This is a genomic window from Streptomyces sp. GQFP, from assembly GCF_021545335.1.
Lineage (GTDB): Bacteria > Actinomycetota > Actinomycetes > Streptomycetales > Streptomycetaceae > Streptomyces.
The window spans coordinates 7,889,960-7,946,911 of record NZ_CP089312.1 but is presented as its reverse complement, the minus strand read 5'-3'; the positions used below and the strand labels follow the sequence as shown (position 1 = coordinate 7,946,911).

General features: G+C 69.4%; 50 protein-coding genes and 1 tRNA gene (2 of these 51 only partly in view). 24 read left to right on the top strand and 27 right to left on the bottom strand.

The window, feature by feature from the left end; all coding sequences use genetic code 11:
* Positions 1-32, top strand: partial view of a hypothetical protein gene (locus LUX31_RS35865; RefSeq protein WP_235479466.1) — the end only. 322 nt of this gene lie to the left of the window's left edge; 32 of the gene's 354 nt are visible here — the last part of the coding sequence; its start codon lies beyond the left edge, outside the window; it ends in the stop codon at positions 30-32.
* A 21-nt stretch (positions 33-53) separates the two neighbouring features.
* Here the strand turns inward: LUX31_RS35865 and LUX31_RS35860 are convergent, their stop codons facing one another.
* Positions 54-1,604: a serine/threonine-protein kinase gene (locus tag LUX31_RS35860; protein ID WP_235480178.1), complete on the bottom strand. Its 1,551-nt coding sequence runs from the start codon at positions 1,602-1,604 to the stop codon at positions 54-56.
* A gap of 158 nt (positions 1,605-1,762) precedes the next feature.
* Positions 1,763-1,837: transfer RNA gene (locus LUX31_RS35855), tRNA-Val, on the bottom strand.
* Between the two features lie 222 nt (positions 1,838-2,059).
* Here LUX31_RS35855 and LUX31_RS35850 point away from each other — a divergent pair.
* Positions 2,060-2,839, top strand: coding sequence for a DUF4097 family beta strand repeat-containing protein (locus tag LUX31_RS35850; RefSeq protein ID WP_235479465.1), 780 nt, complete (start codon positions 2,060-2,062; stop codon positions 2,837-2,839).
* A gap of 133 nt (positions 2,840-2,972) precedes the next feature.
* Positions 2,973-4,424: a hypothetical protein gene (locus LUX31_RS35845; RefSeq protein ID WP_235479464.1), complete on the top strand. Its 1,452-nt coding sequence runs from the start codon at positions 2,973-2,975 to the stop codon at positions 4,422-4,424.
* 68 nt (positions 4,425-4,492) lie between these two features.
* Here the strand turns inward: LUX31_RS35845 and LUX31_RS35840 are convergent, their stop codons facing one another.
* The 3 genes from LUX31_RS35840 to LUX31_RS35830 all read right to left on the bottom strand — a co-directional run bounded on the left by LUX31_RS35840 (position 4,493) and on the right by LUX31_RS35830 (position 9,203).
* Positions 4,493-5,695 (bottom strand): amidase domain-containing protein, encoded by a 1,203-nt coding sequence (locus LUX31_RS35840; RefSeq protein WP_235479463.1) that lies wholly within the window; start codon positions 5,693-5,695, stop codon positions 4,493-4,495.
* Positions 5,696-5,821: 126 nt separating this feature from the next.
* Entirely contained in the window at positions 5,822-7,123 is a 1,302-nt protein-coding gene (locus tag LUX31_RS35835) for a hypothetical protein (RefSeq protein WP_235479462.1), read from the bottom strand.
* Positions 7,124-7,163: 40 nt separating this feature from the next.
* Positions 7,164-9,203, bottom strand: coding sequence for a transglycosylase domain-containing protein (locus tag LUX31_RS35830; RefSeq protein ID WP_443046032.1), 2,040 nt, complete (start codon positions 9,201-9,203; stop codon positions 7,164-7,166).
* Positions 9,204-9,379: 176 nt separating this feature from the next.
* On the opposite strand from LUX31_RS35830, the gene LUX31_RS35825 reads away from it, so the two are divergent.
* Entirely contained in the window at positions 9,380-9,598 is a 219-nt protein-coding gene (locus LUX31_RS35825) for an FmdB family zinc ribbon protein (RefSeq protein WP_235479460.1), read from the top strand.
* A 271-nt stretch (positions 9,599-9,869) separates the two neighbouring features.
* Here the strand turns inward: LUX31_RS35825 and LUX31_RS35820 are convergent, their stop codons facing one another.
* The 3 genes from LUX31_RS35820 to LUX31_RS35810 are packed head-to-tail and all read right to left on the bottom strand — an operon-like array spanning position 9,870 to position 14,376.
* Entirely contained in the window at positions 9,870-10,676 is an 807-nt protein-coding gene (locus tag LUX31_RS35820) for an HAD family hydrolase (RefSeq protein ID WP_235479459.1), read from the bottom strand.
* Entirely contained in the window at positions 10,673-13,156 is a 2,484-nt protein-coding gene (locus tag LUX31_RS35815) for a phosphoribosyltransferase (protein WP_235479458.1), read from the bottom strand. The genes LUX31_RS35820 and LUX31_RS35815 overlap by 4 nt, the downstream gene beginning before the upstream one ends.
* A gap of 47 nt (positions 13,157-13,203) precedes the next feature.
* The gene (locus LUX31_RS35810; RefSeq protein WP_235479457.1) at positions 13,204-14,376 is read right to left on the bottom strand and encodes an HpcH/HpaI aldolase/citrate lyase family protein; all 1,173 of its coding nucleotides are present in this window, start codon (positions 14,374-14,376) and stop codon (positions 13,204-13,206) included.
* A gap of 229 nt (positions 14,377-14,605) precedes the next feature.
* Here LUX31_RS35810 and LUX31_RS35805 point away from each other — a divergent pair, with 229 nt between their 5' ends.
* Positions 14,606-15,382 (top strand): TerD family protein, encoded by a 777-nt coding sequence (locus LUX31_RS35805; RefSeq protein ID WP_235479456.1) that lies wholly within the window; start codon positions 14,606-14,608, stop codon positions 15,380-15,382.
* 64 nt (positions 15,383-15,446) lie between these two features.
* Here the strand turns inward: LUX31_RS35805 and LUX31_RS35800 are convergent, their stop codons facing one another.
* The 6 genes from LUX31_RS35800 to LUX31_RS35775 form a co-directional block, all read right to left on the bottom strand.
* On the bottom strand, positions 15,447-16,184 hold the full coding sequence (locus LUX31_RS35800; protein WP_235479455.1) for a TerD family protein: 738 nt from the start codon (positions 16,182-16,184) through the stop codon (positions 15,447-15,449).
* Between the two features lie 134 nt (positions 16,185-16,318).
* Positions 16,319-17,467, bottom strand: coding sequence for a DUF475 domain-containing protein (locus LUX31_RS35795; protein ID WP_235479454.1), 1,149 nt, complete (start codon positions 17,465-17,467; stop codon positions 16,319-16,321).
* A gap of 50 nt (positions 17,468-17,517) precedes the next feature.
* Positions 17,518-18,093 carry a TerD family protein gene (locus LUX31_RS35790; RefSeq protein WP_235479453.1) on the bottom strand — a complete coding sequence of 192 codons (576 nt, stop codon included), beginning with the start codon at positions 18,091-18,093 and terminating at the stop codon, positions 17,518-17,520.
* Positions 18,094-18,209: 116 nt separating this feature from the next.
* Positions 18,210-18,785, bottom strand: a complete 576-nt coding sequence (locus LUX31_RS35785; protein WP_235479452.1) for a TerD family protein — start codon at positions 18,783-18,785, stop codon at positions 18,210-18,212.
* A gap of 123 nt (positions 18,786-18,908) precedes the next feature.
* Positions 18,909-19,367 (bottom strand): peroxiredoxin, encoded by a 459-nt coding sequence (locus LUX31_RS35780; protein WP_055524621.1) that lies wholly within the window; start codon positions 19,365-19,367, stop codon positions 18,909-18,911.
* Positions 19,368-19,473: 106 nt separating this feature from the next.
* On the bottom strand, positions 19,474-19,911 hold the full coding sequence (locus tag LUX31_RS35775) for a DUF3052 domain-containing protein (RefSeq protein WP_235479451.1): 438 nt from the start codon (positions 19,909-19,911) through the stop codon (positions 19,474-19,476).
* Positions 19,912-20,390: 479 nt separating this feature from the next.
* On the opposite strand from LUX31_RS35775, the gene aceE reads away from it, so the two are divergent.
* On the top strand, positions 20,391-23,123 hold the full coding sequence (gene aceE, locus LUX31_RS35770; protein ID WP_235479450.1) for a pyruvate dehydrogenase (acetyl-transferring), homodimeric type: 2,733 nt from the start codon (positions 20,391-20,393) through the stop codon (positions 23,121-23,123).
* A gap of 125 nt (positions 23,124-23,248) precedes the next feature.
* Positions 23,249-24,067: a potassium channel family protein gene (locus LUX31_RS35765; RefSeq protein ID WP_235479449.1), complete on the top strand. Its 819-nt coding sequence runs from the start codon at positions 23,249-23,251 to the stop codon at positions 24,065-24,067.
* Between the two features lie 120 nt (positions 24,068-24,187).
* On the opposite strand, the gene LUX31_RS35760 is transcribed toward LUX31_RS35765, so the two are convergent.
* A complete protein-coding gene (locus LUX31_RS35760; RefSeq protein WP_235479448.1) occupies positions 24,188-25,834 on the bottom strand; it encodes an MFS transporter in 1,647 nt (548 codons plus the stop codon).
* Positions 25,835-25,934: 100 nt separating this feature from the next.
* On the opposite strand from LUX31_RS35760, the gene LUX31_RS35755 reads away from it, so the two are divergent.
* The 3 genes from LUX31_RS35755 to LUX31_RS35745 all read left to right on the top strand — a co-directional run bounded on the left by LUX31_RS35755 (position 25,935) and on the right by LUX31_RS35745 (position 28,855).
* On the top strand, positions 25,935-26,567 hold the full coding sequence (locus LUX31_RS35755; RefSeq protein WP_235479447.1) for a TetR family transcriptional regulator: 633 nt from the start codon (positions 25,935-25,937) through the stop codon (positions 26,565-26,567).
* Between the two features lie 112 nt (positions 26,568-26,679).
* The gene (locus LUX31_RS35750) at positions 26,680-27,924 is read left to right on the top strand and encodes an alpha/beta hydrolase (protein WP_235479446.1); all 1,245 of its coding nucleotides are present in this window, start codon (positions 26,680-26,682) and stop codon (positions 27,922-27,924) included.
* A 58-nt stretch (positions 27,925-27,982) separates the two neighbouring features.
* Entirely contained in the window at positions 27,983-28,855 is an 873-nt protein-coding gene (locus LUX31_RS35745) for a DUF4429 domain-containing protein (protein ID WP_235480177.1), read from the top strand.
* A gap of 125 nt (positions 28,856-28,980) precedes the next feature.
* On the opposite strand, the gene LUX31_RS35740 is transcribed toward LUX31_RS35745, so the two are convergent.
* Positions 28,981-30,006 (bottom strand): aldo/keto reductase, encoded by a 1,026-nt coding sequence (locus tag LUX31_RS35740; RefSeq protein ID WP_235479445.1) that lies wholly within the window; start codon positions 30,004-30,006, stop codon positions 28,981-28,983.
* A complete protein-coding gene (locus LUX31_RS35735) occupies positions 30,003-30,491 on the bottom strand; it encodes a MerR family transcriptional regulator (RefSeq protein WP_235479444.1) in 489 nt (162 codons plus the stop codon). The genes LUX31_RS35740 and LUX31_RS35735 overlap by 4 nt, the downstream gene beginning before the upstream one ends.
* 95 nt (positions 30,492-30,586) lie before the next feature.
* Here LUX31_RS35735 and LUX31_RS35730 point away from each other — a divergent pair, with 95 nt between their 5' ends.
* Positions 30,587-31,057 (top strand): GNAT family N-acetyltransferase, encoded by a 471-nt coding sequence (locus LUX31_RS35730; RefSeq protein WP_235479443.1) that lies wholly within the window; start codon positions 30,587-30,589, stop codon positions 31,055-31,057.
* 19 nt (positions 31,058-31,076) lie between these two features.
* Positions 31,077-31,919, top strand: coding sequence for a serine hydrolase domain-containing protein (locus tag LUX31_RS35725; protein WP_235479442.1), 843 nt, complete (start codon positions 31,077-31,079; stop codon positions 31,917-31,919).
* Positions 31,920-32,146: 227 nt separating this feature from the next.
* On the opposite strand, the gene LUX31_RS35720 is transcribed toward LUX31_RS35725, so the two are convergent.
* Positions 32,147-32,800 (bottom strand): pirin family protein, encoded by a 654-nt coding sequence (locus LUX31_RS35720; protein ID WP_235480176.1) that lies wholly within the window; start codon positions 32,798-32,800, stop codon positions 32,147-32,149.
* Between the two features lie 60 nt (positions 32,801-32,860).
* Between LUX31_RS35720 and LUX31_RS35715 the strand changes: the two genes are divergently transcribed.
* The 5 genes from LUX31_RS35715 (at position 32,861) to LUX31_RS35695 (ending at position 37,887) form a co-directional block, all read left to right on the top strand.
* The gene (locus tag LUX31_RS35715; RefSeq protein WP_235479441.1) at positions 32,861-34,066 is read left to right on the top strand and encodes a PucR family transcriptional regulator; all 1,206 of its coding nucleotides are present in this window, start codon (positions 32,861-32,863) and stop codon (positions 34,064-34,066) included.
* An 89-nt stretch (positions 34,067-34,155) separates the two neighbouring features.
* A complete protein-coding gene (locus tag LUX31_RS35710; protein ID WP_235480175.1) occupies positions 34,156-35,106 on the top strand; it encodes an ACP S-malonyltransferase in 951 nt (316 codons plus the stop codon).
* Positions 35,107-35,121: 15 nt separating this feature from the next.
* Positions 35,122-36,153, top strand: a complete 1,032-nt coding sequence (locus LUX31_RS35705; protein WP_235479440.1) for a ketoacyl-ACP synthase III — start codon at positions 35,122-35,124, stop codon at positions 36,151-36,153.
* A gap of 90 nt (positions 36,154-36,243) precedes the next feature.
* Complete coding sequence (locus LUX31_RS35700; RefSeq protein ID WP_105971431.1) at positions 36,244-36,492, top strand: acyl carrier protein; 249 nt, start codon at positions 36,244-36,246, stop codon at positions 36,490-36,492.
* Positions 36,493-36,603: 111 nt separating this feature from the next.
* Positions 36,604-37,887 (top strand): beta-ketoacyl-[acyl-carrier-protein] synthase family protein, encoded by a 1,284-nt coding sequence (locus LUX31_RS35695; protein ID WP_235479439.1) that lies wholly within the window; start codon positions 36,604-36,606, stop codon positions 37,885-37,887.
* Between the two features lie 115 nt (positions 37,888-38,002).
* Here LUX31_RS35695 and LUX31_RS35690 read toward each other — a convergent pair whose 3' ends face one another.
* Complete coding sequence (locus LUX31_RS35690) at positions 38,003-38,497, bottom strand: DUF3145 domain-containing protein (RefSeq protein ID WP_235479438.1); 495 nt, start codon at positions 38,495-38,497, stop codon at positions 38,003-38,005.
* A gap of 284 nt (positions 38,498-38,781) precedes the next feature.
* Here LUX31_RS35690 and LUX31_RS35685 point away from each other — a divergent pair, with 284 nt between their 5' ends.
* Both LUX31_RS35685 and LUX31_RS35680 read left to right on the top strand, forming a co-directional pair.
* Positions 38,782-39,678, top strand: a complete 897-nt coding sequence (locus LUX31_RS35685) for an SGNH/GDSL hydrolase family protein (RefSeq protein WP_235479437.1) — start codon at positions 38,782-38,784, stop codon at positions 39,676-39,678.
* Positions 39,679-39,702: 24 nt separating this feature from the next.
* Complete coding sequence (locus LUX31_RS35680) at positions 39,703-40,680, top strand: aldose epimerase family protein (protein ID WP_235480174.1); 978 nt, start codon at positions 39,703-39,705, stop codon at positions 40,678-40,680.
* Positions 40,681-40,778: 98 nt separating this feature from the next.
* Here the strand turns inward: LUX31_RS35680 and LUX31_RS35675 are convergent, their stop codons facing one another.
* A complete protein-coding gene (locus tag LUX31_RS35675; protein ID WP_235479436.1) occupies positions 40,779-43,244 on the bottom strand; it encodes a beta-glucosidase in 2,466 nt (821 codons plus the stop codon).
* 155 nt (positions 43,245-43,399) lie between these two features.
* Here LUX31_RS35675 and LUX31_RS35670 point away from each other — a divergent pair, with 155 nt between their 5' ends.
* On the top strand, positions 43,400-44,674 hold the full coding sequence (locus tag LUX31_RS35670) for a pyroglutamyl-peptidase I (protein WP_235479435.1): 1,275 nt from the start codon (positions 43,400-43,402) through the stop codon (positions 44,672-44,674).
* Here LUX31_RS35670 and LUX31_RS35665 read toward each other — a convergent pair.
* Positions 44,644-45,426, bottom strand: coding sequence for an EI24 domain-containing protein (locus LUX31_RS35665; RefSeq protein ID WP_235479434.1), 783 nt, complete (start codon positions 45,424-45,426; stop codon positions 44,644-44,646). The genes LUX31_RS35670 and LUX31_RS35665 overlap by 31 nt on opposite strands.
* A 44-nt stretch (positions 45,427-45,470) precedes the next feature.
* Complete coding sequence (locus tag LUX31_RS35660; RefSeq protein WP_235479433.1) at positions 45,471-46,331, bottom strand: hypothetical protein; 861 nt, start codon at positions 46,329-46,331, stop codon at positions 45,471-45,473.
* A gap of 249 nt (positions 46,332-46,580) precedes the next feature.
* Between LUX31_RS35660 and LUX31_RS35655 the strand changes: the two genes are divergently transcribed.
* Together LUX31_RS35655 and LUX31_RS35650 are read left to right on the top strand one after the other, a co-directional pair.
* A complete protein-coding gene (locus LUX31_RS35655; protein WP_235480173.1) occupies positions 46,581-49,082 on the top strand; it encodes a M14 family zinc carboxypeptidase in 2,502 nt (833 codons plus the stop codon).
* A gap of 13 nt (positions 49,083-49,095) precedes the next feature.
* On the top strand, positions 49,096-50,247 hold the full coding sequence (locus LUX31_RS35650) for a serine hydrolase domain-containing protein (protein ID WP_235479432.1): 1,152 nt from the start codon (positions 49,096-49,098) through the stop codon (positions 50,245-50,247).
* Positions 50,248-50,339: 92 nt separating this feature from the next.
* On the opposite strand, the gene LUX31_RS35645 is transcribed toward LUX31_RS35650, so the two are convergent.
* On the bottom strand, positions 50,340-51,371 hold the full coding sequence (locus tag LUX31_RS35645; protein ID WP_235479431.1) for an NADP-dependent oxidoreductase: 1,032 nt from the start codon (positions 51,369-51,371) through the stop codon (positions 50,340-50,342).
* A gap of 113 nt (positions 51,372-51,484) precedes the next feature.
* On the opposite strand from LUX31_RS35645, the gene LUX31_RS35640 reads away from it, so the two are divergent.
* Positions 51,485-51,922 carry a MarR family winged helix-turn-helix transcriptional regulator gene (locus LUX31_RS35640; protein WP_235479430.1) on the top strand — a complete coding sequence of 146 codons (438 nt, stop codon included), beginning with the start codon at positions 51,485-51,487 and terminating at the stop codon, positions 51,920-51,922.
* Positions 51,923-52,042: 120 nt separating this feature from the next.
* A complete protein-coding gene (locus LUX31_RS35635) occupies positions 52,043-52,498 on the top strand; it encodes a GNAT family N-acetyltransferase (protein WP_235479429.1) in 456 nt (151 codons plus the stop codon).
* Between the two features lie 66 nt (positions 52,499-52,564).
* Here LUX31_RS35635 and LUX31_RS35630 read toward each other — a convergent pair whose 3' ends face one another.
* The 4 genes from LUX31_RS35630 to LUX31_RS35615 all read right to left on the bottom strand — a co-directional run.
* A complete protein-coding gene (locus tag LUX31_RS35630; protein ID WP_443046031.1) occupies positions 52,565-53,335 on the bottom strand; it encodes an SCO2400 family protein in 771 nt (256 codons plus the stop codon).
* Positions 53,336-53,530: 195 nt separating this feature from the next.
* Entirely contained in the window at positions 53,531-54,556 is a 1,026-nt protein-coding gene (gene yjfF, locus LUX31_RS35625; RefSeq protein WP_235479427.1) for a galactofuranose ABC transporter, permease protein YjfF, read from the bottom strand.
* The gene (locus LUX31_RS35620) at positions 54,556-55,704 is read right to left on the bottom strand and encodes an ABC transporter permease (RefSeq protein ID WP_235479426.1); all 1,149 of its coding nucleotides are present in this window, start codon (positions 55,702-55,704) and stop codon (positions 54,556-54,558) included. The genes yjfF and LUX31_RS35620 overlap by 1 nt, the downstream gene beginning before the upstream one ends.
* Positions 55,701-56,952, bottom strand: partial view of a sugar ABC transporter ATP-binding protein gene (locus LUX31_RS35615; RefSeq protein WP_235479425.1) — the 3' portion only. Its footprint extends 287 nt past the window's final position; the window shows 1,252 of its 1,539 coding nt (coding positions 288-1,539); its start codon lies off the right edge, out of view; its stop codon occupies positions 55,701-55,703. Before LUX31_RS35615 ends, LUX31_RS35620 begins: the two co-directional genes overlap by 4 nt.

Here is a 56,952-nt window from a genome sequence, read left to right as displayed (position 1 = left end):
AGAGGGAAGACCGCGAAGAGCGCGGCGAGTGACCCTCAGGGGGTGAGTGATCCTCAGGAGGTGGTGCGGAAACCTTCCCGCACCCGGTCGAAGACCGGCCGGTAGGTGTCCCACTGCTTCTCGGGCGCGGAGACGTAGATGTCGTACTCCCGGCCGCCCTCCTGCCCGAAACCGAGATTGATGCCGTGGAAGACACGCGCCCGACCCTCGAAGGTGAACTCCCAGATGGCGCCCTTCTGGCCCCGGTACGTCGTGCGCTGCATGTAGAGCTTGCGGTACTTGTCCCCGGGATAGTTGAGCTTCGTGTTCGCCTCGATGTCCTTGAAGTGCGCCAGGGCGTCGCCCGCGGGGTCCACGATGCCTATGGTGATGCTGGCCAGCCTGGTCTCGTCGATGTAGACCACCCCGCCGGACGTCCGCTTGCTCAGCGTCCAGCCGTCCGGCACCGGGAAGGCGACGCCGAGCGCCTTCTCCGTGACCAGGTGGTAGCCGTCGGGGACGGGCGAGGGGGCGTACGTCGAGGTGGGACTCGTCGCCGAGCCCGCGCTCCGCGTGCCGTCGTCGCCGGGCGAGTTCAGGTAGTAGAGGCCGCCCGCCGTGGCCCCGGCGACCAGGATCACCGCGACCGCGCTCCAGAGGACGGTGCGACGCCCGCGCCCCTTGCGGGGCTGTACAGGGGCCGCCTTCCCGGTGCCGGTCCGCCTCCGGGTGCCGCCGGTGCGGTCGGGATCCGCGCCCCGTCCCGGTATCGACATCGGACCGGACGCCGTCCACGCGCGCGGCTCCGTGTCCTCGGTGACCGCCCGCAGCGCCAGTTCCGTCTCCTCCGCCGAGGGCCGCTCGGCCGGGTCCTTGGCCAGCAGGGCCGTGATCAGCGGCTCCAGCGGTCCGGCCTGCTTCATCGGCTCCACGGGCGCGGTGACGATGGAGTACGCCGTCTCGACCGGCGTCAGCCTGCGGAACGGCGGCTGCCCTTCCACCGCCTGGTAGAGGGTCGCGCCGAGCGCCCAGAGGTCGGAGGCGGGGCCGGGAGAGTCGCCCTGGATGCGCTCCGGCGCCATGTAGTCGATGGAGCCGACGATCTCGCCGGTCCGGGTGAGGGTGCTGGTCCCGGTCGCCGTGGCGATGCCGAAGTCGGTGAGGACGACCCGGCCGCCCTCGGTGAGCAGGACGTTGCCCGGCTTGACGTCACGGTGCAGTACGCCAGCCTCGTGAGCGGCCCGCAGGGCGCCGACCATGCCCCGGCCGACCCGGGCTGCCTCCTCGGGCGAAACGGTTCCGCCGCTCTTGAGCAGAGCGCCCAGCGTGGTGGAATGGACATACTCCATGACAATGCAGGGCAACCCGTCGTCCTCGACGACGTCATGGACGACGACCACGTTCGGGTGCGCGATCCGGGCGGCGCTCTGCGCCTCGCGGCGGGTGCGCTCGTACATCAGGGCCAGCTCGTCGTCGGCGAACCGCGAGTCCTCGTGCAGCCGCTTGAGCGCGACCCGGCGGTTGAGCATCTCGTCGGCGGCCAGCCAGACCGTGCCCATGCCGCCCCGGCCGATCTGCTCGGTCAGCCGGTACCGCCCGGCGATGAGCCGTCCCTCGTCCGACACGTGCGACACGGCAACCCCTCTGATCCCACCGGCACTGCCGCTCACGATAACCGGCGGGTGCACGGGGCCGATCCGAAGGTCGTGTTCACCACACTCGCCGCACGAAGCCGTACGAAGAGGCCCCCCGGCGGAACCGCCGGGGGGCCTCTTACTGATCCTGGTGGGCGCGGACGGTTTCGAACCGCCGACATCCGCCTTGTAAGGGCGGCGCTCTACCACTGAGCTACGCGCCCAGGACGAGTCGTCAGCCTACATTGCCCGGGGCACTGCCTCGCAAACTCGTAACCGACCCTGAGATCCCCGGGCTCGGATCCGGGGGTTTTCCCCCGTACACATCGGGGAGCGTCCCGGATGCCCCGGTGGGCGCCCGCTCCGTACGGTCGAAGGGTGTCGCAGGGCCGGCTCCACCGATCGCCGATCACCGGCCCCGCGTTCGTCTCAGGGGGAGAAGGACCATGGCCCGATCAGCAGTTCAGCGCGCCCGTGCCATCGCCGTCACCGGCGTCGTCGCCGCGCTCGTCGTCACCGCTTCGGCCTGTGCCGCCGCGGGGGACGACAAGGATCCGGAGCAGCGTTCCTTCGCCCTGCAGGGGCGCACGCTCACCGTCGACTCGAACGAGTCCGCGCTCGACATCGTCGCCGCCGACGCGAACAAGTCGGGCCGGATAGAGGTCACCCGCTGGTTCCAGGGCTCCGTGGCCCTCGGCAAGGATCCCAAGGTGTCCTGGTCCATGAAGGACGACCGGCTGGAGCTGCGGGTGAAGTGCTCGGGCGTGGTCGCCGACTGCTCCGCCAAGCACCGGATCGAGGTCCCGCGCGGGGTCTCCGTCGTCGTGCGGACCGGGGACGGGAGCGTCACCGCGCGCGGCTTCGACCGGGCTCTCGACATCCGCTCCGAGGACGGCTCCGTCACCGTCAAGGACTCCACGGGCCCGCTGAAGCTGTACACCGACGACGGTTCGATCCGCGCCGTCGATGTGCGCTCCCGGCAGGTGCGGGCGCACTCCGAGGACGGCTCGGTGCGGCTCGAACTGGCCTCCGTACCGGACCTGGTCGAGTCGAGCAGCGACGACGGCTCGCTCACGATCGAGCTGCCCCAGGAGACGTACCGCGTGACGGCGGACTCCGACGACGGCTCCGTGAAGGTGTCCGTGCCGCACGACAAGCGCAGTACGCATGTGGTGTCCGCGAAGACGCAGAACGGGAGCATACGGGTGCGGGCCGCAGGCGAGTAGGCCTCGCGGTGGCCCGGTGCGCACCCCGGTGTACGACCGGGTACGCGCAGCGCGAACCGACCGGGCCGTGTGTTCGTCCTCAACCGGTGGGAGAATGAACCGGGCAGGGCAGATCACAGCACGGGAGAGGGATGTGACGGCGACCACTTCTGAGCCGTACACGCCGATTGCGCCGCTTGCGTCACGCGCGCACCAGTCGCCCCACCCGCCGGAGAACGCCGCACCGCACCGCCCGCCCGAGGCCCGCCGCTCCGGTGTGCGCGCCGCCGCCCGGGACGCGCTGACGCTCGTACTGCTTCCGCTGCCGCTGCTGCTCGCGCTGCCCGCCGCCTTCGCCGGTGGTGGTACGCGGCGGTGGTTCGGCGGGCGGGCCGAGAGCCAGCGTGCCGAGGCGCAGGCCGCGAAGGACGCCGCTGCCGCTGCCTTCTACGAACTGGACACCGCCCAGCGGGATCTGCGGATCTCGATAGAGACCATCAAGGCCGTCGACGCCACCCCCGCCGCCCGGCGTGCGGTCGCCGACTTCGAGGGGCTCGGGCACCGGATCGACGAGGCCAGCGGGCAGTACATCACCGCCATCGACGCACACGATCTCGACCGCGACGACCTGGAGGCCTCGGCCGCGAACCAGGCCCGTGCCGAGCTGACCCGGGCCAAGGAGGAGCTGGGGCGGGTCAAGCAGGACCTGGACCGCTTCACGGACGGGCTCGGGCCGCTGCTCGGCAAGGCCGAGACCCAGCTGGCCCGGCTCGCGCCCTCCGTGGAGCGCGCCCGCCAGTCCCTGCTGGCCGCGTCGAACGCCCTGGACGCGGTACGGGGATCGGGGCTGCGGGCGGACGACCTGGCCGCCCGGCTCGCCGCCCTCGGGCCCGAGCTGACGCGGCTCAACCAGGGCGCGGGGCAGCATGGCGTACCGGACACGCTGGAGCGGGCCGACCGGGTCGCGCGGGAGGCGGAGACGGTACGGGCGGAGGCGGAGCGGCTGCCGGAGCGGGCGGCCGAGATCGACCACCGGCTGGTGTCGCTGCGTACCCGTGCCGAGGCGCTGACCACCCGGTCCGGGCAGGTGGAGCCGGTGCTGAGCGAGCTGCGTCGGCGGTTCTCGGCGGCGTGCTGGCAGGACCTCCAGCACGTACCGGATCAGGCCACGGACCACGTACGGCAGGCCGAGGCCAAGCTGAAGGAGGCGCAGACCGCGCGGGACGCCCAGCGCTGGCCGGACGCGACGGCGCTGCTGTCGACGGTGCGGGCCCTGCTGAACACCACCGACGAGGCGGTGTCGGCGGCCGGGGAGCGGCTGCGGCGGCTGAACGCCGTACAGAAGGACCCGCAGGGCGAGATCGACCGTACGCGCTTCGCGATCCGGGACGCGCAGCGGCTGGCCATGTCGGGGCGCAACACTCCGGATCCCCGGGACGCCCGCCCGCTGGACGAGTCGGTGGCCCGGCTGGAGCGGGCGATCGCCTCGCTGGAGGGCCGGCACCCCGACTACTGGCACTTCCTTACGGAGACGGAGGCCGTGCGGCAGGCGGTGGCCGGTGTGGTGACCCGGATCCGGGAGGAACGCGGGACCACCGCCCACTGAGAGCCCGCCACCCCGGCCCACGAAGTGGGAGCCGGGGCGGCGGGACCAGGGCGGCGGGACCAGGTCTGTCAGGTGCGGTAGGCGTAGTACCAGGCGTTCGGTTCCGACGCGAGGATGCTCGTCAGCGACCTGCGGTAGGTGTTGGCCGAGTGGTAGGTCAGGTACGGCACGCCCTGGGCGTCGCGGTACGTGACGATCATCGTGTGGTCCTTGGAGCCGTCCCGCTCGAAGTCCATCTGGAGGACGTCACCGACGTCCATCTGGAAGACGTTCGCGAGGCTGGTCGTGCGCTTGGAGTTCTGGGCGAACCAGGACCACTCGTTGACGCCGACGAACGAGTCCGACTGGATCTCGGCGTTGCCGAACCACTTGGTGTAGTCGTAGACGTAACCGGGGGCGTGCTTCCAGCCGCCGGCCTTCAGGGACTGGCTGACGAAGTTGGTGCAGTCGCCGCCGGCGCCGTGCCCGTTGAAGTTGGGGTAGTCGGGGTTGTAGGTGCTCCAGTACTTCTCCGCGTAGGTGGCCATGGCCTTGTAGTCGAAGGTGCCGCCCGTGAGCTTCTTGACGTTGGCCGGTGCCGGGCGGGTGGTGGCCGCTCGGGGGGCGTTGGGCATGGTGTCGTCGGCGGCGGCCACCGTGGCGACGGTGGCGGCGACCGACGGCTGGTTCACTGCCGCGCCGGCGGCCACATCCGTGCCCCGGATGCCCGTCAGCTGCCAGTCGCCGAGCGAGTCGGCGGTGAACGTCAGCCGGTGGTGGGCCTGGAAACCGGTGGTCGCCGGTTCGTCACCACGGACCTTCTCGTAGGTCAGGGTCGTGGTCTCGGTGACCTCGACCTCGGCCTTGCCGCCCTGGAGGCGGGTGCTGTCCAGAGTGACGGCGGTGTCGGCCTTGCTGTACTTCTCGCCGAGTGCGGCGAGGCGGTTCCTGCGCGCCTCCAGCGAGGACAGTGCGGCGTCCTCGCTGCGGGCCAGTGCGGCGGACAGCCGGACGTCACCGGAGAAGCCGTTGGTCAGCGGCTCCTTACGGTCGCCCTGCGCGCCGCCGACCAGCGCGTCCGTACGGTCGGTGAGGACCGCGTCGGCCAGACGCTGGAAGGTGGCCCTGGTCTGCTGGTCCACCTGCCGGCCCACTGCCGGGGCGGCGGAGCGCGCGGTCGCCGCGCTCGCGCTTCCGGCCGGCAGCAGTGCCGCTCCCACGGCGGCCGAGGCAGCCGCCGCGACGACTATCGCGGCACGGCCGCGCGTACGGCCCATGTTCCTTGAGTTCACGAATGTTTCCCCTCTTGCCCGGCAATGGGGGATGCCGGGTCGTGGAATTTTTGCATGCCCTGTGGAGGTCCCGTGAACGGGGATACCCTTTGAACTCCCTTTACTTATAAGGAAGTTGACGAACCGTCACTTCACAACCGTCGACCAGTCCGGCGACTGCGCCGGGTCCAGGCCGCGCAGCCGCTCCAGCGTCGCCGGGGTCTGGACGTCGAGCCAGTCGGCGAGTTCCTTGAAGGAGACGCACTTGACGTCCGCCTTCGTGCACATGGTCGCCATGACCTCGTCGACGGCCTTCATGTAGATGCCGCCGTTCCACTCCTCGAAGTGGTTGCCGATGAACAGCGGGGCGCGGCTGCCGTAGTACACGCGGTCGAAGCCGGCCATGTAGGCGTCGACGGTCTCCTGCTGCCACTGCGGGTAGTTGGCCGGGGCGCCGTCGGTCTCGCCGTCGGACTGGTTGTAGAGGAAGTTGAAGTCCATGGAGAGGCCCTGGTAGTCGCCGCCCTCGTACGGGAGCATCTGCAGCGGGAAGTCCCAGATGCCGTTCTTCTTCGCCGGCCAGATCTGGAAGTCACCGGCGGAACTGGCGTCGTAGCGCCAGCCGTAGCTCTCGGCGGCCTTCAGCAGGTTCGCCTGACCCTCCAGACAGGGCGCGCGCCCGCCGGTGACCTCCTCCTTGACGTCGAACGGCAGCGGATCGAGGTCGGTGTAGCCGGTGTTGGTCTTCCAGTTCTCCACGAAGGAGAAGAACTGGTCGATCTCGCTCTTCCACTCGGCGACGCTCCAGTCGCCGCCGCCCTTCTCACCGCAGAAGTGGCCGTTGAAGTGGGTGCCGATCTCGTTGCCCGCCTGCCACGCCCGACCGAGCTTGTCGAGGGTGGTGCGGATGTGGTCGTCGGTGGGGAAGCTGATCGCCGCCGAGCCCTCGGGGTGCTGCGGGGGCCGGTAGAGGTCGGCCGTGCTCTTGGGCAGCAGGTAGATGCCCGTGAGGAAGTACGTCATATGGGCGTCGTACCTCTCGGACAACTCCAGGTAGTGGGCGAAGAGTTCGTCGTCACCCGCCAGCGCGCCGTCCCAGGAGAAGACGACGAACTGGGGTGGTTTCTCACCGGGCTTGAGCGGTACCGGCTTCAACCGGCCCTGCTGCGGCCCGGTGTACGAGGTGGAACCGTCCCCCAGGACCTTGGTCCTGCCGTCCCACTTCGGTGCGCCGGTCGCCTTCGTGGGAGCTTTCACGGTTCCCCCGTGCCCCACGGTGGCGGTCGGTGCGGTGCGGTCGGTGCGGCCCAGCGTCAGATACGCGGCGGTCAGTGACGCGAGCGTCAGGGACGCGACGGTCAGGAACGCCGCGATGCGCGGGCGGCTGGTGGTGGGGGTGGGGGGAGGCGTTGCCGGGGCCTTGCGACGGCGGCCCGACGGTTGTCTCATGTGCTGCTCATTTCGAGGGGGGTGGGGGCCCCGCCGGTGGTCAGCCGAGCGGGCCCATTGCACCTGACCAGATGTCGTACGGAACGCTGTCGTCGGCGGTGCCTGCGAGGCCCTTCAACGGCAGCGGTTCGAGGCTCTTGGCCAGGTCGATGCGGTAGACGACGACGGCCGTGGACACGAACTCGTGCGTGCCGACGTACCAGGAGGCGGTGTCGTCCGGTGTGGTGCCCGCCTTCCCGGCCACCTTCGCGTCGGCGGACGCGGCGGCGGTGGGGTGGGCGGTGCGGAAGGCGTCGGTGAGCGCCGAGGCGACCTCCGCGGCCACGTCGGCGCCGATCGCGCGGGTCGGGGTGGGGGTGTCCAGGGGGACGCCGATGCCGTTGCGGGTGACCTTGCGCACCGAGTACGGCTCGGTGCGCAAGCCGCCGGCGACGAAGGTCGTGTAGCCGCCGGCCATCCGGATCGCGCTGGGCGTGGAGGTGCCCATCGACAGCGCGGGCACCTGCGCCCCGATGCTGGAGGGCAGCAGCCCGGCGGCCTCGGCGGTCGTACGGACGTTGTCCAGTCCGGTGTCCATGCCGAGCTGCATGAACGGCGTGTTCACCGACAGCTCCAGCGCCCGGTGCAGGGAGATCTGGCCGTAGGACAGGTCGCCGTCGTTGCTGGCGGCCACCTTCTTGCCGCTGCGGTCCCAGTAGGGGCCCTCGGGGGTGGTCACCGGCACGTCGTCGTTCCCGTCGTACAGGGACTCCCCGGTGACACGTGTCGCTTCGTCGTCCCGGCTCTTGTGGACGCCGTGCTCCAGGCCGGCGGCGTACACGAACGGCAGGAAGGCCGAACCGGCGGGCACGGTGGTCGAGTTGGACTCGTTGTAGCCCTGCGTACGGTGGTCGGGGCCGCCGTGGACCGCGAGGATCCGTCCGTCGGCGGCGACCGAGGCGGCACCGTAGTGCGCGGTCTTCGCCGCGTCCGGGTCGTCCTTGACGGCCTGCGCGCGGGCCTTGGTCACGGCATCGGCGAGCTTGCGCTCCCGGGTGCGGTCGAAGGTCGTGTACACCTGAAAGCCCCCGAGGTCGAAGTCCTTGTCGGAGATCCCCCCGGCCTTCTTGGCGTACTGCGAGGCCACTTCCACCAGGTAGTCGGTCTGCTCACCGGTGTCGTACAGCGGGTTGCTCTTCAGCGGCTCCGGGAACTTCGTGTACGTGGCCCGCTCGGCCTTCGTCAGCCTGCCGATGTCGACCATCCGGTCGAGGGTCCAGGACCAGCGCTCGACGGCGCGGGCACGGTTGGCGCTGCTCAGGGTCGGGTCGTAGAGTCCGGCGCCCTTGAGGAGGGAGGCGAGGAACGCGCCCTCACCGGCGTCGAGTTCGCTGACGTCCTTGCCGTAGTAGGCCTGGGCGGCGCGCTGGATGCCGTAGCAGCCACGGCCGAACCAGCTGGTGTTGAGGTAGCCCTCCAGGATGTCGTCCTTGCTCATCCGGTTGTCGAGCTTGAGGGCGATCATCGCCTCGGTGAACTTCCGGCCGACCGTCTGGTCCTGGCTGAGGTAGACGTTCTTGACGTACTGCTGGGTGATCGTGGATCCGCCCTGGGTGTCACCCTGGCCGACGGTACGGAATAGGGCGCGGCTGATGCCCTTGACGGAAATGCCGGAATCACTGTAAAAACTCGCGTTCTCGGCGGCGAGCACAGCCCAGCGGACGTCCTCGGGTATTTCGTTCAACGGCATAGCCTGCCGCTGGACCCACCCAGTACGGGCCATAGGAGTCCCATCGGCCCAGAAGTACACATTGTCCTGCTGGGTGGCGTACGAGTTGAGGTTGTCGGGAATGTCGGTGGCCGCGTAGGCGATACCTAGGAGCAGCGCACTCAGCCCCACGGACGCGACCGCGCCACCCAGCCACTGCCGCCAGGACGGAATCCAGCGCCGCCAGCCGGTACGGCCCGGCCGGGGATACTTCGGCGAAGGAAGAGAAAACCGTCGGGCAGCTTTACGAGCCAATCGGGCTTTACGTCTGCTTCCCGGAACGGATATCCGCAATTGCAGAGTGGCGTCCGATTCACCCGATTCCTGAGTCACCGCACACCTCTCGACACTCCCCGAAAACCCCGAATTCCCCGGCCTCACGGCTCATCGCGGCGCACACAAATTATCAGCGATCTTCGCAGGTTCTCCACATGGGGAATGAACAAAAAGGATCACGATCGGAACCACCGGGCTCCGCACGGCGAGCAATTGGGGACTAACCTGTCCGCATGCCTCGCTACGAGTACCGCTGCCGCACCTGCGGCGACACCTTCGAACTCAGCCGCCCGATGGCCGAGTCGGCCGCCCCCGCGGACTGCCCCTCCGGCCACGACGACACGGTGAAGCTCCTGTCGACGGTGGCAGTCGGAGGCTCGGCCTCCGCACCGGCACCGCGCGCGAGCGGCGGAGGAGGCGGCGGTTGCTGCGGCGGAGGCTGCTGCAGCTGAAACCCAGCCCCCTGGGGACCTTCAGGGTCCCTTCAGGTCGGCTTCCCTAGCGTGGCCGTATGACGATGACGACAGCCACGCCGGGCGCTCCCCACGGGACAGATGAGCCTGCTCGCCACGCTGCTCTGGACCACGGCCGGGGCGGTCCTGGTCTTCGTGGCTGTGCGGAGGCGCCCCAAAGGGGCGCGGGGCTGTATCGATATGCGGCTCCGCCGCGGGGCGCGACCAGCCACGACGGTGCAGCAGCCACCCGACAACCCCTAACAGCGCGCTACCGCACCTCCTGCAGAAACTCCCGAAGAATCCGCTCCCCCGCAGCAACCCCTCGCTCGGGAAGCGCGACAACCGTATCGGCGTTCCACTCGGTCTCCGCCAACTCACCATGCCCGGGCCGCCAGCCCTGATCGGCAGCAAGGAGCAAGTCGGCGTCAAGGAGAGAGTCCCCGGCAGCAAGGGAACGCAGCGCCCCAGAACGACGCGCGACCTCCCGCATGGCCGCGCTCTTCGTGAGCGGCTTCGGCACGGCGTAGATCTTGCGGCCCTGCAAGGAGACCGTCCAGCCACGCACCTCCGCCCAGACCGCCAGCTCCTTCACCCACTCCTCGGGCAGCAGCTCACGCTCGACGACAAGGTAGGCGAAAAAGTCCTCCGCGACGCGGTGCTTACGCGCCCAGAGCGGATCGGCGGTGGCGGCGAGATGGTCCCGAACCTCGTCCAGGGACGCGCACTCGTCCGCGAGCCGCGCCTGCACCTGGGTATGCCACTCCTCGTCGGCGACACCGTCGACAAGGATGTGCCCGCCGTTCGCGCAGATCGCGTACTTCGGCGCAGGACCCGGCAGGTTGATCCGCTGGTACTGCTTACGGGTCCGCGTGGTCGTCGGCACGAAGACGGCCGCGTCACCGAGTTCGGTGAGCAGTGCGGCGGCCGTCTCCGTCATGTACGACAGCGGCCGGGCCTCGTGCACCTCGACGCAGAGCAGCCGGGGCGCGCGGGCGTCCGGCATGGTCAGCGCGAGGGCCGCGGCGGAGTAGATGAGCGTACGGTCGAGATCGCTGGCGACCAGGACGGGACTCATACCGACACCGCCCTGCCGTTGGCACCGGTCGCGCCACGCGTGTACTTGGGGTGGATCAACCCCACGCAGGTGTACGGGAGTTCGGCCACCTCCTCGACCGGTACGCCCCGCTGCTCGGCGAGCAGGCGCACATGGTCGAGGTCGGCGCCCGCACCGGCCCGGGCCAGGATCTTCCAGGGGACGCGGCGCAGCAGCACCCGGGTGGTCTCGCCGACGCCGGGCTTGACGAGGTTCACGTCGTGGATCTCGTACTCCTCGCTGATCCGCTCAACTGCCGCCCAGCCCTCCCAGGTTGGGGTGCGGTCCGAGTCGAGGAGTTTCTTCGTGAGGGCGAGGACCTCCAGGGCGGCCACGGGGAAGCGGGCCTCGATGGCGTCCAGGAAGTCCACCGACACGTCCGCACCGGCGAGTTCGCGGTAGAACTTGGCGCCGTGGAAGTCGTTCGGGCCGACCAGGTCCGCGCGCAGCACGGTTCGCGAAATCAGGCCGGAGACGGTCGAGTTGAGGCAGGCGGAGGGGATGAGGAAGTCCTCCCGAGTGCCGTACGTCCGTACGCAGGACCCCGGGTCGGCGAGCACGGCGATCTCCGGGTCGAAGCCGGTGATGCCGTCGGAGGCCTCGAACTCCTCGATGGCGTCGGCGAGTTCGCGGGTGATGGCGCCCTTGCCGGTCCAGCCGTCGACGAACACGACATCGGCCGGGTCGTGGTGGGCGGCGAGCCAGCGCAGCGCGTTGGCGTCGATGCCCCGGCCCCGGACGATCGAGACGGCGTAGTGGGGCAGTTCGAGCCCGTGCCGGTACTTGGCCCAGCGGCGCATGAGCACGCCGACCGGGGTGCCCGCGCGAGCCAGTGAGACGAGCACCGGGCGCGGCGACCGCTCGGCGAGCACCAGCTCGGTCACGACGCCGACGGCCTGCGCGATACGGGCGGCGGAGGTGTCGAGGGCGGCGCGGAACAGCTCCTGGTACTGGTCGCTGGGCTGGTACTCGACCGGCAGCGACTCGGCGTAGTGGGCGCCGCCCGCCTGGATGGCCTCCTCGCGCTCCTCGACGGGCGCCTCCAGGGTGACGTCCGAGAGATCCTGCAGCAGCCAGCCGACCTCGTCCGGTGGGTACGAGGAGAACGCGGGTCCGCGGAGGGGCTCGGGCAGCATGGCGGGCCTTTCGGAAACGTGCGGGCGTGCGGGTACGTACGAGGGGACGACGGCGAGCACGACGTTCGGCGTGTGCGCGGCGAGCGTGGCCAACAGGCCGTCGGGAGCGTGGAGTTCAGGTGTGTCGGCGGTGGAGTCGACCACCGCGACGACGGCGTCGAAGCCGGCGCCGGCCACGTTGTAGGCGTAGCGGTCGCCTGGGCCGTCGGCCGGGTCGTCGTGGGCGGGGAAGACGAGGCGGCTGCGGATGGCGTAGCCCGGGTCGTCCACGGCGAGGACGGGTGAGCGGGTTGTCGTCGAGTAGCAGACCTCGACGCCCTCTGTCACCTGCTCCAGCTCTCGGGCGAGGCGGAGGGGGGCGTACATCAGCTCTTCGAAACCGAGGACGAGGATGCGGTGGGCGTCTGTGGGGAGGGTTTCGGCGAGCCTTGCGGCCATCGCGGGGAGGGCGTTGTCCAGGCGTATTCGGTGCCCCGGCGTGAACCCGTGCCGTCCGCCGTCCGGCAGTCGGGCGGGCCAGCGCAGATCGACTCGGGTGAAACGGTTGTGTGGCGGCTGCGGGTCTGTGGGGGCTGGTCGCGCAGTTCCCCGCGCCCCTGGGTGGGGAATCTCGTGCCCTGCTACCAGTGCCTGGCCCTTCTCCAGCACCCCTTCGGGCAGGCTCACGGTGCCCTTCGCCGCTGCCACCAGGTCTACCTGCGCGCCGATCTCCTGAGCGAACTCCGCCAGGCGGGCCACGTCCGCCGGTGCGCGCATGTCGACGAGGGCGACTATGACGTACCGCTCGCGTGGGTAGCGCTCGTGGAGGGCTCGGATGGTGTTGAGGACGGTGTTGCCGGTGGAGAACTCGTCGTCGACGAGGACCAGGGGGCCGGGGCCGGCCAGCAGGGTGGGGTTCTCCGGGAGGAGGAGGTGGGAGGTGGCGTGCGAGTGGGACTCCTCGAAGCCGCCCGCCTGGGCGACGCCGTCGACGGGGCGCCGGGTGGAGTGGAGGTAGGGCGCGAGGCCCACACCGTCGGCGACGCAGTGGCCGAGCCCGGTGGCCGTCTCCGCGTACCCGACGACGACCGCGCGCCGGGACTCGTCGGCGCCGAGCAGCTCGCGGACCCGCCTGCCGAGGGCGAAGCCGTGACCGTAGACGACGGCCGGGGACTGCGGGACGTGCTTGCCGAGCACGTTCGACACCAGCAGGTGCGCCCGCTTGGGGTTGCGCCGCAGGGCGAGGCCGAGCAGCTCGCGCAGCTCGGCGTCGCCGACCAGCTCGACACCGAGCCGCTCGGCGACCCAGGTGCCGGACCAGACCCCGTTGTGCACTGCGTTGTTCATGAGTCCCTAGTGGATGGTGGGGGGAGAAGGGGGAGAAGACGGACGGGTCAGTCGGGGATGCCGGCGGCGAGCAGTTCCACGAAGCCGATGTCCTCGTTGGCGACGCCGAAGACCTCGGCGCGCAGCAGCGTCCGCTCGGCCCAGGCGCGGTGCGGCTTCACCTCGTTCATCTTGTTCGTGTACGCCGACCGCAGGACGCCTCCGCCGCAGCGCTCGGGCCGCAGGATGTCCTGGGCGTCGCTGAACTCCTCGTGGCTGACCACGGACAGAGCGTGCACGGGCAGTACGTGCGAGGGGTGGATGCAGGTCTTGCCGAGCAGACCGTTGGCCTGGTCGAGGGTGATCTCGCGGAGCAGCCCGTCCATGGCGTGCTCGATGAGCTTCTCGCGGAGTTCCTCGGCCTGGCCGTCCAGGAAGGGGCTGCGGCGCAGCTGCGGCTTGAACATGCGTTCCTGGACCCGGAAGTACTCCCAGACGGGCCCGGTGACGGTGAACCCGGTGCCGTCGGCCCGCCCCAGCATGTTGACGACGTCGGCGATGACGGAGGCGACGACCTGGACGTCGTACGCCGTCATGTCGGGGGCTCTGCGCAGCCCGTACGAGGAGCAGAAGTCGGTGACGCCGAGGCGCAGGGCGAGGACGCGGTCGCGGTACTTGTCGACGGCGCGGGAGATGCCCTCCAGGGTTTCTACGCGCGTCTCCCGGTACAACAGCTCGGGGGATTCCAGCACGGGCATGCCGAACAGCCGGTGGCCGCTGGCGGCCTCGGCGTCGGCGAGGGCCTCCAGGAACGGCATCCCGCGTTCCTCGGTGAACTTCGGCATCACGAACCCGGACAGCAGCCGGGCGGCGGGGCCGAGGCGCTGGACGAGGTCGGGGATCTGATCGGGCGTACGGACCCTGACGAACAGCAGCGGCAGCCCGGTGGCGGCGTCGGGGCGCTCGGCGAGCAGGCCCAGCTCCCGCACGAGGTTCTCCTCGGCGTCCACGACCTCCGAGTCGTCGATCGAGTCCTCCAGGCACAGCACCATCGAGACGACACCGCGGGCGACCTGTTTGACGACGGCCTCGGCGAGGCGCGGACGGGTGGCCGGGCTGTACAGGGTGGCCCCGAGGGCCGTGGCGAGCAGCCGGGCCGGGGAGTCGGCGGTGAACTCGCACGGCTCCTGGTGGAACAGACGCTGTCGTACCTCAGGGGCGATGTGCCCGAAATGACGCATGGAACTCCCCCGTGGCGGCTGGACTGCCGGTCGAGTATGGATCGGGTGCTGATGGGTGGCCGGTAATAGTACGTAGGGATCCATGTCAGGGGTTCCCACTGAGAATGAAGTTCAGGTAACGCGGACAAGCACGTGCGGGCACAGCCGGGCGGCGAACACTCGCGACCCGACCCGCGGAACCGGTGCCCCCGCGTTGTCGTGACCAGGACCGAGAGGGCAGGATGACCACATGACGCACGCGATGCTGAAGGGGTCGAACGTCCCGCTCGAAGCCACGACGGTGCGCGCCGTGCTGCGCTGGACGCCCGGGCAGGGGGTTCCGGATGTCGACGCTTCGGCGCTGCTCCTCGGCCCCGACGGTCGTGTGCGCTCCGACGAGGACTTCGTCTTCTACAACCAGCCCCGCCACCCCTCGGGCAAGGTCTGGCGCCTCGGCAAGAAAAGGGTGGCCGAGGGCCTGACCGACACGATCCAGACGGATCTGACCGGTGTCGAGTCCGGAGTCGGACAGATTCTGCTCGTCGCCTCCGCGGACGGCGTCGCCTTCGACCGCGTACGCTCCCTGCGCATCCTGCTGTACGACGGTACGGTCGCGGACGGCGAACCGCTGGCGTACTTCGACGTCAAGCCGGAGACGGGCGAGGAGACGGCCCTGATCTGCGGCGAACTGTACCGCCGCGGCGAGGGCTGGAAGTTCCGCGCCCTGGGCGAGGGCTACTCGAACGGCCTGGAGGGCCTGGCGACGGACTTCGGCATCTCCGTGGAGGACCCGCCGGCGACCGAGGAACCCTTCCCCGAGGCCACCCCGACAACGGACCCCGCGGCGGCCACAACGGTCCAGCAACCCCCCACACTCCCGCCCCAGCCGTCCTACGGCTACCCCCAGCCCACCACCCCGAACGCCAACACCAACCAACCGGCGTACGGCTACCCCCACCCGGTAGGAGCCTCCCCGTCCCCGGACTTCCACCTGCCGCCCCAAGGCCCACAATTCATCGGACGGTAAGGCTTTTCGCTTTTAGGGGCGCGGGGAACTGCGCGACCAGCCACAGCGGACCCGCACCCGAAGTTCACCGCTCAGCCTTGGTCTTGTATCCCCGCCCCCACTGCAAGCCCCACCCGTACAACCGATCAAGCTCCGCCTGGAACCCGTAGACGAACTTCACTTCCCGCCGAACGATCAACTCGTTCTTCACGTTCTCGATCATCACCACCGCACACGACCGAGCCTGCGAGTGCCGCTCGTCGAGACCTATCTCGATCCGCGGCCCATTGCTCGGATACAGAGTGACAATCGCGTGCGTCCGGTCGAACGCCGGCGTCTGGTCATAGATGTAGACGAAGACCAGCAACCTCTTGATCTCGTCCCGGTGATCAAGATTGACGTACGCCGTCTCCCCCGACGCCGACCCGAACCGGTCGTCCCCGCTCAGCTTCACGTACGGCGGCGCGTTCGTGTCACCGAGGAAGCCCCCCAGGGGCTGCACAACCCCCTTGGTGCCGTCGGCCAGCTCGTACAGGATCCCCAGGTCCAGGTCGACGTTCACCATGCTCTGGGTGTGCCCCTGGACCTCCTCCGGCTTCAGGGCCTGGAAGGGGTGCCGCCACAGGCTCTGCCGCTTGGGGCCGCCGATGTCCGACGTACGCATCCGCCAGGACAGGTTGATGCGCAGATGCCCGGTCGCGGCGCCCTGCCTGGTGAGCGAGACCCGCTGGTGCCGCTTGGTCAGCTCGATGGAGTTGCTCGCCGCACTGCCCGCGTCGAACTCCATCGACCGGCCGCGCCACAGGTCGTCCCAGAAACTCATCCCGCCCCCACCCGTCCAGCCCCCGCAAGTCCGTCAGTAGCACCGCACCGTTGCCCGTCAATGCCACGGGGCGGCCGACGAGGACGATTCCTCGTAGCCGCCCCGCTCAGAGCGTTCCCTCACACCGGAGGTTGTCACACCCCGGACGAGACCTCAGTCTTCTCGTCCGAGCCCGCCGCTTTTCCCTCGGCCGCTGCCAACGCCTTGTTGCGGCGCACGGAGGACCAGAAGGACGCGCCGATCAGGACGACGCCGACGAGGCCGGTGATGACCTCGTTGATCTGGTACTGGATGGTGACCAGCAGAATCGCGGCGAGGGCGCCGATCGCGTAGTGCGCGCCGTGCTCCAGGTAGACGTAGTCGTCGAGGGTCCCCTGGCGGACCAGGTAGACGGTCAGCGACCGGACGTACATGGCGCCGATGCCGAGGCCCAGGGCCATCAGCACGATGTCGTTGGTGATGGCGAAGGCGCCGATCACACCGTCGAAGGAGAAGGACGCGTCCAGGACTTCGAGGTACAGGAACATGAAGAACGCGGCCTGGCCGACCATGACGACGGCCGGCTTCTTCTTGCCGGTCCGCTCGGCCTCTTCCTCCTCCTCGTGCTCGCGCTCCTCCGCTTCTTCGAGCCTGTTCTCGAAGTAGCCGGAGAGACCGCCGACGATCATGTAGGTGATCAGACCGCCGATGCCGGAGAGGAGGACCGTCTCCGCCTTGTCGACGTGTGCGCCGCCGTGCTGGTGGGCGTTGGTCGCGAAGGTCAGCGCGGAGACGAGGAGCACGGCCAAGGCGATGCAGACCGACAGCATGTCGACCTTGCCGAGCTTGGCGAGCGGCCGCTCCAGCCAGCCCAGCCACTTGATGTCACGGTCCTCGAAGATGAAGTCGAGGAAGATCATCAGCAGGAACATGCCACCGAAGGCGGCGATCGCCGGGTGGGCGTCCGTGACCAGCTGCTCGTACTGCTCTTTGTTGTTGAACGCGAGATCGACGGCCTCGATGGGCCCCATGCTGGCGCTGATGGCCACGATCACGACGGGGAAGACGAGTCGCATACCGAAGACGGCGATGAGGACACCGATGGTGAGGAAGATCTTCTGCCAGAAGGCACTCATCTTCTTCAGGATGCCCGCGTTGACCACCGCGTTGTCGAAGGACAGCGAGATTTCGAGGATGGAGAGGATCGCCACGATGCCGAAGCCGGTCCACCCCCCGTAGAAGACCGCCGCGACCAGGCCGAGCGCGGTGACCGCGAACGACCAGCCGAAGGTTTTCAGAATCACTGGCTACCCAATCGTGTGTTTACGGGTCTCCCCCGCTGCCGTACTCGGCTTTACGAAACGTTGACTCCGAAGTCTAGAGCGATGCCCCGCAGACCCGACGCGTACCCCTGTCCTACGGCACGGAACTTCCACTCGCCCTGGTAGCGGTACAGCTCCCCGAAGATCATGGCCGTTTCCGTCGACGCGTCCTCGCTCAGGTCGTAGCGCGCCAGTTCCTGGCCGTCGGCCTGGTTGACGACGCGGATGAAGGCGTTGCTGACCTGGCCGAAGGTCTGGCCGCGGTTGTCGGCGTCATGGATCGAGACCGGGAAGATGATCTTGTCGCAGGCGGCCGGCACCTTGGGGAGGTCGACGATCAGCGACTCGTCGTCGCCCTCGCCCTCACCGGTGAGGTTGTCGCCGGTGTGCTCGACCGAGCCGTCGGGGCTGGTGAGCTGGTTGTAGAAGATGAACCACTCGTCGCCGAGAACCCGACCATTCCCGCACAGCAGCGCGCTGGCGTCGAGGTCGAACGGCGCGCCGGTGGTGGAACGCGCGTCCCAGCCGAGCCCGACCAACACCTGGGTGAGGTTCGGTGCGGCTTTGGAGAGGGAGACATTGCCCCCCTTGGCAAGCGTGACGCCCATGCTGCTGATCCTCCCCGAGGTGAAGCCTTGCGATCTGCGTGGATCGCGGAACCGAGCACGTCCGGCGCCGCACCGAGAGATGCGACGCCGGACGACGGAGCCGGAGAGAGTCCGGCTCAGACGTTCACGCCGAAGTCCTGCGCGATGCCGCGCAGGCCGGAGGCGTACCCCTGGCCGATGGCGCGGAACTTCCACTCCGCGCCGTGCCGGTACAGCTCGCCGAAGACCATGGCGGTCTCCGTCGAGGCGTCCTCGGAGAGGTCGTAGCGCGCCAGCTCGGCCTCGCCGGCCTGGTTCACGACGCGGATGAAGGCGTTGCGGACCTGGCCGAAGGACTGCTGGCGGTTCTCGGCGTCGTAGATCGAGACCGGGAACACGATCTTGTCGATGTCGGCCGGGACCGTCGCGAGGTTGACCTTGATCTGCTCGTCGTCGCCCTCGCCCTCACCGGTGGTGTTGTCACCGGTGTGCTCGACCGAGCCGTCCGGGCTCTTGAGGTTGTTGAAGAACACGAAGTTGGCGTCGGAACTGACCTTGCCGTCCGCGCCCGTCAGGATCGCGCTGGCGTCGAGGTCGAAGTCGGTGCCGGTGGTGGTACGGATGTCCCACCCCAGACCGACGATGACCGCGGTGAGACCCGGGGCCTCCTTCGTCAGCGATACGTTGCCGCCCTTGCTGAGGCTGACTCCCACGAGTCCTCCATTGGTGTCTCGTCTGCCGCCGGGGGCGGTGTGCCCCGTCGTGCGCCGTTATCGGATCAACGTGCAGATCCTAGTGACGGGTTCCCGCCCCACGCAGGGCTTGGACCCGAAGAATCACAGGGTGTCGAGGGCTTTCACGTACTCGTTCAGGTCACGCGCGTCGGGCAGGCCGTTGACGACGGTCCACCGCACGACACCCTCCTTGTCGATGATGAAGGTCCCGCGCACCGCGCAACCCTTGTCCTCGTCGAAGACGCCGTACGCGCGCGAAATGTTGCCGTGCGGCCAGAAGTCGGACAGCAGGGGGTATTCGAGGCCCTCCTGCTCGCCGAAGACGCGCAGGGTGTGGATGGAGTCGTTGGAGACGGCGAGTACCTGGGTGTCGCGGTCGGAGAACCTCGGCAGGTTGTCCCGCAGGTCGCACAGCTCGCCGGTGCAGACGCCGGTGAAGGCGAAGGGATAGAAGAGCAGCACCACGTTCTTCGCGCCACGGAAGTCGGAGAGCCGCACGGTGGCGCCGTGGTTGTCCTTGAGCTCGAAGTCCGGGGCCTTGTCGCCGACCTCGATCGCCATGATCCTGCATCCCTTCGGTGGGCTGTTCGGGTGAGAACACCCTAGTGACCACCCACTGAAGCCGTTGGACGGGCCGGAGTCATCCGGCCCGTCCGGCGATTGAGGATTACTTCTTGGACTTCGCTGCCTTGGGTGTCGCCAGACGACTCCCACTCCAGTCCTTGCCCACACTGACGCTCTTCGTCGCCGACAGACCCGCCGTCGTCGCGGCTTCAGAGATGTCGCTCGGCTCCACGTAGCCGTCACGGCCCGTCTTGGGCGTGAGGAGCAGGATCGCGCCGCCTTCTTCGATGTACGTGGTGGCGTCCACCAGCGCATCGGTCAGGTCGCCGTCCTCGTCGCGGAACCACAGCACCACGGCATCTGCGACGTCGTCGTACTCCTCGTCCACGAGATCGCTGCCGATGACTTCCTCAATGGCCTCGCGGAGCTCCTGGTCGACGTCGTCGTCGTAGCCGATCTCCTGGACCACCTGCTCGGGCTGGAACCCCAGCCTTGCGGCAGGGTTAGTCCGCTCCTCCGCGTGGTCCGCGGTCGCGCTCACGGGTTGCCTCCTGATCATGTTCGAGAAATGTCCAGCCACGCGCGTGCGCGAAGCATTGGCCGTAGTCCACACGGGCGGGGCGGATCGCGCAAGTACCCGGCCGTTCAGACCGCCGAAACGGTGACGATCCTGGCGGTGTCGCCGCAACTTCACACAGCGGTTCCCGGGAACAAGTGACGCACAACACACCATTCTGCCCGCTTTGCGGTTTTGCTGCTCCCGAGTGACTCCCGAACCTCTCACACATACGTGCTAGATCCGAATCGCTTTACGGAACACGTCACGGACTGGGCGTATCGTTGCGATTTGGCTGCGACCACCCCGGCCCACACCCGGCCCAGACACCTCCTCCGGGGCTACCTCTGAGTAGAGGTGACGTACCCGGCCTCGGGGTACACGATGGGGACCAGTGCATTCGCAGCCCCAGGGCAGGCCCACAGCGTGCCCCGGATCAAGTCTCCCGAGAGCGAAGGAACAGCGTGGCTTCCGGATCAGATCGCAACCCGATCATCATTGGCGGCCTTCCGAGTCAGGTTCCTGACTTCGATCCCGAAGAAACCCAGGAGTGGCTCGACTCCCTCGACGCCGCGGTTGACGAACGCGGCCGGGAGCGGGCCCGCTATCTGATGCTGCGGCTGATCGAGCGGGCCCGCGAGAAGCGCGTGGCCGTGCCCGAGATGCGGAGCACGGACTACGTCAACACGATCGCGACGAAGGACGAGCCCTTCTTCCCCGGCAACGAGGAGATCGAGCGCCGCATCCTGAACGCGACCCGCTGGAACGCGGCCGTGATGGTCTCGCGCGCCCAGCGGCCCGGTATCGGCGTCGGCGGCCACATCGCGACCTTCGCCTCCTCCGCCTCCCTCTACGACGTGGGCTTCAACCACTTCTTCCGGGGCAAGGACGAGGGCGACGGCGGCGACCAGATCTTCTTCCAGGGGCATGCCTCCCCCGGTATCTACGCCCGCGCGTTCCTCCTCGACCGGCTCAGCGAGCAGCAGCTCGACGCGTTCCGCCAGGAGAAGTCGAAGGCCCCGTACGGCCTGTCCTCGTACCCGCACCCGCGGCTGATGCCGGACTTCTGGGAGTTCCCGACCGTCTCGATGGGCCTCGGCCCGCTCGGCGCGATCTTCCAGGCGCGGATGAACCGCTACATGGAGGCGCGCGGGATCGCGGACACCTCCAAGTCGCATGTGTGGGCGTTCCTCGGCGACGGCGAGATGGACGAGCCGGAGTCGCTCGGCCAGCTGTCGATCGCCGCCCGCGAGGGCCTCGACAACCTGACCTTCGTCGTCAACTGCAACCTGCAGCGGCTCGACGGCCCAGTGCGCGGCAACGGCAAGATCATCCAGGAGCTGGAGTCGCAGTTCCGGGGCGCCGGCTGGAACGTCGTCAAGCTGGTCTGGGACCGCAGCTGGGACCCGCTGCTCGCGCAGGACCGGGACGGCGTGCTCGTCAACAAGATGAACACCACCCCGGATGGTCAGTTCCAGACGTACGCCACCGAGACCGGCGCGTACATCCGCGACCACTTCTTCGGCGACGACACGCGGCTGCGCGCGATGGTCGAGGGCATGACCGACGACCAGGTGCTGCACCTGGGGCGCGGTGGCCACGACCACCGGAAGATCTTCGCGGCGTTCGCGGCGGCCAAGGCGCACAAGGGCCAGCCGACCGTCATCCTCGCCAAGACCGTCAAGGGCTGGACGCTCGGACCCAACTTCGAGGGCCGCAACGCCACGCACCAGATGAAGAAGCTGACGGCGGCCGACCTCAAGGGCTTCCGCGACCGGCTGCACCTGCCGATCTCCGACAAGGAGCTGGAGGGCGGCGCGCCGCCGTACTTCCACCCGGGCCGGAACTCGGAAGAGATCCAGTACATGCACGACCGCCGCAAGTCGCTCGGCGGTTACGTCCCGACCCGCGTCGTCCGCGCCAAGCCGCTGACGCTGCCCGAGGAAAAGACGTACGCGAGTGTGAAGAAAGGTTCGGGCCAGCAGTCGATCGCCACGACCATGGCGTTCGTCCGGCTGCTCAAGGACCTCATGCGGGACAAGGAGATCGGCAAGCGTTTCGTGCTGATCGCGCCGGACGAGTACCGCACGTTCGGCATGGACTCGTTCTTCCCGAGCGCGAAGATCTACAACCCGCTCGGCCAGCAGTACGAGGCCGTGGACCGCGAGCTACTCCTCGCGTACAAGGAGTCGCCGACGGGTCAGATGCTGCACGACGGCATCTCGGAGGCCGGCTGCACCGCCTCGCTGATCGCGGCCGGCTCGGCCTACGCGACGCACGGCGAGCCGCTCATCCCGGTGTACGTCTTCTACTCGATGTTCGGTTTCCAGCGCACCGGCGACCAGTTCTGGCAGATGGCCGACCAGTTGGCGCGCGGTTTCGTCCTGGGCGCGACCGCTGGACGTACGACTCTGACCGGCGAGGGTCTGCAGCACGCCGACGGCCACTCACAGCTGCTCGCCTCGACGAACCCGGGCTGTGTCGCGTACGACCCGGCGTACTCGTACGAGATCGCGTACATCGTGCAGGACGGTCTGCGCCGGATGTACGGCCCGGACAGTGAGGACGTCTTCTACTACCTCACCGTCTACAACGAGCCGATCCAGCACCCGGCCGAGCCCGAGGACGTCGATGTCGACGGCATCCTCAAGGGCATCCACCGCGTGGGCCAGGGGACTTCGGGCACCATCCCGGCGCAGGTCATCGCGTCCGGTGTCGCGGTGCCGTGGGCGCTGGAGGCGCAGCGGATCCTCGCGGAGGACTGGAACGTACGGGCGGACGTCTGGTCGGCGACCTCCTGGAACGAGCTGCGGCGCGAGGCGGTCGCGGTGGAGCAGCACAATCTGCTGCATCCCGAGGAGGAGCAGCGGGTCCCTTATGTGACGCGGAAGTTGAGTGGCGCCGAGGGTCCGTTCGTGGCCGTTTCCGACTGGATGCGGTCTGTTCCTGACCAGATCTCTCGGTGGGTGCCGGGGACTTACCAGTCGCTGGGTGCGGATGGGTTCGGGTTCGCGGACACGCGTGGGGCGGCTCGGCGGTTCTTCCACATTGACGCGCAGTCGATCGTGGTGGGGGTGCTTACGGAGTTGGCTCGGGAGGGGAAGGTTGATCGGTCGGTGCTGAAGCAGGCGATCGACCGGTACCAGTTGCTGGATGTCTCGGCGGCTGACCCCGGTGCCGCGGGCGGCGACGCGTAGTCGTACTTCGACTGCCGGTTCGTTGTGGCTGGTCGCGCAGTTCCCCGCGCCCCTGGAGGGGTGCCCCTTCGGGGCTTCCTCCAGGGGCGCTTCTGTGTCGCTTTCGGGCCCTTAATATGCGCAGCATGAAGGAAGCGTCTGCGCAGGCTCGTTGGGAGGGGCGGACTCAGCGGCCTCTGATGGTGCTTGCTGTCGTGTTCGCCGTTGCCTATGCCGTGCCGATCGTGCACAGTCCCGCCGGGCGGACCGTGTCGGTCGCCTGCACGGTTGTGGAGTGGGGGGTGTGGGGTGCCTTCGCGGTCGACTACCTCGTGCGGGTCTCTCTCGCCGAACAGCGGCGGGAGTACGTACGCCGGCACTGGCTGGACCTGTTCGCCGTGCTGCTGCCGCTGATCCAGCCGCTGAGGCTGCTGCGGGTCATATCCACGCTGCTGCTGGTGGGCCGGCGGGCCCAGATGGCGTCCCAGGTGCGGCTGACGACGTATGTCGGCGGGGCCGTGGTGGGGCTGCTGATGTTCGGCTCGCTGGCCGTGCTGTCGGTCGAGCGCGAGTCGCCGGACGGGAACATCCGAACGCTGGGCGACGCCCTGTGGTGGTCGTTCACGACGATGACGACCGTGGGGTACGGGGACCACGCGCCGACGACCGGAGTGGGCCGCGTCCTCGCGGTCGGGCTGATGCTGTCCGGGATCGCGCTGCTCGGTCTGGTCACCGCGAACATCGCCGCGTGGTTCATCTCCCGGTTCGAGATGGACGACGTGGAGGAACGGCGCCAGACGGCCGCGATCGCGGCGCTGACGGAGGAAGTACGGGCGCTACGGGCCGAGGTGGCCGCCCTGTCCGACGGGCCCGTCGGCGCGCTGTCCCCCTCCGGCAGCGCGCCGCGGCCCGGCGGTCCTCCGTGTCGTACATGTCTTACGGACCATGCCGTGCGGAGGACTTGACTAACTGTGACCTGCCCCGAGTACCGAAGGGGAGGAATCTTTAGGGGAGTCACTCGGATAGGGGAATTCCCCGGCGCAGGTCATAGATATATGCGCGAAATATGCGCTTCAGATGTGCCCTCAGATGTGCGCCGCGCCCGCGCCCGCCTCCGCGTTCTCGCCGCGCTTCGTCAGGAGGGCGACCAGTACCGCCACCACTCCCACGCCGGCCGCGACCAGACAGGCCAGGCTCATGCCGGAGATGAACGTGTCGTGGGCGACCTTCGCGATCTGGGCGGCGACCGTCTCCGGAGTGCCCGGTGCCACCGGGGGCACGCCGACCTGGACCGCCTCCGAGGCCTGCGCCTGCTGTTCGGGGGTGAGTTCCGGGAGGCCCGCGGCCGTCCAGTTGCCCGCGAGGTCGTTGTCGACCTTGGAGGCCATGACCGCGCCGAGCACCGCCGTACCGAGGCTGCCGCCGATCTGCATCGCCGCCTGCTGGAGGCCGCCGGCGACACCGGACAGCTCCATCGGGGCGTTGCCGACGATGACCTCCGTCGCGCCGACCATGACCGGGGCGAGGCCGAGGCCGAGCATGGCGAACCAGAGCGACATGACGCCGCTGCCGGTGTCCGTCTCCAGCGTGGACATGCCGAACATGGCGATCGCGACGCACGCCATACCGCCCGCGAGCGGGATGCGCGGGCCGGTCTTGCTGATCATGACGCCGGCCAGGGGCGAGCCGACGATCATCATCCCGGTGAGCGGGAGCAGATGCAGGCCCGCGTCGATCGGGCTCATACCGTGCACGTTCTGCAGGTAGAAGGTGACGAAGAAGAGGCCGCCCATGAAGGCGATGGCCATGAGGACCATCAGCACCACACCCGCCGACAGCGGGACCGAGCGGAACAGGCCGAGCGGGATCAGCGGCTCCTTGACCCTCTGCTCCCAGAAGGCGAAGAGCCCGAAGCCCACCACCGAGGCGACCAGGAACAGCCACGTCTTGCCGTCGCCCCAGCCCCACTCCGGGGCCTTGATGAGCGCCCACACCAGGCAGAACATCGCACCGGAGAGCAGGGCGATACCAAGGACGTCGAAGGAGCGCGCAGCGCTGTGTCCGTCTATCGGGCTCCGCCCGAGGGCCGCGCGGTGGTCGACCAGGATCACCAGGCCGATGACGAGGGCCAGGATGCCCACCGGCACGTTGATGAAGAACACGGACTGCCAGCTGACGTGCTCGACGAGCAGTCCGCCGAGGATCGGGCCGCCCGCGGTGGAGGCGCCGATGACCATGCCCCAGATGCCGATGGCCATGTTCAGCTTCTCGGCGGGGAACGTGGCCCGCAGCAGACCGAGCGCGGCCGGCATCAGCAGCGCGCCGAACAGCCCCTGGAACACCCGGAAGACGACCACCAGGGCGATACTGCTGGACAGCCCGATGGCCGCCGACGCGGCGGCGAAGCCGACGATGCCGATGAGGAAGGTCTGCCGGTGCCCGAAGCGGTCGCCGAGCTTGCCCGCGGTGATCAGCGTGACCGCGAGCGCGAGGAAGTAGCCGTTGGTGATCCACTGGACGTCCGCGAAACTCGCGCCCAGGTCCTTCTGGATGGCCGGGTTGGCGATCGCCACGATGGTGCCGTCGAGGGCCACCATCATGACCCCGACGGCCACGGATATCAGGGTCAGCCACGGATGGCCGCGCAGCCCCTTGGCAGGCGTGGGATCCGAGGGCGCGACAGGTGCCTTGTCCCCCGGACCGGTCGTCTCGATGGTGGTCTGACTAGTCATGCGATCGAGGCTAATGACAGCCACTGACAATTGACAAACGAGTTCACAAGTCGGTAACTGACACGTCGTTCCCCGATAAGAACGAAGAGGCCTGATCACCATGAGCGCACTGCGCGAGCTCAAGAAACAGCGCACCCGGGACGCGCTGGTGCGCGCCGCCCTCGTCCTGTTCACCAGCAAGGGGTACGAGCACACGACCGTCGACGAGATCGCCGAGGCCGTCGAGGTCTCGCAGCGCACCTTCTTCCGCTACTTCGCCGGCAAGGAGGACGCCGCCTTCGCCGTGCACCGCATCGCGGAGGCGCACTTCATCCGGGCGGTGCGCGAACGCCCGCCGCACGAGGCCCCGTTGGAGGCTCTGCGGCAGGCCGTGCTGGAGGGCTGGCACACCATCAACGAGGCCGTGGAGTCCGTCGTACCGGCGGAGTTGCAGATGCGCATGTACTACGTGATCGAGTCGACGCCGGTGCTGCTCGCCGCGCACCTGCGCCGCTCCGCCGAGACGGAGGAGGCGGTGGCGCGGGTGGTCGCCGAGCGCGAGGGTGTCGACGTGGACGACGATCTCCGGCCGCGGGTCGTCACGGCTCTGTTCAGCGGGCTGATGCGGCTGACGGAACGGCGGTGGGGCGCGGGCTCGGACATGAGCGTGGCGGCGATGCGCGAGCTGACCAGCACCTACCTCGACGCGATGGGTCCGGCACTGGCGGGGAACTGGCGCACGGACGGGTCGTGACACCCCGTACGGAAGCGTGTGCGCAGCGCCATACCCGCCGAGGGTTATCGAAACGTGATCCCCGTCACTCGGTTAACGCGAGACCCTCTCGTTCTCCTAGTGTGTCCTTTCAGTGACTTCCTTCGACACCTCCCCGCAACTGAACGTCTGGCGCGCACTGCTCGCGCTGGCCGTGGTCTTCGTGATGCTCGCGACGACCGGCTGGACCGCGGTCCGCAGCCACCGCACGCCCTCGCCGCTCCAGGCGTCGCTCTCCGCGTGGGAGGACGGACGGATCGGCGGCCACGCGCTGCCCGACCCGGACGGGACACCCGGCCGGCTGGCCCGGTTCTTCGCCTCGCTCACCACCCAACAGCGCGACCGGCTCGTGCGCCGCTATCCGCTGGCGGTCGGCAACATGAACGGCGCACCCGTCGAACTGCGCTACCGCGCCAACCGCATCGCGCTGCACACGGCCCGCGAGACGGAGCGTGTGCGCATGCACGACAACCGGCTCTCGGCCGTCGGCCAGCACGAGGCGGGGCGCCGGATGCACCGCTACGACGATCTGCTGGCGAAGGGCCGCCAGATCCTGGCCTTCGACCCCGAGGGCAACGGCCGGGTCGCCGAGGTGTTCGGCGACCTCGGCAAGGCACAGCGCGTCTCGGTCGTGGTCCCCGGTGTCGACACCGACCTCCTCACCTTCCAGCGCACCAACCGCAGGTACTCGGCGCCCGTCGGCATGGCGGAGGCGCTGTACCGCGCGGAGTGGGAGGCGAGCCCCACGACCCGTACGGCCGTGATCGCCTGGGCCGACTACACCGCGCCCAACGGGCTCGGCATGGACGCGGCGACGGCGATGCGCGCCAACTCCGGTGCGCTGCGACTGAACGCGCTGGTGCGCGGACTGCCCGGCCGGGCGCCGGTCGCGCTGTACTGCCACAGCTACGGCTCGGTGGTCTGCGGGGTCGCCGCGCACGCGCTGCCGAGCCGGGTGACCGACATCGCGGTGGCCGGCAGCCCCGGTATGCGGGTCGAGAACGCGGCTCAGCTGCACACCTCGGCCCGGGTGTGGGCGATGCGGGACGCCGACGACTGGATCCAGGACGTGCCGTATCTGGAGGTCGGCGGCCTCGGGCACGGCGCCGACCCGGTGTCGTCGGGATTCGGCTCGCGGGTGCTGTCCGCGCGTGGCGCGAAGGGACACGGCGGCTATTTCGAGCCGGGTACGGAGAGTCTGCACAATTTCGCCGAGATCGGCGTCGGCGCTTTCGGCGCCGTGCGGTGCGCTCAGCGGGATCAGCACGATCAGCAGGACCGCAAGGATGACGTGTGTCTGAAGGGTTTGTCCGACGGGGCGACGGCCGGACGCGCGTAGAAGACGCAGAAATCACGGTGTGCCCGGGGAGGGGACTATGAAGCTCTTGCCGCATACGATGAGCCGCATGGGTGACGTACTGGCCGGATTTCATGCCGCCTGGGAGTTCGAGTCCGACTCCGTGCTCATCCGCTTCGAACGGGGAATCCGCACGCCGAAGCTGTTTCAGGCGCTCGGCGAACGCCGTATCCCGCTGGAAGCGATCGCGGGTGTCACGCTGACCCCGGGCAAGCGCGGAACGGTGGTTCTGCGCGCCGAGCCCCGGCCGGGCGCCGACCCGTTGATGGAGGCGGCCGACGGCCAGCTGAAGGAGGGCTGCGACCCGTACCGGCTGGTGCTGCCGGCCGAGCGGGAGACACTCGCCGAGTACTACGCGGACGAACTGCGGGCCCGGGTGGGCGAGATCGGCGGTGCGGACAAGGAACCTGCTGAAAGGTTCCTGGTGGCCGCGCCCGAGGTGCCGCGGGCGTTCAAGGCGTACGACGCGAAGGCGTCCTTCGACGGGCGCGCGGTGTCGTTCCGGTGGTTCTGGACGGGCGCGTCGTCGGCGAAGTGGAAGGCCGGCGACCAGACGTTTCCGGTCGCCGACCTGATGGGCGTGGAGTGGCGGTCGCCCGAGGTGTTCGAGGGATATCTGCGACTGCTTCGACGGGACGGGTCGGCTGTCGCGCCGGCCGTCGATCAGGATCCCGCGTCGGTGGTGTTCGGGCTGGGGTACGGGCCTGTGCATGAGTCGTTGCCGTTTGCGGCGGCCGTGTTGGCGGGGGTTCGCTCCGCGGGTGGGGCGGGGGCGGTTCAGGTGAGTTCCGGGCGGCGTGATCCGGGGGATGTTGCTGAACGGATTCGGCACCTGGGGGAGTTGCACGAGGCCGGTTTGGTGACGGATGAGGAGTTCTCGTTGAAGAAGGCTGAGTTGTTGGCGGAGTTGTAGGCCGCCTGGGGGGGTGGGGGGTCTGTGCGTTGGCGGGTGCGGGTGCGGGTTCGTTGTGGCTTGTCGCGCAGTTCCCCGCGCCCCTGGGTGGGGGATCTCGCCGCCCCTCGGGGAGAACCCGGGATCTACTCCCTGCCTGCTGACGCGAAGCGCATGTCCGGGTAGCGGGTGCCCGCGACCTTTGCCGCGATCGGGTCCAGTAGGGCCATGTCCTGCTCCCCGAGCACGATCCGTGTTGCTGCCGCGTTCTCCTCGATCCTTGTCCTCCTGCGGGTGCCCGGGATGGGGATTACCGGGAGGTTGTGGACCGTGGACTGTTGTTGGACCCAGGCCAGGGCGATCTGGCCCACCGAGGCTCCGTGGGACTCGGCCACGGTTCGGATGGGGGTCAGGAGGGCCGCGTTCGTTGTGGCATTGGGGCCCGTGAAGCGGGGCTGGGTACGGCGGTAGTCGCCCTCTGTGAGTTCCTGGTCGGCGTTGGTGAAGGAGCCGGTCAGGAAGCCTCGGCCCAGTGGGGAGTACGGGACCAGGGTGACGTCCAGTTCGCGGGCCGTCGGGACGACGGATGCCTCGATGTCACGGCTGAACAGGGACCACTCCGACTGGACGGCGGCGATCGGGTGCACGGACTGGGCCGCGCGCAGTTCGGCGCCCGTGACCTCGCTCAGGCCCAGCTGCTTGACCTTGCCCTGGCGGACCAGTTCGGCCATCACGCCGACGGTCTCCTCGATGGGGATGTTCACATCGCGCCGGTGCATGTAGTAGAGGTCGATGACGTCGAGGTCGAGGTTCTTGAGGCTGGCCTCGACCGCCTGGCGGATGTAGGCCGGGTCGTTGCGGATGATCCGGGGGCCCGTGACGCCGGCCGGCATCGCCAGGGCGAACTTCGTCGCGACGACGACCTCGTCGCGGTGGGCGTTGAAGAACGGGGACAGGAAGCGTTCGTTCTCGCCGTCGCCGTAGGCGTCCGCGGTGTCGTAGAGGGTCACGCCCAGTTCGAGGGCGCGTTCGAGCGTGGCCCGGGCCTCGTCGGCGTCCGTGGGGCCGTACGCGATGCTCATGCCCATGCAGCCGAGGCCCTGTACGCCGACCTGGGGGCCGTCGGTGCCGAGCGGGGCGGTGGTGAGCTTGGTAGTGTCGTCGTTCGTCATCGGGCACTCTCCACCTGTCGGGCGAGACCAGCGTCGAGGTCCGCCTCCGCGTAGAAACTGATCTTCCGGTCCAGTACCGCGAGCGTGTCCTGGAGTTCGGCGATGCGGTCCAGGACGGCCCGGCGGGTCGATTCGAGCAGCTCGAACCGTTCGCCGTACGTCTGGTCGCCCTCGCGCACCAGTTCGGCGTACCGCACCATGTCGGCGACCGGCATCCCGGTCAGCCGGAGCTTGCCGACCAGGTCGAGCCAGTCGAGGTCGCGGTTGCTGTAGCGGCGCTGGCCGGTGTGGGAACGGTCGATGTGCGGCATCAGCCCGATGCGCTCGTACCAGCGCAGGGTGTGCGCGGTCAGCCCGGTGAAGACGACGACCTCGCTGATCGTGTAGCGGTCCTGTCCGTCCGGGCGCCGGTCCGGCTGCCTCGGGCCCGCACAGTTGTCGGCCGGGGGGTTCGTGGTGGGGTCTGTGGTCTCCAGCACCGTCATGGCCCCCACGCTAAAACCTTGGAGTGCGCTCCAAGCAAGCGGATACCGCGATATTGCGGAGACTTGGCCGGTCCCGGCTCATTACCGTACGGATCATGACTCTCGTACGCCGTGCCACACCCGATGATGCCGAAGAACTGCTGCGGCTGCGCCAGGTGATGATCGACTCGATGTCCGGGGCGAACACCGACGCGGGCTGGCAGGCCGCCTCCCTGTCCACGGTGACCGCGAGGCTCGCGGATCCGGACGGGGGCTTCGCCGCGTTCGTCGTCGACCGCCCGGAGCGGCCCGGGTCGCTGGCGGCGCTGGTCGTGGGGACCGTCGAGTACCGGATCGGGCGTGCGGGCAATCCGCACGGGCGGGTCGGGTTCGTGTTCAGCGTCGCGACCGATCCGGACGCGCGGCGGCGGGGGTATGCGCGGGCGTGCATGGAGACGTTGGTGGAGTGGTTCCGGGAGGAGGGGGTCGGGCAGATCGACCTCACCGCGTCCCCCGATGCGGAGCCGCTGTATGCGTCGCTGGGATTCACCCGCCAACCGGACCCCTTCATGCGGCTGCGGTTGTGAGGCTCCTAAGCTCGGCGGTATGTCGTTGAAGTCGTCGGATTCGTTGAAGAGCCTCGCGTTGATCGAGAACTGGCCCGTGCCCACCGCCGCCGCGGCCGTCGTACGGGCGGACGGTGCCGTTCTGGGCTCCCACGGCCCGCTCGACCACCGGTTCCCGCTCGCCTCGGTCACCAAGCCGCTCGCCGCGTACGCCGCCCTTGTCGCGTACGAGGAGGGCGCCATCGAACTCGACGAGCCGGCCGGGCCGCCCGGATCCACGGTCCGCCACCTCTTGGCGCACACGTCGGGGCTCGCCTTCGACGAGCACCGCGTGACGGCTCCGCCCGGGGAGCGGCGGCTGTACTCCAACGCCGGGTTCGAGGTGCTGGGGGATCATGTGGCGAAGGCTGCGGAGATGCCGTTCGCGGAGTATGTGCGGCAGGCGGTGCTGGAGCCGTTGGGGATGGGGGCGACGGCGGTGGAGGGGTCGCCGGCGAAGGACGGGGTGTCGACTGTCGCGGATCTGGTGCGGTTTGCGGCCGAGGTGCAGGCGCCTCGGTTGCTGGATCCGCGGACGGTGGCTGAGGCGATGACCGTCCAGTACCCGGGGACGAAGGGGGTTCTTCGTGGGTACGGGCATCAGAACCCGAACGACTGGGGGCTGGGGTTCGAGATCCGGGGGACGAAGTCGCCGCACTGGACGGGGAGTTCGTCGTCGGCGCGGACCTTCGGCCACTTCGGGCAGTCGGGGACGTTTCTGTGGATCGACCCGGAGGTTGGGGTGGGGTGCGTGGCGCTGACCGATCGGGCGTTCGGGGCGTGGGCGGTGGAGGTGTGGCCGGGGTTCACGGATGGGGTGCTGGCGGAGGTACGGGGCGGCTGAGGCAGGGTGTTTCTCGCCCCCGCCGCCCCTACCCGTCCCATCCCTGGGGGCTGCGCCCCCAGACCCCCCTATCGCGCTGAACGCGCTCGTCCTCAAACGCCGGACGGGCTGACTACCCAGCCCGTCCGGCGTTTGAGGACAAGGCCCGTTCAGGGCCGTAGCGGGGGTCTGGGGGCGCAGCCCCCAGGGATGGGACGGGTAGGGGCGGCGGGGGCGAAGGAATGTCCTCACGGTGCCATTTCCCACAGCAGCAACTCCGTCGCCGTCACCCCGATCGCCTCCACCCCCTCCTCCCCCGTCAGGCGCGCCGCGTCGCCCGGGGCCAGTTTCTCCGGGCCCAGGCGGACTTCGCCCCGGACCACGTGGACGTATACGTACGCCGCGTCCGGGACCGCCGTGCGCTCGCCCGCCGACAGGCGGCGTACGTGCAGCATCGCGCCCGCCTCCGGGATCGCGTACGGCGTGGAGTCCGCGATGCCGTGGACTATCTCGTAGGACGGGGTGCCACCGGGCTGGAGAGGGGCCAGCCAGGTTTGGATGAAGGTCAGGGGGGTTTCACCCTCGTTGCGCTCCGCGTGGCGTACTCCCGCCGCCGCGCTCAGGCGTTGGACGTCCCCCGCCACCACCACCGTCTCGTGGCCCGTCGAGTCCCGGTGCGTCAGTGCCCCCTCCGTCACCCACGTCACGATCTCCGTGTGGCTGTGCGGGTGTTCGTCGAAGCCCGCGCCAGGAGCCAGCCGCTCCTCGTTGCAGGCGATCACCGCGCCGAAGCGCAGGTTGTCCGGGTCGTAGTGGGGGCCGAAGGAGAAGGCGTGCCAGGATTCGATACCAGCTGCCGGGTCACCCCCTGGATAGCGCGCGTCCGCGCGCCGTACGTCCATCACCCACCCACCGTAGACCCGACGCCGCACGCCCCCGTCCTGATAAGGCAGTCTTGTTCCGTGCCCGAACCCGAATCCCACCACCCCGAACCCTCCACGCGTCCCGCTCATCCGCATCCCGCGACCTTGAAGCGGCTGGAGAAGTCCTCCGGGAGTCTCGCCGCGCAGGCGATCACGCGCATGGACGAGACACTCTCGTGGTACCGGGCCATGCCCCCGGAGAACCGTTCCTGGATCGGGCTGGTCGCCCAGGCCGGTATTGCCGCTTTTACTGAGTGGTTTCGGCATCCTGATGCTCCTCAGGCCATCTCCACCGATGTCTTCGGTACCGCTCCCCGCGAGCTGACCAGGGCCATCACCCTGCGGCAGACCGTCGAGATGGTCCGTACGACCATCGAGGTCATGGAGAGTGCCATTGATGAAGTGGCCGCTCCCGGTGACGAAGGCGTGCTGCGCGAGGCTCTGCTCGTCTACGCCCGCGAGATCGCCTTCGCCACCGCACAGGTGTACGCCCAGGCCGCCGAGGCACGGGGTGCCTGGGACGCCCGGCTGGAGTCGCTCGTCGTCAATGCCGTGCTCAGTGGGGAGGCCGACGAGGGGGCTGTTTCGCGGGCCGCCGCGCTTGGCTGGAATTCGCCCGAGCATGTGTGCGTCGTGCTCGGTACCGCGCCCGACGGTGACAGTGAGTTGACCGTGGAGGCCATTCGGCGGGCCGCCCGGCATGCCAAGGTGCAGGTGCTTACGGGGGTGCTTGGAGATCGGCTTGTCGTTATCGCGGGAGGGAACGACAACCCGCTCGCCGTTGCCAAGTCGCTGATCGGGCCTTATGCCGCCGGGCCCGTCGTCGCGGGGCCGATCGTGCCCGATCTGCTGGCCGCCACCCGGTCCGCGCAGGCCGCCGCAGCGGGACTCAAGGCCTGTTCCGCCTGGCAGGACGCCCCGCGGCCGGTGCTGGCCGACGATCTGCTTCCGGAGCGTGCCATCGCCGGTGACCCCGGCGCGCGTGACCAATTGGTGGAGGAGATCTACAGACCGCTGGAGGAAGCCGGGTCCGCGCTCCTGGAAACGCTCTCCGTCTATCTCGAACAGGCGAGCAGTCTGGAGGGCGCGGCACGAATGCTCTTCGTTCATCCCAACACCGTGCGCTACCGGCTTCGACGTGTGACTGACGTCACCGGCTGGTCGCCTTCAGATGTACGATCCGCATTCACATTGCGGATCGCGCTGATTCTCGGGCGCCTGGCCGATGGGGATCTTCAACCCTAGGCTTTTGTCGGGCCCCTACAAAACCCCTTGCCGTTCTTCGTCCCTGTCCCCACGGGCGGCTGCGCCCGTCCACAAGAGAGAGTGTGAGAGTGCTCGTACTCGTCGCTCCCGGCCAAGGCGCCCAGACGCCCGGCTTCCTGACTCCTTGGCTCGATCTGCCCGGTGCCGCCGAGCGCGTCGCCGAGTGGTCCGACGCCATCGGCCTCGACCTCGTCCACTACGGGACCGAGGCCGACGCCGACGCGATCCGTGACACCGCGGTGGCTCAGCCGCTGCTGGTCGCGGCCGGGATACTGTCCGCCTCGGCACTGGGTGCCATCGGTGGTGACCTCGTACCGGGTGCCGTCGCCGGGCACAGCGTCGGTGAGATCACCGCCGCCGCTTTCGCGGGCGTACTCGACGACACGGCCGCCCTGACCCTCGTACGCAAGCGCGGTCTGGCCATGGCCGAGGCCGCCGCCGTCACGAAGACCGGGATGGCGGCGCTTCTCGGTGGTGACCCCGAGGTGAGCGTGGCTCATCTGGAGAAGCTGGGGCTGACCCCGGCGAACGTCAACGGCGCCGGGCAGATCGTCGCCGCGGGGACCGAGGAGCAGATCGAGGCTCTTCTCCAGGACAAGCCCGAAGGTGTGCGCAAGGTCGTCAAGTTGCAGGTGGCCGGTGCTTTCCACACGCACCACATGGCTCCGGCGGTCGACGCCCTCGCCGCTGCCGCCGCCTCGCTGACGCCCGGCGACCCGAAGGTCACGTACGTCTCCAACAAGGACGGACAGACGGTCGCGGACGGGTCGGAAGTGCTCGCGCGGCTGGTCGGGCAGGTCGCCAACCCGGTGCGCTGGGACCTGTGCATGGAGCGGTTCCAGGCGCTGGGCGCGACCGCTTTCATCGAGGTGTGCCCGGGTGGCACCCTCACCGGGCTCGCCAAGCGGGCACTGCCCGGCGTGAAGACCCTGGCCCTGAAGACCCCCGCCGATCTCGACGCCGCTCGTGAGCTGATCGCCGAGTCGCTGACCTCTGCCGCTGACGCGGCGGGTGCCTGAAAGGAGCCCCGCGCAATGTCGAAGATCAAGCCCAGCAAGGGTGCCCCGTACGCGCGCATCCTGGGCGTGGGCGGGTACCGGCCGGTCCGGGTCGTGCCGAACGAGGTGATCCTGGAGACGATCGACTCGTCCGACGAATGGATCCGCTCCCGCTCCGGTATCGAGACCCGGCACTGGGCCTCCGACGAGGAGACCGTCGCCGCGATGTCCCTGGAGGCGTCCGGCAAGGCGATCGCCGACGCGGGGATCGCCGCCGAGCAGATCGGCGGCGTGGTCGTCGCGACCGTCTCGCACTTCAAGCAGACTCCGGCCGTGGCCACCGAGATCGCCGACAAGCTCGGTACGGCCAAGGCCGCCGCGTTCGACATCTCGGCGGGCTGCGCGGGCTTCGGCTACGGCCTGACCCTGGCCAAGGGCATGATCGTCGACGGTTCCGCGGAGTACGTCCTTGTCATCGGTGTCGAGCGGCTGTCCGACCTGACCGACCTGGAGGACCGGGCGACCGCCTTCCTGTTCGGTGACGGCGCGGGCGCGGTCGTCGTGGGTCCCTCCGACGAGCCGCACATCGGCCCGACCGTGTGGGGCTCGGAGGGCGACAAGTCCGAGACGATCAAGCAGACGGTGCCGTGGAACGAGTTCCGTGTCGGCGACGTCTCCAAGCTCCCGCTCGACAGCAAGGGCAACATCAAGTTCCCTGCGATCACGCAGGAGGGCCAGGCGGTGTTCCGCTGGGCCGTGTTCGAGATGGCGAAGGTCGCCCAGCAGGCGCTGGACGCGGCCGGGATCACCCCGGACGACCTGGACGTCTTCATTCCCCACCAGGCCAACGAGCGGATCATCGACTCAATGGTGAAGACACTGAAACTGCCGGAGCACGTCACGGTCGCACGCGACGTGCGCACCACCGGCAACACGTCGGCCGCCTCGATCCCGCTCGCGATGGAGCGGCTTCTGGCGACCGGCGAGGCGAAGAGCGGCGACACCGCGCTCGTCATCGGCTTCGGGGCGGGTCTCGTGTACGCCGCGACGGTCGTTACCCTCCCCTAGGCACCCCCGCACCGGATCCGGATCGTCGGAACCGGAACGGGGACAACCGCCAACCCTCTCTGGATAGATACACAAGAAGGAGCGCCTGCCATGGCCGCCACTCAGGAAGAGATCGTCGCCGGTCTCGCCGACATCGTGAACGAGATCGCCGGCATCCCGGTTGAGGACGTCCAGCTGGACAAGTCCTTCACCGACGACCTGGACGTCGACTCGCTGTCCATGGTCGAGGTCGTCGTCGCCGCCGAAGAGCGCTTCGACGTCAAGATCCCCGACGAGGACGTCAAGAACCTCAAGACGGTCGGCGACGCGACCGCGTACATCCTCAAGAACCAGGACTGATCGCAGGGTCGGCCCTTCGGCCGGCCCGTCAGCCCCGCCACCCGGCGGTGGCGCCGTTCTCCCCGCCTACGCGGGGGTTGTCCTCCCGTATCCGTTGGAGAAGGAATTCCCGTGAGCCCGACCAATCGCACCGTGGTCGTCACCGGTATCGGCGCAACCACACCGCTGGGTGGCGACGCGGCCTCTACCTGGGAGGGTCTGGTCGCCGGCAAGTCCGGTGTCCGTGCCCTGGAGCAGGAGTGGGCGGCCGAGCAGGCCGTCCGCATCGCCGCGCAGATCGCCGTGGAACCGTCCGAGATCATCCCGCGGCCCCAGGCCCGCCGTCTGGACCGGTCGGCGCAGTTCGCGCTGATCGCCGCCAAGGAGGCGTGGGCCGACGCGGGCTTCACCGACCGGGCGGGCGAGGGCGCCGGTGAGGGCGAGAGTCCGGCCGTCGACCCCGACCGGCTCGGTGCGGTCATCGCCTCGGGCATCGGTGGAGTGACGACTCTGCTCGACCAGTACGACGTGATGAAGGAGAAGGGCGTACGCCGTGTCTCCCCGCACACCGTGCCGATGCTGATGCCCAACAGCCCCTCCGCCAACGTGGGTCTGCTCGTCGGCGCGCGCGCCGGTGTGCACACCCCGGTCTCCGCCTGCGCGTCGGGCGCCGAGGCCATCGGCTACGCCATCGAGATGATCCGCACCGGCCGCGCCGACATCGTCGTCGCGGGTGGCACGGAGGCAGCGATCCATCCGCTGCCCATCGCCGCGTTCGGCAACATGATGGCGATGTCCAAGAACAACGAGAACCCCGAGGGTGCCTCTCGTCCGTACGACACGGGCCGCGACGGCTTCGTGATGGGCGAGGGTTCCGGTGTGATCGTGCTGGAGTCCGCCGAGCACGCGGCCGCGCGCGGTGCGCGGGTGTACGCGGAGGCGGTCGGCCAGGGTATCTCGGCCGACGGCCACGACATCGTGCAGCCGGAGCCGGAGGGGCGCGGTATCTCCGCGGCGCTGCGGAACCTGCTGGCCGCGACCGACCTCGATCCGGCGGAGATCGTGCACGTGAACGCGCACGCCACGTCTACGCCGGCGGGTGATGTGGCTGAACTGAAGGCGCTGCGGAATGTGTTCGGCGACGATGCGGATCACATGGCGGTGTCCGCCACGAAGTCGATGACCGGCCATCTGCTGGGTGGTGCGGGTGGGGTCGAGACGGTTGCGACCGTGCTCGCGCTGTATCACCGGGTTGCTCCTCCGACGATCAATGTCGAGGAGCTTGATCCGGAGGTCGATGCGGACATCGTGCGGGGTGAGGCTCGTAAGTTGCCTGTGGATGGGCGTATCGCCGCGCTGAACGACTCGTTCGGGTTTGGTGGGCACAACGTGGTGCTGGCGTTCAGGTCGGTGTGATTCTCGACGCTTGACTGTGGCCCGGACTCCTTTTGGAGTTCGGGCCACTTTCGGTTGTGTGTCGGCTGCCGCGCCGGTGGGGGTTTGTCGCGCAGTTCCCCGCGCCCCTAAAAACTCACACCACCTGGTGGAGCCATCTCACCGGGGCGCCCTCGCCCGCGTATCTGAAGGGTTCGAGTTCGTCGTCCCACGGCTTGCCCAGGAGTTTGGACAACTCGGCTTCCAGGTCCGTTTCGCCTCGTTGGGAGCGGGTGAGGGCGGCGCGGAGGCGGTCCTCGGGGATGAGGATGTCGCCGTGGATGCCGGTGACGGCGTGGTAGATGCCCAGGTCGGGGGTGCAGCTGTAGCGCTCGCCCTCGGCGGTGGCGCAGGGTTCCGCGGTGACCTCGAAGCGGAGCAACTGCCAGCCGCGCAGGGCGGAGGCGAGCTTGGAGGCCGTGCCGACCTGGCCCTTCCAGGAGAACTCGGAGCGCCAGGTGCCGGGGGCGGCGGGCTGGCGGATCCAGTCGAGGCTGACGCGTGTGCCGAGCACTCCGGCGACAGCCCACTCGACGTGCGGGCACAGCGCGCGCGGCGCGGAGTGCACGTACAGAACTCCACGTGTCGTCACTGGGACCTCCGGACAGAGCGGGACATCTTCGAACTGGTCGAGCGGCGGTGGCAGGGCAGCCACGTTGATGGCGAGGCTACCGTGCGGCGGCGCGAGGAGTGTGACGTACCGTCGGTCCCGATGCCATGAAACGCCCGCCATTCACCCAGGGGGACGCTTGTACTGGTGTGCGGCGTTGCACTGTTTGGGGCATTAGTTGTTCTCGGTTTCGGGAACTCTCGTGCGTTGTTATGGGCGAGACCCATTGCGCACCGCGCCGCACGCCGATCGAGGGGACCCAGGGGATGCCGAAACCAAGTCACCGTTCGCGGGCCGTCGTCGCCTTCGCGTCGGCGGCCCTGCTGGGTGTCGCCGGGTGTGGCGGCGGCGGTGGCACGTCCCCGGCGCCGGACGGTACGCGGGCGAAGGCGAAGCCGTCCGTGACTCCGGCGTCCGCGTGGGACAGCAGTCCGGCCTCCATGGCGGCCGTGGGCGACTCCATCACGCGTGGCTTCGACGCCTGCTCGGTGCTGTCCGACTGTCCCGAGGTGTCCTGGGCGACCGGCAGCGACAAAGAGGTGAACAGTCTGGCCGTACGGCTGTTGGGTGCGTCGGGGGCTGCCGCGCGCAGTTGGAACTACGCCGTCACCGGGTCCCTGATGGACGATCTGCCCGCCCAGATGACGAAGGCCGCCGCCCGGAAGCCAGCGTTGGTGACGGTGATGGCGGGGGCCAACGACGCGTGCCGGTCGTCGGTGGCGGAGATGACGTCGGTGGCGGACTTCCGGGCGTCGTTCACTCAGGCGCTGCGGACTCTGCGTACGGCCGCGCCCAAGAGCCAGGTGTACGTGGCGAGCGTGCCGGATCTCAAGCGGCTCTGGTCGCAGGGGCGGACCAATGGCATGAGCAAGGCGGTGTGGAAGCTTGGGCTGTGCCAGTCGATGCTGGCCGACCCGGACGCGGTCGACTCGGCGGCGACCGCGCGGCGGGACGAGGTGCGGTCGCGGGTGGAGGCGTACAACTCGGTGCTGAAGGCGGTGTGTGCCACGGACCGGCTGTGCCGGTTCGACGGGGGCGCGGTCTTCGACTACGACTTCGGGATCCGGCAGCTGAGCCCCTGGGACTGGTTCCATCCGAGCCGGAACGGGCAGGCGCGGCTCGCCGAGATCGCGTACCGCGAGGTCACCGCCAAGGAGGCGTGACCTAGGGTTTTCTTCATGGCCCACATGAACGAACTTTTCGGCACACTTTCCGACGGCACTCCTGTCCACCGCTGGACCCTGGAGCGGGCCGGGGTCCGGGTGCGTGTGCTGGCGTACGGCGGGATCGTGCAGTCGGTCGAGGTCCCGGACCGGGACGGGCGGGCCGTGGACGTGGTGCTGGGCTTTGCGGACGTGGCCGGTTATCTGGCGCACCCGGAGCCGTACTTCGGCGCGCTGGTGGGCCGGTACGCGAACCGCATCGCGGGCGGCACCTTCCCGCTGGACGGGCGGACGTACGAGCTGGCGCGGAACAACGCGCCCAACTCCCTGCACGGCGGCACCCACGGCTTCGACAAGCGGGTGTGGGACGCGGAGCCGGTCGAGCACGGGGTACGGCTGTCCCGGGTGAGCCCGGACGGCGAGGAGGGGTTCCCGGGGCGCCTTGAGGTCTCGGCGACCTACACGCTGGACGCCGACGGGGCGCTGCGGATCGCGTACGAGGCGGTCACGGACGCGCCGACGGTGATCAACCTGACGAACCACACGTACTGGAACCTGTCCGGGGCCGCCTCCGGCAGCGCGGGCGGGCATGCCCTGCGTGTCGACGCCTCGCGGTACACGCCCGTCGACGCGGATCTGATCCCGACCGGTGTCGAGCCGGTGGCGGACTCCCGCTTCGACTTCCGTACGGAGCGGAAGGTGGGCGCCGGGTACGACCACAACTTCGTCCTCGACAAGGGGCGGACGGCGGACGCGGTCGAGGTCGCCGAGCTGTCCGACCCCGCTTCGGGGCGTGTCGTGACCGTGGCGACGACCGAGCCCGGTCTTCAGCTCTACACCGCCGACCACCTGGGTGAGCCCTTCGGGCCGGGGCACGGCATCGCGCTGGAGACCCAGCACTTTCCCGACTCCCCGAACCGGCCCGAGTTCCCGAGCACGGAGCTGCGGCCGGGTGACGCCTACCGCTCGGAGACCGTGTACGGGTTCGGCGTACGGGAGTGAGAGGCGGGCGGAGCTGAGACGCGTACGCCAGCCGGCTGGCCCCGGTCCGGGGGTCAGGTCCCGGGCCGGGGCCGGCTGGTGGGGCGGACTGCCCTTGGCTAGACCGTAATCGGCGCGGTGAGCCGATGGTCGGTGATCGAGCGGCTGATCTGGATTTCGTACGAACCTTTCACAAAGGCCCATGCGTTTGCCGACTCGTCCCAGGTCTCGAAGGCGCGGCGCGGGAGTTCGATGGTCACCTCGGTCGTCGCGCCGGGGGCGACCTCGATCCCGGCGAAGGCGGCGAGCCAGCGGGCCGGGCGGTCGGGGTCCTGGGTCGTCGGTGCGAGGTACGCCTGGACGGTCTCGCGGCCCGGGCGCGTGCCCGAGTTGGTGACCCGGACGGTGACCGTCACCCCGGTCGCCCCGCTCCCCTCCGCCTCGGCGCTCTCGTACGTCCAGTCGGTGTAGCCGAGGCCGTGGCCGAAGGGGTACGAGGGGGTCCGGCCCTTCTGCTCCCAGGCTCGGTAGCCGATGAACACGCCCTCGGTGTACGGGAGTTCGCCGTTCGTCGGGGTGACCTGGGTGACCGGGGCGTCGGTGAGGGAGCCCCAGGTGGTGGGGAGTCGGCCGCCGGGTTCGCGGGTGCCCGTGAGGACGTCCGCCAGGGCCGCGCCGCCCTCCTGGCCGGGGAACCAGGTCAGCAGTACGGCGGCGACCTCGTCGCGCCAGGGCAGTTCCACCGGGGAGCCGGAGTTGACGACCACGACGGTGTGGGGGTTGGCGGCGGCGACGGCGCGTACCAAGTCGTCCTGGCGGCCGGGGAGTTGGAGGTCGGTGCGGTCGAAGCCCTCTGATTCGACGCGGTCGGTGGTGGCGACCACGACGACTGCGGTGTCGGCGGTGCGGGCCGCTTCGGCGGCCTCGGCGATCAGTTCGTCGGGGTCGCGGCGGGGTTCCTGGTGGCAGAGGCTGAAGCTGATGGTCGGCATCGGGGTGCCCTTGGGGAAGGCCACAACGTAGGTGAGGGACACCTCCACCCTTGTGTCTGCGGTGAGTTGGACCTCGGCTCGGGGTTCGGGGTCGCCGAAGAACGCGATGAACGGGTCGTCGCTGTCGGTGGTCTGGATGTCGTCGTAGTGGGTCGTGCCGTCGACGGTGAGGGTGAAGGCGCCGAGGCCCTTGATGCCGAAGGTGTGGGGGCCGGTGTGGCGCGGGGTGAGGGTGCCGGTGAGTTCGACGGTGTGCAGTCGGTCGTGGGTGACACCCTCGGGGAGGTCCGAACCCATCCAGTTGATCTGGCCGTTGGGTGCGGAGCCGGTGCCGATGACCGTGCCGGACGCGTCGCGGCAGACGGCGCGCAGGGTGAACCCCTTGTCGGCGACGGCGAGTTCGGTGTTCGGGTCGGCTCCGACGGAGTACGTGAGGGCGCCTTCGGGGAGCGCGGCGGTGAGACCGTCGAGCGGGGAGACGACGCGGGCCGGGAAGACGGTGGCGGAGCCGCCGCCGAGGACGCGGGCGTCGCGGGCGGCGGCTCCGCTGAGGGCGACGGTGTGTCCGGCGGGCAGCGGCAGGGCGTTGCCCTCGTTGCGGACGAGGACGAAGGAGCGGTGGGCGATCTCGCGGGCCAGGGCGCTGCCGTCGACGGTCGCCGGGAGGTCGGTGACAGCGGGTTCGGCGCCCTCCAGGACGCCGACGCGGGCGGCGAGGCGCAGGACGTTGCGCACGGCTCCGTCGAGGGTGGTCTCGGCGACGGCTCCGTCCCGTACGGCCTTGGCGAGGGGGGCGCCGTACACCGTCCTCGGGCCGGGCATGGCGACGTCGAGGCCCCCCTTGATGGCGCCGGTGGTGGAGCGGGCGGCCGTCCAGTCGGAGACGTTGTAGCCGTCGAAGCCCCATTCGCCGCGCAGGACCTCGTTGACGAGGTAGCGGTGCTCGCTCATCGTCGTGCCGTTGACCGTGTTGTAGGCGGTCATGATGCCCCAGGGGTGGGCGTTCTCGACGATGGCCTCGAAGGGGGCCAGGTACAGCTCGCGCAGGGCGCGTTCGGAGACCAGGTTGTCGACGGTGAAGCGGTCGGTCTCGGCGTCGTTGGCGACGAAGTGCTTGACGGTGGTGCCGACGCCGCCGGACTGGACGCCGTTCACATAGCCGGCGCCGATCCGCCCGGTGAGATACGGGTCCTCGCTGTACGCCTCGAAGTGCCGGCCGCCCAGCGGGGAGCGGTGCAGGTTGACGGTGGGCGCGAGGAGGACGTGGACGCCCTTGCGGCGGGCCTCCTGGGCGAGCAGCACGCCTGCCCTGCGGGCGAGTTCGGGGTCCCAGGTGGCGGCGAGGGCGGTCGGGGAGGGCAGGGCGACGGAGGGGTCGTCGGCGGTCCAGCGGGTGCCTCGGACACCGATCGGGCCGTCGGACATCACGAGGGACCTCAGCCCGATCTCGGGGAGTCCGGGCAGCGACCAGCTGTCCTGCCCGGACAGCAGCCGGGCCTTGGCGTCCAGGTCGAGCCTGCCGAGAGCCGCCTCGACGGCCGCCTCCCGGGCCCTGTCCCCCGATGCCTGCGGTACCTGCGATGTGTCCGTCACGTGGGCGCCTCCTCGTCGAGTCCATGAACGTCTCCCCGCCCCGCTCCCCGCCTCACACTATGGCGTAGACCACTTCCGTCACGCGATACTGCGGCCGTCCGGCAGCACCCCACGGTTGTGTCCTCCCCCACGGCGACGGAAAGGCCTGAACTCCCTTGAATTCCCTACGTGTTCGGATCGGCGTACTCGGACTCGCACTCCTGGCGGGGCTCTCGGCGCCCGCCACCGCCTCGGCCGCCGAGGCCCCGGCCGCGCCCACCGTCGAGGAGCAGCGGCTCGACAAGGCGGCGCCGCAGGAGATCCTCCGGCGTTCCGGGTTCGACTCGGTGGCGCCGAGGCTCGCGCGGGCGCTCGGCGACGCGCGCTCGTACGCGCAGGCCCACGGGCTCGTCGTACGCCAGGCGTCGGCGTTGTGGCAGCGGGCGGTCGACCGGGCGCAGGGGCGCGGTCCTGCCGGGGGTGATCTGAGCCGGGACGACGACCGGCCGCTGTACTGGGCGCGGCTCGCGATGATCCGTGAACTGCGGTTGTGGGAGCCGTCGTTCGAGGTGAGTACCGAACAACGTGCGGCTCTGCTGGGTGAGTTGGAGCGGAACTCGCGCGGGCAGACGTCGATCCGGTATCCGTGCGGCGGGGCGCTGAAGCGGGTTCTGGTGACCGGGTTCGATCCGTTCACGCTCGACCGTGACGTGCGGATCTCCAACCCGTCCGGGGCCACCGCGCTCGCCCTCGACGGCACGGTGATCCAGACGGCGGAGGGACCGGCGAGGATCGAGACCGCCGTATTTCCGGTGCGCTGGCAGGACTTCGCCGACGGGACGGTGGAGCGGACGCTGCGGCCGGTCCTGCCGAAGGTCGATCTGTTCGCGACCGTGAGTCAGGGGCGGGTCGGGCGGTTCGACGTGGAGCGGACCAACGGGGCCTGGCGGGGCGGTTTCCCGGACAACGAGAACATCGGGCGGACCGAGACGGTCCCGGTCGACGATCCGGCCTCGCAGCCGCAGTGGACGTCAACGACCCTGCCGTACAAGGCGATTGTGGCCGCGAGCACCGGGCGGTTCCCCGTGTACGACAACACGAGCGTGACCGAGATACCGGCGGGCGGCACCGCTCCCGTCGTACGGGCGGACGGGCCCACCGCCGGGTCGACGGCACGGGCCGGGGGCGGCGGGAACTACCTCTCCAACGAGATCGCTTACCGGGCGACCCTGTTGCGCGACCGGCTCGGTCTGGGCGGCACGCTTCCCGGTGGGCATGTGCACACGCCGGTGCTGCAGTTCGGGACGGGCAACACCGATCCGGCGACCGGGGCGGTCACCGATGCCGAGTTCGTGCAGAACCGGCTGGACATCATCGCGCAGGTGCGGTCGATCCTGACGGTCGCTGTCGACTCGTCCGGTCAGGCGGCTGCTTCCTCCGACGGTTCCTGACCGACGGTCTCCTCGCCGAGCAGGTCGCGGGCCATCATCGTGGCGCCCGCGACCGCGCCCGGCATCAGGAAGACGGCCACGAACGGCACCACGAAGGCCAGCGCGAGCGGTGTGCCGAAGCCCCACACCAGCAGCTTGCGGGAGCGCAACAGGGCCAGCCGGTCCCGGAGTTCGACCCGGCGCCGCTGAAGGGCGACGCCGGCCAGCTCCTCGGTGAGGAAAAAGCCGGTGACCATGAAGCCGATCACGGGGACGACCGTCTGCCCCAGGAACGGAACGAAGCCGAGGGCGAAAACGAGCACCGCCCAGCACAGGGCCCGTACGAGGACGCGGAGGCTGTCGCGGGCCGAGATCCACAGCTCCCTGTACAGGGGGAGGCCCGACTCGGGTGCCGTGCCGTCGGGGGACACGTCACGGTCGACCTTCTCGGAGAGGTTCTCGTAGAAGGGCTGGCCGATGAGGAGGGTCATCGCGGTGAAGGTGAGGACCGAGAGCAGCAGGGCCAGGGCGAAGAGGAGGACGGTGAGGAAGCCGCGGAAGAGTCCGAGCCAGGGGCTCGACCAGTCGTCGGCGAAGGGGGTGGCCCAGGTGGTGAGGTCGGTGCCGTAGAGGGCGAGGGCGACCAGGGCGGCAAGGTAGAGGACGAGGGTGAGGAGGCCGGGCAGCAGCCCGAAGCCGTACTGCTTGCCGTGTTGGGCGACCCAGCGTTGGCCCTTCAGGAGGTAGCGGAAACCTGTCGCAAGATCGCTCATGGGGGGAACTCTATCCGGGGCGAAACGTGGGGTTGTAGGTGCGGCTAGGCAGAAGTGGCCACCACCAGGGGACCGTCCGCCCTCGGTGACACCGCCGCCGACACCCGTACCGCCGCCGCCCTCGCCACGCGGCCCGTACGGGAGGCCGTGGCCAGGAGGAGAGGCTGGAGTTGTTCCAGACTTGCGACCAGTAGCTCCTCCCCTGCGATCAGTACCGGCCGGGCCGCCTTCATCGAGGCTGCCGCCGCCTCCGTGAGGTCGGCCAAGGGGGACAGGGTCGCGCGGACGACGCCCGCTCCGGCTGCCGCCGCGCGTTCGGCGAGGGCGACCTGGAGGGGCATCAGGGGTGCCAGGGTGGACGTCAACGCGTCGGCGATGCGGCGGAGTTCGGGGGTGCCGTCGCGCAGGACCTCCGCCGCCGCGCGGATCAGCGGGGTCAGGGCGAGGAGGACTCCGGCGGTCAGGCCGGCCGCCGCGGGCAGCAGCGGGGACAGCGCGTCGACAAACTCGCCGAGCGCCTCCGCCACCTCCTCCACGGCCGGTTCCACCGCGTCCAGGACCGGCAGCAGGCTGTCGCCGAGGGCGGTCAGCAGGGCCTGGGCGGGCTCGCTCACGGGGTGTACGGCGAGTGGGGCGCCGGTGGTGCCGAGCCGGGTGAGGGTGTCGACGATGCGGTAGAAGGCCTCCTGGGCCTGCGGTGACGCGCTCGCCTCGGCCAGGTCCGCGGTGGTCTTGCGCAGGACGCGCAGGGCCTCGGCGCCCGAACCGTCTCTCGGGTCGAGGGTGTTGACGGCGATCTTGGTGATGTTCCCTGCGGTGTCCAGGAGTTGGCCGGTGATGTCGGTCGTACTGCGGGCCATGCGCAGTACGTCCTCCCTGCTGGGGAGCGAAGGAATCGTTGCCATCGGCCGGCTCTCCTCGTCTCGTCTCTCGCACTCAGGATGCCCCTTCCGGCCCCTCCGGCATGCGCCATCCGGGGCATCCGTGACGCGGGGGCCCTCTTGTTGGCGTTGAGTCGAGGAGGTACATCTCGCCGTACCGATCTCAGGAAGCCTTTGGAGGAGGTACGCGTGCGCCCCACAAGCCCCGTTCCACCGAGACCTGTTCAGCGGTCTGTTCAGCGGCCCGTGCTGCTTGTCGCCCTCGTCGTCACCATGGCGGGCTCGTTCCTGCTCGCCCCCCACACCGCCACAGCCGACCGCAAGCCCGTGACGCGTGAGGGACCGGCGGAGGGAGAACGCGCCGCCACCGCGCCGGCCGGCGCGGCCACCCGTGCCCTCACGAACACCGCCACCGCGCTCACCGGCACCGGTCGCGGCTACCCCCGTGAACAGACCCTGTCCCCCGATCCGGAGAACCCGGCCGACAAGTCCATCAAGCTGGGCCTGGTCCCGTATCACGCCATCGCTCCGAAGCTGAACGCCCTTCAGCGGCTGGGCGACCGGGTGAGCGTCGAGGTCGCGGGCCGGTCGGCGGGCGGGCACCGGCTCTACCTCGTCACGGTCACCGCGCCGGAGAGCGCGGCCCAGACGCGCACCCAGGAGGGCATGCGCGAGCTGATCGAGAACGCGCCCGCGGTCGCCGCCAAGAGCCAGACGATCAAGCGGAGTTACAAGGCGCCCGTCTTCGTCAACAACAACATCCACGGCAACGAGTGGGAGGGAACCGACGCCTCCCTGAAGCTGATCGAGCGGCTCGCGACCGCCACCGATGCCAAGACGAAGGACCTGCTCGCCCACTCCCGGCTCTACTTCAACATCACCGCCAACCCGGACGGCCGGATCGCCGGCACCCGGGCCAACGCCAACGGGTTCGATCTGAACCGGGACTTCGTGACCTCCTCGCAGCCCGAGGGGCGGGCGATGCGGGAGATCGAGATCGACAAGCAGCCGACGGTCATGCTCGACGTGCACGGATACGTCAACGGCACGCTCATCGAGCCCACCACTCCCCCGCACGGCGAGAACTACGAGTACGACCTCTTCCTGAAGAACACCTACGCCAACGCGCTCGGGATGGAGGCCGCCGTCAACGGCCTCGGCTACACCCCGCAGAAGGACGGCGTCGAGGCCGCCCAGATCCCGTTCCGTGATCAGGAGGAGGGCTGGGACGACTGGCCGCCGATCTTCACCCCGCAGTACGCGGCCTTCCACGGCACGGTCGCCGCGCACACCGTCGAGATCCCGCTGACGGTCAACAACCGCGCCTACGACACTCTCCCGGTGGACGAGTTGCGGCGCCGTTCCGCGATCAATGTCGCCGTGGCGGGGGCTGCCATCGACGCGACCCTCAACTACGTGCAGGATCACCGGACTTCGCTCGTCGCCGACCAGATCGAGGTCTTCCGGCGCGGGGCGGCCGGGGCCGCGCAGGTGCCGGTGTCGGAGCAGACCGTCCCGGGGGTTCCGGGGATCGGGCCCGAGGATGTCTACACGACCACCTTCCCCCGGGCATACGTCATCCCGGCGGGCGCCTCGGCCCAGCGGTCCGCGCCCGCCGCCGCCCGGCTGGTCGACCACCTGCTCGCCAACGACGTCAAGGTCACCCGCGCCACCCACGCCTTCCGGCTCGTCGGACGGACGTACGCGAAGGGCTCGTACGTCGTCGACATGCGCCAGCCGAAGCGCGGGCTCGCCAATGTGCTGCTCGCCGACGGGCGGGACATCAGCGACAAGGTGTCGGTGATGTACGACATCTCGGGTTGGAGCCTGGGCCGGTTGTGGGGCGCGACCGTCCAACCGGTGGGCAGTGGCAGCCTGTTGGGCGTGCCCGTGCGGGCGGTGAGTGCTGCCACGCGGGTCGGGTATGTCGCTCCGTACGGCGATCTGCGGCTGCGGCTCGACGATCCGCGTGAGATCGCCGCCCTCAACTCCCTTCTGCGGGACGGGGTTTCGGTACGGCGGGCGGCGGACGGCAGTGCGATCGTCCCGGCGTCGGCGCGCGAGAAGGCGGGCGCGGTGGCCCGTACGTACGACGTGGCCTTCGACTCGACGAAGGAGGCCGGAACCACTGCGCTGCGGCGCACGCGGGTCGCGGCTGCCGTCACGCCCGGGGAGTTGTTCGCGCTGCGGGAGATGAACTTCGAGGTGACTCCGGTGTCGACGGACGTCCTCAACGCCGGTTTCGCCTGGTCGGGGGTGGATGTGCTGTTCGTGTCGCAGGGGGTGCAGTACGAGGGACTGAACACGGCCGCCCGTACGGCACTCGACGCCTTCCTCGACTCCCGGGGGCTCGTCGGCCGGGGTGCCGCCGGGGCCGCGCTGAACTCCGCCGCCGGGGTGCTCGCGGTCAAGGCGGTCGAGGGCAACGGGGATGGCAACGGCGTTGTACGGGTGGTGAATTCGGGGCCGGTGACTGCCGGCGCCCCCGGCCACGGCTTTGTGTACGCGCCCGTCTGGTTCACCGATCTCGGCCCCGAGGTCCGGGTCGAGCAGTCGTACGCGAGCGGCAACCCCCTCGTCTCCGGGCACTGGCGGGCGCTGGCGGACGGCTCGGGCGGCCCCACGGCCGCGTCCGGACGGCCCTCCGTGGTCAGCGGCACGGGAGCCGTACTGTTCGGTACGGAGCCGCTCTTCCGGGATCATCCCAAGGGGGAGTTCGCGCAGGTCGCACGGGCGTTGTTCACAGTGGCGCCCCGCACGGCACAGCTGCAGTAGGTGAGGAGAGCGGATGACGCAGGAGATCCACGGCACTGTCAGCGACGGGTTCGAGGCGGTGCGGGAGGAGTTCGCCGCCTTCGTCGCCGGTGAACCGCCCGACTACGAGGGCCAGTTGTGCGCGTATGTGCACGGCAGGCGGGTCGTCGACCTGTGGGCGGGCCCGGACACCGGACCGGACACCCTCTACGGCGTGTACTCGTCCACGAAGGGCGCCGCCCATCTCGTGGTCGCCGTCCTGGTCCAGGAGGGCACGCTGGAGCTGAACCGCAAAGTCACCTACTACTGGCCGGAGTTCGCCGCCGAGGACAAGTCGACGCTGACCCTGCGCGACCTGCTCGCGCACCGGGCCGGCCTGGTCGGCGCCGACACCGGGTTCACCCTGGAGGAGCTGGCCTGCGACCGGCTGATCGCCGAACGCCTCGCGGACCAGCGCCCGTTCTGGCGCCCGGGGACGGCGTTCGGCTACCACGCCTTCGTCATCGGCGCGTTGACCGGCGAGATCGTCCGGCGGGCAACCGGCCGTACGCTCCAGCAGGTCCACGAGGAGCGGGTGCGGGCTCCCTACGGGCTCGACTTCTACCTGGGCCTGCCGGAGGCGCTGGAGCCACGCTTCCGTACCGTCCAGCCGATGCAACCGACCCCGGAGGAACGGGAGTTGCTGGACTCGCTCCCCTCCGGGCCGCACACGCTCGCGTCGATCGCCTTCAACCGCCACGGGGCCGAGCCCACCGACCTCGAATCACTGCCCAACCATCGGGTGGTCCGCGCCAAGGGGCCCGCGTCGGTCGGCGGGGTGGCGTCGGCTCGGGGGCTGGCCGGGCTGTACGCGGCGGCGATCAGTGAGGTCGGGGAGCACGCGCCGCTGCTGAAGCCGGACACGGTCGCGGAGTTCGGCCAGTACCACTCGACCGGCTACGACCTGGTGGCCCGGGCCCACAAATCGTTCGGCCTGGGCTTCCAGAAGACCGCGGACGTGGCCTACCCGTTCCTGGGTGCCAACACGATCGGCCACAGCGGCGCGGGCGGCTCCCAGGCCTTCGCCGACCCGCACAGCGGCCTGGCGTACGGCTACACCCGCCGCCGGTTCGCCTTCCCGGGCGGAGCGGCACCGGAGAACGAGCGGTTCGTACGGGCGGTGCACGCGGCGGCGCTGCGCGACTGACCCACGTACCGATTCCACGGCGGAGGCCGCACCCCACGTCCAGGGGTGCGGCCTCCGTCGTACTCGACAACCACCGGCGTACGAAGGTCGGTTCAGTACTGGACGATCATCTTGCCGGTGTTGTCGCCGCGCAGCACCCCGAAGAACGCCTCCAGGTTGTTGTCGATGCCCTCGACGACCGTCTCGCGGTACTTGAGTTCACCGGAGCGGACCCAGGCGCCGACCTCCTGGACGAACTGCGGCTGGAGGTCGTAGTGGTCGCCCACGAGGAGGCCCTCGATGCGGCCGCGGGTCGCGATGAGACGGGCGAGGTTCTTCGGGCCGGGGGCGGGCTCCGTGTTGTTGTAGACGGAGATCATGCCGCAGATGGCGATCCGGCCGCGCAGGTTGAGGGAGCCGATGGCCGCCTCCAGGTGGTCGCCGCCCACGTTGTCGAAGTACACGTCGATGCCGTCGGGGGCCGCCTTGCGGAGCTGCTCGCTGACCGACCCGTCCTTGTAGTTGAAGGCGGCGTCGAAGCCGTACTCCTCCACCAGGAGCTTGACCTTGTCGTCGGATCCGGCGGAGCCGATGACCCGGGCGGCGCCCTTGAGCTTGGCGATCTGTCCGACCTGGCCGCCCACGGCACCGGCGGCGCCGGAGACGAACACGGTGTCGCCCTCCTTGAAGGAGGCGGTGCGCAGGAGGCCCGCGTAGGCGGTGAGGCCGGTCATGCCGAGCACGCCGAGGTACGTGGACAGCGGGGCGGCTTCGGGGTCGACCTTGACGGCGTCCTTCGCGTTCACGGCCGCGTACTCGCGCCAGCCCAGGAAGTGCAGGACGTGGTCACCGACGGCGAGACCCTCGGCGTTGGAGGCGACGACCTCGCCGACGGCCCCGCCCTGCATGACCTTGCCCAGCTCGAAGGGGGCGACATACGACTTGGCGTCGCTCATCCGACCGCGCATGTACGGGTCCACCGAGGCGTACAGGTTCCGCACCAGCACCTGGCCCTCGCGGGGCTGCGGGACCGCGGCCTCGACCAGGGCGAAGTCCCCGGTCTTGGGCCGGCCGACCGGACGGCTGAGCAGGTGCCATTCGCGGTTGACGGTGGGCAGCGGGGCGGGGGCGGAGCTGTCGGGCATGAGGGGGGCCTTCCGGTGGGGCTCAGATGTTTCAGGCTCAGTTGTTTCAGAACCTGAAACAATAATGCAGCTGAATATTTCATGTTGTCAAGCAAAGGGGTAGCCTGGAGAGCATGGCCACACCGGAGAAGACTCGCCGCCCCGACCCCCTGACCCTTGAGGTCGTCGACCTCATCGGCGCGGTCGTGGCCCGCTACCACCAGGAGTACGAGGAGGCGGCCACGCAGCACTCCCTCACCGGAGCCCAGGCCCGTCTGCTGAGCCTGCTCTCCCTGGGCCCGCTGCCGATGCGGCAACTGGCCCGGAAGCTGCGCTGCGAGCCGTCGAACGTCACCGGGATCGTGGACCGGCTGGAGTCCCGCGACCTGGTCGAGCGCCGCCCCGACCCCTCGGACCGCCGGGTGAAGCTGGCCGCGTGCACGGAGGAGGGGGTCCGGGTCGCACGGAGCCTGCGCGAGTCCCTGAACTTCGCCCGGGAGCCGCTGGCGGGGCTGTCGGAGGAGGAGCGGGTACTGCTGCGGGGGTTGTTGGTGCGGATGGCGGAGGCGTAGGGCAGAGGTGGGGGCCTCTACGGACTCGCAGGAGGCTCCTGTGCGTTCCACTCCGTGGCAACTCCTCGGCGCCCGGTGGTAGTAGTGGATGCCGACCGGTCATTCGAGGAGCGCCGATCCGTGAGTTCATCCCTGTATCTGGCGAAGGTCACACCGGACAACGTCGACGCGGCGTGCCGGCTGCGCGTGCGGCCCGACCAGGAGCGTTTCGTCGATCCGGTCGTCACCTCGCTCGCCGAGGCGTACGCGTACGGGGAGACGGCCTGGCCCCGGGTGATCTGCGACGGGGAGCGGCTGGTCGGGTTCGTCATGGCCGGCTTCGACCCGGCGCATCCGGTGGAGCCGTACCGGAGTTATCTGTGGCGGCTGAACATCGCCGCGGACCTCCAGGGGCAGGGGTACGGCAGCTTCGCGGTGGCGGAGGTGTGCGCCGAGGCCCGGCGGCGCGGCGAACGCCGACTGTGGGTGTCCTGGCAGCCGGGCGACGGCGGACCCGAACCCTTCTACACACGGCTCGGCTTCCGCGTCACCGGCGAGGTCGTCGAGGGCGAGATCGTGGCCGAGCGGGAGTTGTAGCTCGGCTCCGGCCCCATGACCACGAGCCGTTCACCTGGCGCCCGTACGGCAAACCGCCGTGAACCCCTAAGTGCACCACCACAGGAACTGCTCGCACGTCTCCGAAGGGGACGGTTCCGGGGTCGGGTCCGCTGTGGTCGGGTCCGAGGACGGGGTCGTCGAGTCCGTCGGGGTCGAGGACTCGCCCCTTGTCGGGGTCGGGGCCGAGCCGACCGGGGCCGACTGGGCGTCCTTGCTTCTGCTCGGGGAGGCTGTCGGGGACGGGGAGTCCGAGCTCTCCGATGCCGAGGGGGATGGTGACCCCGACGGGGACGCCGAGTCGGATGCGTCGTCGTCCGCCGACGAGGACTCGTCGGACAGGGGCTCCGCCGTGTCGTCGGCCTCCGTCGTCGCCGAGCCGTCCGCCGACTCGCTGCCCGCCGCCGCGGGCTTCGGGTTCGATCCTGGCGCGTCCGTGCCCAGTTCCGCGAGGCTCAGTCCGGCCGCCGCGAGGATGAACCCCGCGGCGACGAGCAGCGTCCGCTTCCGGCGTCGTCGGTGTGCCGCGGCCTTGCGGTCGCGTCGGCTGCCGGCCGGCTCTTCGGCGGCCTCGTCCTCGTCGTCGTACTCGTCGGGGTCCGCTGCCTCTGGTTCTGTGACCACACGGCCGCGTCCGCGTCCGCGGCCCGCCCTCCGGGCTTCCGCCCGCCCCGGACGCCGTACCTCATCGGCACCGCCCTCTTCCGGGCGCGCGTCGGTCTCCGCCGCGTGCGTGTGGAGGGGCGCTATCGATGAGCCGCACCCCGGGCAGGCGAGTGCGCCGTTGAGGTGCCGTTGGCACTGGTGGCAGAAGTCCATGACGCGGGAAGAATAAGTTCCCCGTAGGGCGCGTTCCTAGGGGTGACTGTGAAGTTTCCGTGCGGAACCGGCGTTTCACGTTTGCCCAGTTGAGGTCAAGCCCGACCATTCCACGCCATACTTCCGGCATCTTCATGACAGGCTGGCAGGCTTGGGGCCGGTCCACCCCAAGCCCGCACAGTGCCTCTCCCGCGCTCAGGTTTTCCCGCGTGCCGTCATGGCCCGCTGGATCAGGATGAACGCGCAGAGCAGCACGCCCGTCGCGATCTTCGTCCACCAGGAGCTGAGCGTTCCCTCGAACTGGATGATGCTCTTGATCAGGCCCAGGACCAGGACGCCGAACAGGGTGCCCAGGACATAGCCCGAGCCGCCCGTCAGCAGCGTGCCGCCGATGACGACCGCCGCGATGGCGTCCAGTTCCATGCCTGTCGCGTGCAGGGGGTCGCCGGACTGGATGTAGAGCGTGAAGAGCAGGCCCGCCAGCGCCGAGCAGAAGCCGCTCACCGTGTAGACCGCGATCTTCGTGCCGCCTTGCGGGAGGCCCATCAGCATCGCCGACTGCTCGTTGCCGCCGATGGCGTACACGCGCCGGCCGAAGCGGGTGTAGTGGAGGATGTAGAAGGCCGCCGCCAGGACGACCAACGCGACTATCGCGCCTATCGACAGGAAGCCCACGCCCAGTTGGGCCTGCGCCTGCGCCATGCTGCTCACCGACGAGTCGTCGATGGCGATCGACTCCTTGCTGATGACCAGACACAGGCCTCGGAAGAGGAAGAGGCCGGCCAGGGTCACGATGAAGGGCTGGATCTCGAAGTTGTGGATCACGTAGCCCATCAGGAAGCCGCCGAACGCTCCCACGCCCAGCGCGATGGGGATGACGACGAGGATCGGCAGGCCCTGCTTCTCCACCAGCCACGCCGTGAGCATCGTCGTGAAGCCGATCACCGAGCCGACCGAGAGGTCGATGCCGCCGGAGAGGATGACGAAGGTCGCGCCTACCGCGGCCACCAGTAGATAGCCGTTGTCGATGAACAGGTTGAGGAACACCTGCGGTTCGCCGAAGCCGTAGTTCTGGTAGCGGCTCAGGCCCACGACGTACATCACGAGGAAGAGCGTGGCCGTCACGACGACGGGCAGGCGCCGGTCGCCCAGCAGGCGCGCGGCCTTGGACGTCCCCGGACGGTCGTCCTGGATCTTGGGGGTCTGGGTGGTCGTGCTCATCACGACACCTCCATCTTGGGGGTTGCCGTGGTCGTCGTCTGGGCGGCGTCCGCCGGGGTGGCTGCGTCCGAGGTGCCGCTGCCGCCCTTCGCGCCCTTCCCGGAGCCGAACTTCCCGGGGCCGAACCTGTTGCCGAAGACCTTCGCGCGGAACTTCGGCGACTGCAGCAGGCAGACGACGATGACGACGGCGGCCTTGAAGACCAGGTTGGTCTGGGTCGGTACGCCGATGGTGTAGATCGTGGTCGTGAGGGTCTGGATGACCAGGGCTCCCACCACCGTGCCGCCGATCGAGAACCGGCCGCCGAGGAGCGACGTACCGCCGATGACGACCGCGAGGATCGCGTCCAGCTCGATCCACAGGCCGGCGTTGTTGCCGTCCGCCGCCGAGGTGTTGGAGCTGATCATCAGGCCCGCGATGCCCGCGCACAGGGCGCAGAACACGTAGCACATGATCTTGATGCGGCGGGAGCGGATGCCGACCAGGCGGCTGGCCTCCGCGTTGCCGCCGACCGACTCGACCAGCAGGCCGAGGGCCGTTTTGCGGGTCAGGGCCACCGTGACGGCGACGACCGCCGCGACCACGAAGATGGAGAACGGCAGGGTCAGCCAGTAGCCGCCGCCGATCAGCTTGTACGGCTCGCTGTTGATCGTGATGATCTGGCCGTCGGTGATCAACTGGGCCACGCCTCGGCCCGCGACCATGATGATGAGGGTCGCGATGATGGGCTGGATACCCATCCTGGCCACCAGGAAGCCGTTCCAGAGGCCGCAGATCACCGCCGCCACCAGGCCTGTGCCCATCGCCAGGAAGACTCCTGACAGGGCGTCCTGGTCTGACTGGTCGCTGATGTACGAGCAGGTCAGGGCGCCGGTGATGGCTACGACCGCGCCTACGGAGAGGTCGATGCCGCCGGTCGCGATGACCAGGGTCATGCCGACCGCCACCAGGATGAGCGGCGAGCCGAACAGCACGATCGAGACGAGGCTGCCGTAGAGGTGGCCGTCCGTCATCTTGATCGAGAAGAAGTCGGGGGTGAAGGGAACGTTGATCAGCAGCAGGACCACCAGCACGGCCACCGGCCAGAACAGGTGATGCTGCGTCAGCGCCCGCCAACGGGGAGCGGGAGCCGGAGGAGTGGTGGTCACTGGTGCTCTCCGCTCGCGATGGTCTCCAGGATCCGGGTGGGGGTGATCTCGGGCCCGTTGGCGATGCGGGCGACCAGTTTGCGGTCGCGCAGCACGCCGATGGTGTGGCTGAGCCGGAGTACCTCCTCCAACTCGGCCGCGATGTACAGCACGGACATGCCTTCCTCGGAGAGCGAGACCACGAGCTTCTGGATCTCCGCCTTCGCGCCGACGTCGATGCCTCGTGTGGGCTCGTCCAGGATCAGGAGCTTGGGTTGAGTGATCAACCAGCGGGCCAGGAGCACCTTTTGCTGGTTGCCGCCGCTCAACTGCCCTACCCGGGCCTCCGGGTTGGCGGGGCGGATGTCCAGTGCCTTGATGTACTTGGCGACGAGTTCGTCGCGTTGGGCGGCCGGGATGGGCCGGGTCCAGCCGCGGGCCGCCTGGAGGGCGAGGATGATGTTCTCCCGGACCGTCAGGTCGGGGACCAGGCCCTCCGTCTTGCGGTTTTCCGAGCAGAAGGCGACGCCCGCGCCGATCGCGTCGTTCGGGGCGCTCATCGAGACCTGCTTGCCGCCGATGCTGACCTTGCCGCTGTCGGGCTGGTCGGCGCCGAAGAGCAGCCGGGCGAGTTCGGTGCGGCCGGAGCCCAGCAGGCCTGCCAGGCCCAGGACTTCGCCCTTCTTGATCTCCAGGTCGAAGGGGGCGATACCGCCCGTCCTGCCGAGATCGTCCGCAGCGAGCAGCAACTCGCCTACGTCGGCGTGCAGTTGGTGCTCGTGCAGCTCTTCCAGCTGGTCCATGGCCTTGCCGATCATCAGCTGGATCAGCCCGACCTGGTCGAGTTCGCTGACCATGTGCTCGCCGACGAGGGCGCCGTTGCGCAGGACGGTCATGCGGTCGCAGATCTCGTAGATCTGGTCGAGGAAGTGCGAGACGAACAGGATCGCCACGCCCTCGTCCCTCAACTGCCGCATCAGGCGGAAGAGTTCGAGGACCTCGTCGCGGTCGAGGCTGGACGTCGGCTCGTCGAGGACGAGCACCTTGGTGCCGGCTCCGGCGCCGTCGCTGTCTCCGGTGCCCACCGACCGTACGATCGCGACCAGTTGCTGCACGGCCAGGGGGTACGAGGACAGGGGCGCGGTGACGTCGATGTCGAGGCCGAGGCGGTCGACCAGCTCCGCGGCCTCCTTGCGCATACGGCTCCACTGGATGCGGCCGTAGCGGGTGGGTTCACGTCCGATGAAGATGTTCTCCGCCACCGAGAGG

Bases quoted from the DNA above. Each gene is read 5' to 3' on its own strand.
- LUX31_RS35850 (WP_235479465.1), top strand. From the start codon at position 2,060: ATGGCCCGATCAGCAGTTCAGCGCGCCCGTGCCATCGCCGTCACCGGC.
- LUX31_RS35835 (WP_235479462.1), bottom strand. From the start codon at position 7,123: ATGAGACAACCGTCGGGCCGCCGTCGCAAGGCCCCGGCAACGCCTCCC.
- LUX31_RS35825 (WP_235479460.1), top strand. From the start codon at position 9,380: ATGCCTCGCTACGAGTACCGCTGCCGCACCTGCGGCGACACCTTCGAA.
- LUX31_RS35820 (WP_235479459.1), bottom strand. From the start codon at position 10,676: ATGAGTCCCGTCCTGGTCGCCAGCGATCTCGACCGTACGCTCATCTAC.
- LUX31_RS35815 (WP_235479458.1), bottom strand. From the start codon at position 13,156: ATGAACAACGCAGTGCACAACGGGGTCTGGTCCGGCACCTGGGTCGCC.
- LUX31_RS35810 (WP_235479457.1), bottom strand. From the start codon at position 14,376: ATGCGTCATTTCGGGCACATCGCCCCTGAGGTACGACAGCGTCTGTTC.
- LUX31_RS35805 (WP_235479456.1), top strand. From the start codon at position 14,606: ATGACGCACGCGATGCTGAAGGGGTCGAACGTCCCGCTCGAAGCCACG.
- LUX31_RS35800 (WP_235479455.1), bottom strand. From the start codon at position 16,184: ATGAGTTTCTGGGACGACCTGTGGCGCGGCCGGTCGATGGAGTTCGAC.
- LUX31_RS35790 (WP_235479453.1), bottom strand. From the start codon at position 18,093: ATGGGCGTCACGCTTGCCAAGGGGGGCAATGTCTCCCTCTCCAAAGCC.
- LUX31_RS35780 (WP_055524621.1), bottom strand. From the start codon at position 19,367: ATGGCGATCGAGGTCGGCGACAAGGCCCCGGACTTCGAGCTCAAGGAC.
- LUX31_RS35765 (WP_235479449.1), top strand. From the start codon at position 23,249: ATGAAGGAAGCGTCTGCGCAGGCTCGTTGGGAGGGGCGGACTCAGCGG.
- LUX31_RS35760 (WP_235479448.1), bottom strand. From the start codon at position 25,834: ATGACTAGTCAGACCACCATCGAGACGACCGGTCCGGGGGACAAGGCA.
- LUX31_RS35755 (WP_235479447.1), top strand. From the start codon at position 25,935: ATGAGCGCACTGCGCGAGCTCAAGAAACAGCGCACCCGGGACGCGCTG.
- LUX31_RS35745 (WP_235480177.1), top strand. From the start codon at position 27,983: ATGAGCCGCATGGGTGACGTACTGGCCGGATTTCATGCCGCCTGGGAG.
- LUX31_RS35740 (WP_235479445.1), bottom strand. From the start codon at position 30,006: ATGACGAACGACGACACTACCAAGCTCACCACCGCCCCGCTCGGCACC.
- LUX31_RS35735 (WP_235479444.1), bottom strand. From the start codon at position 30,491: ATGACGGTGCTGGAGACCACAGACCCCACCACGAACCCCCCGGCCGAC.
- LUX31_RS35730 (WP_235479443.1), top strand. From the start codon at position 30,587: ATGACTCTCGTACGCCGTGCCACACCCGATGATGCCGAAGAACTGCTG.
- LUX31_RS35725 (WP_235479442.1), top strand. From the start codon at position 31,077: ATGTCGTTGAAGTCGTCGGATTCGTTGAAGAGCCTCGCGTTGATCGAG.
- LUX31_RS35720 (WP_235480176.1), bottom strand. From the start codon at position 32,800: ATGGACGTACGGCGCGCGGACGCGCGCTATCCAGGGGGTGACCCGGCA.
- LUX31_RS35705 (WP_235479440.1), top strand. From the start codon at position 35,122: ATGTCGAAGATCAAGCCCAGCAAGGGTGCCCCGTACGCGCGCATCCTG.
- LUX31_RS35700 (WP_105971431.1), top strand. From the start codon at position 36,244: ATGGCCGCCACTCAGGAAGAGATCGTCGCCGGTCTCGCCGACATCGTG.
- LUX31_RS35685 (WP_235479437.1), top strand. From the start codon at position 38,782: ATGCCGAAACCAAGTCACCGTTCGCGGGCCGTCGTCGCCTTCGCGTCG.
- LUX31_RS35680 (WP_235480174.1), top strand. From the start codon at position 39,703: ATGAACGAACTTTTCGGCACACTTTCCGACGGCACTCCTGTCCACCGC.
- LUX31_RS35665 (WP_235479434.1), bottom strand. From the start codon at position 45,426: ATGAGCGATCTTGCGACAGGTTTCCGCTACCTCCTGAAGGGCCAACGC.
- LUX31_RS35660 (WP_235479433.1), bottom strand. From the start codon at position 46,331: ATGGCAACGATTCCTTCGCTCCCCAGCAGGGAGGACGTACTGCGCATG.
- LUX31_RS35655 (WP_235480173.1), top strand. From the start codon at position 46,581: ATGGCGGGCTCGTTCCTGCTCGCCCCCCACACCGCCACAGCCGACCGC.
- LUX31_RS35650 (WP_235479432.1), top strand. From the start codon at position 49,096: ATGACGCAGGAGATCCACGGCACTGTCAGCGACGGGTTCGAGGCGGTG.
- LUX31_RS35645 (WP_235479431.1), bottom strand. From the start codon at position 51,371: ATGCCCGACAGCTCCGCCCCCGCCCCGCTGCCCACCGTCAACCGCGAA.
- LUX31_RS35640 (WP_235479430.1), top strand. From the start codon at position 51,485: ATGGCCACACCGGAGAAGACTCGCCGCCCCGACCCCCTGACCCTTGAG.
- LUX31_RS35630 (WP_443046031.1), bottom strand. From the start codon at position 53,335: ATGGACTTCTGCCACCAGTGCCAACGGCACCTCAACGGCGCACTCGCC.
- yjfF (WP_235479427.1), bottom strand. From the start codon at position 54,556: ATGAGCACGACCACCCAGACCCCCAAGATCCAGGACGACCGTCCGGGG.